At 67.6% G+C, this 56,831-nt stretch carries 49 protein-coding genes (1 of these 49 running past the window's edge); 24 read left to right on the forward strand and 25 right to left on the reverse strand.

Annotated features, from left to right (window positions below; all coding sequences use genetic code 11):
- On the forward strand, positions 1-364 hold a 364-nt coding region (locus tag KHO18_RS16005), incomplete at its 5' end, for a winged helix-turn-helix domain-containing protein (protein WP_211943539.1).
- Positions 365-409: 45 nt separating this feature from the next.
- Here the strand turns inward: KHO18_RS16005 and KHO18_RS16010 are convergent.
- Together KHO18_RS16010 and KHO18_RS16015 are read right to left on the reverse strand one after the other, a co-directional pair.
- The gene (locus KHO18_RS16010) at positions 410-1,411 is read right to left on the reverse strand and encodes a Bug family tripartite tricarboxylate transporter substrate binding protein (RefSeq protein WP_144202765.1); all 1,002 of its coding nucleotides are present in this window, start codon (positions 1,409-1,411) and stop codon (positions 410-412) included.
- Positions 1,412-1,537: 126 nt separating this feature from the next.
- Positions 1,538-1,801 carry a hypothetical protein gene (locus KHO18_RS16015; protein ID WP_177219853.1) on the reverse strand — a complete coding sequence of 88 codons (264 nt, stop codon included), beginning with the start codon at positions 1,799-1,801 and terminating at the stop codon, positions 1,538-1,540.
- Between the two features lie 242 nt (positions 1,802-2,043).
- Between KHO18_RS16015 and KHO18_RS16020 the strand changes: the two genes are divergently transcribed.
- Complete coding sequence (locus tag KHO18_RS16020) at positions 2,044-3,345, forward strand: M20/M25/M40 family metallo-hydrolase (protein ID WP_211943540.1); 1,302 nt, start codon at positions 2,044-2,046, stop codon at positions 3,343-3,345.
- 91 nt (positions 3,346-3,436) lie between these two features.
- Here the strand turns inward: KHO18_RS16020 and KHO18_RS16025 are convergent, their stop codons facing one another.
- Positions 3,437-4,672, reverse strand: coding sequence for an MFS transporter (locus tag KHO18_RS16025; RefSeq protein WP_144202775.1), 1,236 nt, complete (start codon positions 4,670-4,672; stop codon positions 3,437-3,439).
- 192 nt (positions 4,673-4,864) lie between these two features.
- Here KHO18_RS16025 and KHO18_RS16030 point away from each other — a divergent pair, with 192 nt between their 5' ends.
- The gene (locus tag KHO18_RS16030; RefSeq protein ID WP_144202895.1) at positions 4,865-5,683 is read left to right on the forward strand and encodes an AraC family transcriptional regulator; all 819 of its coding nucleotides are present in this window, start codon (positions 4,865-4,867) and stop codon (positions 5,681-5,683) included.
- A 45-nt stretch (positions 5,684-5,728) separates the two neighbouring features.
- Here KHO18_RS16030 and KHO18_RS16035 read toward each other — a convergent pair whose 3' ends face one another.
- The 8 genes from KHO18_RS16035 to KHO18_RS16070 all read right to left on the reverse strand — a co-directional run bounded on the left by KHO18_RS16035 (position 5,729) and on the right by KHO18_RS16070 (position 14,647).
- The gene (locus KHO18_RS16035) at positions 5,729-6,988 is read right to left on the reverse strand and encodes a M20 aminoacylase family protein (protein ID WP_144202778.1); all 1,260 of its coding nucleotides are present in this window, start codon (positions 6,986-6,988) and stop codon (positions 5,729-5,731) included.
- 227 nt (positions 6,989-7,215) lie between these two features.
- Positions 7,216-8,064: a fumarylacetoacetate hydrolase family protein gene (locus KHO18_RS16040; protein ID WP_092291174.1), complete on the reverse strand. Its 849-nt coding sequence runs from the start codon at positions 8,062-8,064 to the stop codon at positions 7,216-7,218.
- 142 nt (positions 8,065-8,206) lie between these two features.
- The gene (locus KHO18_RS16045; protein WP_144202783.1) at positions 8,207-8,992 is read right to left on the reverse strand and encodes an oxygen-binding di-iron domain-containing protein; all 786 of its coding nucleotides are present in this window, start codon (positions 8,990-8,992) and stop codon (positions 8,207-8,209) included.
- A 94-nt stretch (positions 8,993-9,086) separates the two neighbouring features.
- Positions 9,087-9,752 (reverse strand): glutathione peroxidase, encoded by a 666-nt coding sequence (locus KHO18_RS16050; RefSeq protein ID WP_377732642.1) that lies wholly within the window; start codon positions 9,750-9,752, stop codon positions 9,087-9,089.
- Positions 9,753-9,849: 97 nt separating this feature from the next.
- The gene (locus KHO18_RS16055) at positions 9,850-11,340 is read right to left on the reverse strand and encodes an MDR family MFS transporter (RefSeq protein ID WP_244844850.1); all 1,491 of its coding nucleotides are present in this window, start codon (positions 11,338-11,340) and stop codon (positions 9,850-9,852) included.
- A gap of 251 nt (positions 11,341-11,591) precedes the next feature.
- Positions 11,592-12,032, reverse strand: coding sequence for a CBS domain-containing protein (locus tag KHO18_RS16060; protein ID WP_144202789.1), 441 nt, complete (start codon positions 12,030-12,032; stop codon positions 11,592-11,594).
- A gap of 210 nt (positions 12,033-12,242) precedes the next feature.
- Positions 12,243-13,685, reverse strand: coding sequence for an ATP-dependent RNA helicase DbpA (gene dbpA / locus KHO18_RS16065; RefSeq protein ID WP_211943542.1), 1,443 nt, complete (start codon positions 13,683-13,685; stop codon positions 12,243-12,245).
- 86 nt (positions 13,686-13,771) lie between these two features.
- Positions 13,772-14,647 (reverse strand): DUF72 domain-containing protein, encoded by an 876-nt coding sequence (locus KHO18_RS16070; protein ID WP_144202794.1) that lies wholly within the window; start codon positions 14,645-14,647, stop codon positions 13,772-13,774.
- A gap of 192 nt (positions 14,648-14,839) precedes the next feature.
- Here KHO18_RS16070 and KHO18_RS16075 point away from each other — a divergent pair, with 192 nt between their 5' ends.
- From KHO18_RS16075 to KHO18_RS16085, 3 genes are read left to right on the forward strand one after another with little or no spacing between them, the layout of a single operon-like run.
- Positions 14,840-15,292: a DUF3375 family protein gene (locus tag KHO18_RS16075; protein WP_211943543.1), complete on the forward strand. Its 453-nt coding sequence runs from the start codon at positions 14,840-14,842 to the stop codon at positions 15,290-15,292.
- Positions 15,289-15,903, forward strand: a complete 615-nt coding sequence (locus KHO18_RS16080) for a DUF4194 domain-containing protein (RefSeq protein ID WP_144202800.1) — start codon at positions 15,289-15,291, stop codon at positions 15,901-15,903. Before KHO18_RS16075 ends, KHO18_RS16080 begins: the two co-directional genes overlap by 4 nt.
- Before the next feature lie 10 nt (positions 15,904-15,913).
- Entirely contained in the window at positions 15,914-17,545 is a 1,632-nt protein-coding gene (locus KHO18_RS16085) for an ATP-binding protein (RefSeq protein ID WP_186296980.1), read from the forward strand.
- Positions 17,546-17,565: 20 nt separating this feature from the next.
- Here KHO18_RS16085 and KHO18_RS16090 read toward each other — a convergent pair whose 3' ends face one another.
- From KHO18_RS16090 to dnaA, 4 genes are all read right to left on the reverse strand, one after another.
- Positions 17,566-17,898, reverse strand: coding sequence for a nucleotide pyrophosphohydrolase (locus tag KHO18_RS16090; protein WP_144202805.1), 333 nt, complete (start codon positions 17,896-17,898; stop codon positions 17,566-17,568).
- A gap of 100 nt (positions 17,899-17,998) precedes the next feature.
- Positions 17,999-20,524 (reverse strand): DNA topoisomerase (ATP-hydrolyzing) subunit B, encoded by a 2,526-nt coding sequence (gene gyrB, locus KHO18_RS16095; protein ID WP_144202807.1) that lies wholly within the window; start codon positions 20,522-20,524, stop codon positions 17,999-18,001.
- A gap of 212 nt (positions 20,525-20,736) precedes the next feature.
- On the reverse strand, positions 20,737-21,852 hold the full coding sequence (gene dnaN / locus KHO18_RS16100) for a DNA polymerase III subunit beta (RefSeq protein ID WP_092291124.1): 1,116 nt from the start codon (positions 21,850-21,852) through the stop codon (positions 20,737-20,739).
- A 366-nt stretch (positions 21,853-22,218) separates the two neighbouring features.
- Positions 22,219-23,979 carry a chromosomal replication initiator protein DnaA gene (gene dnaA / locus KHO18_RS16105; RefSeq protein ID WP_144202813.1) on the reverse strand — a complete coding sequence of 587 codons (1,761 nt, stop codon included), beginning with the start codon at positions 23,977-23,979 and terminating at the stop codon, positions 22,219-22,221.
- A gap of 816 nt (positions 23,980-24,795) precedes the next feature.
- Here dnaA and rpmH point away from each other — a divergent pair.
- The 10 genes from rpmH to KHO18_RS16155 all read left to right on the forward strand — a co-directional run bounded on the left by rpmH (position 24,796) and on the right by KHO18_RS16155 (position 32,868).
- Entirely contained in the window at positions 24,796-24,930 is a 135-nt protein-coding gene (rpmH, locus tag KHO18_RS16110) for a 50S ribosomal protein L34 (RefSeq protein ID WP_008650850.1), read from the forward strand.
- A gap of 143 nt (positions 24,931-25,073) precedes the next feature.
- Positions 25,074-25,511, forward strand: coding sequence for a ribonuclease P protein component (gene rnpA / locus KHO18_RS16115; RefSeq protein WP_144202816.1), 438 nt, complete (start codon positions 25,074-25,076; stop codon positions 25,509-25,511).
- A gap of 8 nt (positions 25,512-25,519) precedes the next feature.
- Positions 25,520-25,819 carry a membrane protein insertion efficiency factor YidD gene (gene yidD / locus KHO18_RS16120; RefSeq protein WP_092291108.1) on the forward strand — a complete coding sequence of 100 codons (300 nt, stop codon included), beginning with the start codon at positions 25,520-25,522 and terminating at the stop codon, positions 25,817-25,819.
- Between the two features lie 22 nt (positions 25,820-25,841).
- The gene (yidC, locus tag KHO18_RS16125) at positions 25,842-27,521 is read left to right on the forward strand and encodes a membrane protein insertase YidC (protein WP_144202820.1); all 1,680 of its coding nucleotides are present in this window, start codon (positions 25,842-25,844) and stop codon (positions 27,519-27,521) included.
- Between the two features lie 122 nt (positions 27,522-27,643).
- Entirely contained in the window at positions 27,644-28,414 is a 771-nt protein-coding gene (tam, locus tag KHO18_RS16130; protein WP_211943544.1) for a trans-aconitate 2-methyltransferase, read from the forward strand.
- Between the two features lie 115 nt (positions 28,415-28,529).
- Entirely contained in the window at positions 28,530-29,327 is a 798-nt protein-coding gene (locus KHO18_RS16135) for a CHAD domain-containing protein (RefSeq protein ID WP_211943545.1), read from the forward strand.
- Positions 29,328-29,373: 46 nt separating this feature from the next.
- Positions 29,374-30,801, forward strand: coding sequence for a tRNA uridine-5-carboxymethylaminomethyl(34) synthesis GTPase MnmE (gene mnmE / locus KHO18_RS16140; protein WP_144202829.1), 1,428 nt, complete (start codon positions 29,374-29,376; stop codon positions 30,799-30,801).
- A 39-nt stretch (positions 30,802-30,840) separates the two neighbouring features.
- The gene (locus KHO18_RS16145) at positions 30,841-31,464 is read left to right on the forward strand and encodes a TetR/AcrR family transcriptional regulator (RefSeq protein ID WP_144202832.1); all 624 of its coding nucleotides are present in this window, start codon (positions 30,841-30,843) and stop codon (positions 31,462-31,464) included.
- 33 nt (positions 31,465-31,497) lie between these two features.
- Positions 31,498-32,064, forward strand: a complete 567-nt coding sequence (locus tag KHO18_RS16150) for an OB-fold putative lipoprotein (protein ID WP_144202835.1) — start codon at positions 31,498-31,500, stop codon at positions 32,062-32,064.
- A gap of 198 nt (positions 32,065-32,262) precedes the next feature.
- Positions 32,263-32,868: an Sbal_3080 family lipoprotein gene (locus tag KHO18_RS16155; RefSeq protein WP_144202839.1), complete on the forward strand. Its 606-nt coding sequence runs from the start codon at positions 32,263-32,265 to the stop codon at positions 32,866-32,868.
- A gap of 58 nt (positions 32,869-32,926) precedes the next feature.
- On the opposite strand, the gene KHO18_RS16160 is transcribed toward KHO18_RS16155, so the two are convergent.
- From KHO18_RS16160 to KHO18_RS16175, 4 genes are all read right to left on the reverse strand, one after another.
- Entirely contained in the window at positions 32,927-34,939 is a 2,013-nt protein-coding gene (locus tag KHO18_RS16160; RefSeq protein ID WP_244844846.1) for a methyl-accepting chemotaxis protein, read from the reverse strand.
- Between the two features lie 184 nt (positions 34,940-35,123).
- Positions 35,124-36,098, reverse strand: a complete 975-nt coding sequence (locus KHO18_RS16165; RefSeq protein ID WP_211943546.1) for a M14 family metallopeptidase — start codon at positions 36,096-36,098, stop codon at positions 35,124-35,126.
- Between the two features lie 24 nt (positions 36,099-36,122).
- Positions 36,123-37,103, reverse strand: coding sequence for a Bug family tripartite tricarboxylate transporter substrate binding protein (locus tag KHO18_RS16170; protein ID WP_144202844.1), 981 nt, complete (start codon positions 37,101-37,103; stop codon positions 36,123-36,125).
- 198 nt (positions 37,104-37,301) lie between these two features.
- Positions 37,302-38,246 (reverse strand): LysR family transcriptional regulator, encoded by a 945-nt coding sequence (locus KHO18_RS16175; protein ID WP_144202847.1) that lies wholly within the window; start codon positions 38,244-38,246, stop codon positions 37,302-37,304.
- 76 nt (positions 38,247-38,322) lie between these two features.
- Here KHO18_RS16175 and KHO18_RS16180 point away from each other — a divergent pair, with 76 nt between their 5' ends.
- Positions 38,323-39,123 carry a MerR family transcriptional regulator gene (locus KHO18_RS16180; protein ID WP_211943547.1) on the forward strand — a complete coding sequence of 267 codons (801 nt, stop codon included), beginning with the start codon at positions 38,323-38,325 and terminating at the stop codon, positions 39,121-39,123.
- Here KHO18_RS16180 and KHO18_RS16185 read toward each other — a convergent pair.
- From KHO18_RS16185 to KHO18_RS16200, 4 genes are read right to left on the reverse strand one after another with little or no spacing between them, the layout of a single operon-like run.
- Positions 39,120-39,992 (reverse strand): metal-dependent hydrolase, encoded by an 873-nt coding sequence (locus KHO18_RS16185; RefSeq protein ID WP_144202852.1) that lies wholly within the window; start codon positions 39,990-39,992, stop codon positions 39,120-39,122. The two genes, KHO18_RS16180 and KHO18_RS16185, sit on opposite strands and share 4 nt — an antisense overlap.
- Positions 39,989-40,984 carry an alpha/beta fold hydrolase gene (locus tag KHO18_RS16190; RefSeq protein WP_144202855.1) on the reverse strand — a complete coding sequence of 332 codons (996 nt, stop codon included), beginning with the start codon at positions 40,982-40,984 and terminating at the stop codon, positions 39,989-39,991. Before KHO18_RS16190 ends, KHO18_RS16185 begins: the two co-directional genes overlap by 4 nt.
- Positions 40,981-41,874 carry an SDR family NAD(P)-dependent oxidoreductase gene (locus tag KHO18_RS16195; RefSeq protein WP_144202858.1) on the reverse strand — a complete coding sequence of 298 codons (894 nt, stop codon included), beginning with the start codon at positions 41,872-41,874 and terminating at the stop codon, positions 40,981-40,983. The genes KHO18_RS16190 and KHO18_RS16195 overlap by 4 nt, the downstream gene beginning before the upstream one ends.
- Before the next feature lie 30 nt (positions 41,875-41,904).
- Positions 41,905-43,458, reverse strand: a complete 1,554-nt coding sequence (locus KHO18_RS16200; protein WP_211943548.1) for a flavin-containing monooxygenase — start codon at positions 43,456-43,458, stop codon at positions 41,905-41,907.
- A 316-nt stretch (positions 43,459-43,774) separates the two neighbouring features.
- Here KHO18_RS16200 and KHO18_RS16205 point away from each other — a divergent pair, with 316 nt between their 5' ends.
- The 7 genes from KHO18_RS16205 (at position 43,775) to KHO18_RS16235 (ending at position 52,225) form a co-directional block, all read left to right on the forward strand.
- Positions 43,775-44,401: a hypothetical protein gene (locus KHO18_RS16205; RefSeq protein ID WP_244844848.1), complete on the forward strand. Its 627-nt coding sequence runs from the start codon at positions 43,775-43,777 to the stop codon at positions 44,399-44,401.
- Positions 44,402-44,412: 11 nt separating this feature from the next.
- A complete protein-coding gene (locus KHO18_RS16210) occupies positions 44,413-46,008 on the forward strand; it encodes a GMC family oxidoreductase (protein WP_144202864.1) in 1,596 nt (531 codons plus the stop codon).
- Between the two features lie 332 nt (positions 46,009-46,340).
- Positions 46,341-47,282 carry a TetR/AcrR family transcriptional regulator gene (locus tag KHO18_RS16215; protein WP_144202867.1) on the forward strand — a complete coding sequence of 314 codons (942 nt, stop codon included), beginning with the start codon at positions 46,341-46,343 and terminating at the stop codon, positions 47,280-47,282.
- Between the two features lie 202 nt (positions 47,283-47,484).
- The gene (locus KHO18_RS16220) at positions 47,485-48,399 is read left to right on the forward strand and encodes a DUF1571 domain-containing protein (protein WP_144202870.1); all 915 of its coding nucleotides are present in this window, start codon (positions 47,485-47,487) and stop codon (positions 48,397-48,399) included.
- 228 nt (positions 48,400-48,627) lie between these two features.
- Positions 48,628-50,007 carry a DUF2957 domain-containing protein gene (locus tag KHO18_RS16225; RefSeq protein ID WP_144202873.1) on the forward strand — a complete coding sequence of 460 codons (1,380 nt, stop codon included), beginning with the start codon at positions 48,628-48,630 and terminating at the stop codon, positions 50,005-50,007.
- Positions 50,008-50,048: 41 nt separating this feature from the next.
- Complete coding sequence (locus KHO18_RS16230; protein WP_144202876.1) at positions 50,049-51,353, forward strand: DUF2957 domain-containing protein; 1,305 nt, start codon at positions 50,049-50,051, stop codon at positions 51,351-51,353.
- Positions 51,354-51,391: 38 nt separating this feature from the next.
- The gene (locus tag KHO18_RS16235; RefSeq protein ID WP_377732640.1) at positions 51,392-52,225 is read left to right on the forward strand and encodes an OmpW/AlkL family protein; all 834 of its coding nucleotides are present in this window, start codon (positions 51,392-51,394) and stop codon (positions 52,223-52,225) included.
- 69 nt (positions 52,226-52,294) lie between these two features.
- Here the strand turns inward: KHO18_RS16235 and KHO18_RS16240 are convergent, their stop codons facing one another.
- Both KHO18_RS16240 and KHO18_RS16245 read right to left on the reverse strand, forming a co-directional pair.
- Positions 52,295-53,773: an efflux transporter outer membrane subunit gene (locus KHO18_RS16240; RefSeq protein WP_144202882.1), complete on the reverse strand. Its 1,479-nt coding sequence runs from the start codon at positions 53,771-53,773 to the stop codon at positions 52,295-52,297.
- A gap of 1 nt (position 53,774) precedes the next feature.
- On the reverse strand, positions 53,775-56,831 hold the 3' portion of the coding sequence (locus KHO18_RS16245) for an efflux RND transporter permease subunit (RefSeq protein ID WP_144202885.1). Its footprint extends 99 nt past the window's final position; only the last 3,057 of its 3,156 coding nucleotides appear in the window; its start codon lies beyond the right edge, outside the window; its stop codon occupies positions 53,775-53,777.

The following is a 56,831-nucleotide window of genomic DNA, read 5'->3' on the forward strand; positions in this document are numbered from 1 at the left end:
GGCGGTGCCGGGGATGCTGGCTGGCACCGTGGCGCCGGCGGGCTTCGGCGACATGCCCGAGCAACTCGTCACCGGCGTGTACCGCTTCGTCACGGCCGAGCGCCAGGCCTGGGTGGGCGGCGTGCCGGTGGCGCTGGCGCCCAAGGAATTCGCGCTGGCCCTGCTGCTGTTCCGCAACCTGGGCACGCTGGTATTGCGCGAGGCAATGATCCGGCATGTCTGGCCGGATGCAGGGGTCCACACGCACGCGCGCACCGTGGACAGCCACCTCTCGCGCGTGCGGACCAAGCTGGCGCTATGGCCCCGCAACGGCGTGATGCTGCGGGCAATCCACCGGCTGGGCAGCCGGCTGGACCTGGTGTAGCCGATGATGGACCGCAGGGACTCCGGCGGCCAATCAGTCGGCCAATCAGTCGGCCTTGATCCCGGCTTCCTTGACGATACGCGCGTTGTCTTCCGATTCCGCGCGGATGGCGGTGGCGAACTGCGCGGCGGTGCCGCCGGTGGGCACCTCGCCGCCCTTGAGCAGGCGCTCGCGCACCTCCGGCTCGCCCAGCGCCTTGTTCAGCTCGGCATTGAGCCGGTTGATGATGGCCGGCGGCGTCTTGCCCGGGGCGAAGATGCCGAACGTCGAGGTCAGGTTGGCCTTGGGATAGCCGAGTTCGGCGAAGGTCGGCACGGCGGGCAGGCTCTCCAGGCGCTTGGGCGCGCCCACGGCCAGCGCGCGCAGGCGGCCCGCCTGCATGTGCTGGGTCAGCATGGGGCTGGCGTTGGTGCTCATCACCTCGAACTGCGCGCCGAGCGCGTCGTTCATCTGCTGGCCGGCGCCCTTGTAGGGGATCAGCGTGATGTCGGCCTTGGACTTCGCCTTGACCTGCTCGAGCATCACGTGGCCGACCGTGCCCAGGCCCGAGGTAGCCCAGCGGACCGAACCCGGCTTGGCCTTGGCCTGCGCGAGGAGGTCCGGGAAGGCCTTGCCGGCGAAGCCCGAGGTGGCCACCACGAGCACCGGCGAGTACATGACGCTCATGACCGGCGCCACATCGTGCTCCGGGTCGTAGTTGACGCGGCCCACGTGCGGGTTCAGCGTCAGCGGGCTGGTGGAAGCGAAGCCGATGGTGTAGCCATCCGGCGCGGCCTTGGCCACGGCGTCGATGCCGATGCTGCCGCCGGCGCCGGCCTTGTTCTCCACCACCACGGACGTGCCCATCTGCACGGACAGCTTCTCGCCCAGCGCACGGGCCACGGCATCGCTGATGCCGCCGGTCGGGTAGGCCACGATCACGCGGATCGGGCGGCTCGGGTAGGCGTCCGCGGCATGGGCGGAGGAAACGAAGGACGGGGCCGCAAGCGTGGCGACGGTGAAGACGGACAGGGCCGCCAGCAGCGGCTTGGAAATGGCAGGAACCATGGTGGGGATGGGGCGGGAGGGTTGCTGATGGATAGGCGCTATCTTAGCCGAACGGCCCCGGCGGCCGAACCTCCGGCTTGCCGTTCCATCCCTTCCGGGCCGTCCAACCAACGCGGCGAAGCTGTTTCAGCGCACGAGCGGGTGTTCCGGCACCCACGAAACGAACAGTTCGTTGGCGCGGTCGTACAGCCGCCACGCCGTACCGCACTCGCGGCAGGTGAAGGACAGCATGCTGAACGGCACGCCGGCCGCGCTGGCGCTGACGTGGGGCGCCGTGTTGCGCAGGGCCAGGCAGGCGTGCGGCTCGCGGCGGCGCGGGTCCTCGGCCAGGGCCAGACAATGGGCGCAGGCGGGGCGGGTGGGTACCGGCAGGGGCGGGGCGGCTGGCATGGCGGGATGACCGGAAAACGGGGGCACGGCGGACTTCATGCCCGCCATGATGCCGCAAAACGCCGGCGTTGGCCCCATCTGGCCGTGTTAGGGCGGCGGCTGGGCTATGTCGCGCCATGTCTGCTGCGTGCGCGCGACAGGCTGGCGTTTTCACGCGGCATCGCGTTTGGCGCACTTTACGCGGCGGCGCCATGCGCTCAAGATTTCCGATCCCACATTGCCATCACAAGGAACCTGACTGCATGCCATCCGTTCGTCGCCCCCGCTTCCCTGCCCTGCGCGCCCTCCCGTTCGCGCTGGCACTCGCCGCCGCCGGCGCCGCCACCGCCCACGCCGCCCCGGTGGAGCCGGCCTACCAGCTGGCCCAGCAGGAGAAGCCCGCGCTGATCGCCACGCTCAAGGACCTGGTGTCGATCGAATCCGGCAGCAAGGACATCGAGGGCCTCGACCGCATCGCCGCGCTGATCCGGGACCGGCTGGCCGCACTCGGCGGCGACGCCAAACTGGTCGAGCCGACCGAGATCTACCGGATGGAAGACACGCCGGAGAAGGTCGGCAAGATGGTCATGGCCCAGTTCAAGGGCACCGGACGCCGCAATATCATGCTGATCGCCCACATGGACACCGTGTACCTGCGCGGCATGCTCGCCCAGCAGCCGTTCCGCGTGGACGGCGACCGCGCCTACGGGCTGGGCATTGCCGACGACAAGAATGGCGTGGCCGTGATCCTCCACACGGTGGCCATCCTGCAAAAGATGAAGTTCAAGGACTACGGCACGTTGACGGTGCTGATCAACGGCGACGAGGAAATCAGCTCGCCGGGCGCCCGCGCCATGCTGACCAAGCTCGGGGCGCAGCAGGACGCCGTGTTCTCTTGCGAGGCCACGCGCGTCACGGGTGACCGCCTGTCGCTGGCGACGAGCGGCATCGGTGCGATTTCGCTGAAAGTCGAGGGCAAGGCGTCGCACGCGGGCAGCGCGCCGGAGCTGGGCCGCAACGCGTTGTACGAGCTGTCGCACCAGATCCTGCAGATGCGCGATCTGTCCAACCCGGACACCGGGCTCAAGGTCAACTGGACGATCTCCAGCGCGGGCACCAACCGCAACGTGATTCCGGCCGTGGCCACGGCGCAGGCCGATGTGCGCGTGCTCCGCACCGCCGACTACGACGGCCTGGAGCGCACGCTGCAGGAGCGGATCAAGCAGAAGCTGATTCCGGACACCAGGGTCGAGGTCAAGTTCGAGCGCCGCCGGCCGCCGCTGGAGGTCACCCAGGCAGCGCGCACGCTGGCAGCCCATGCGCAGGGTATTTATTCGGAAATCGGCGAGAAGCTGATGGTGTACGACACCGCCGAAGGCGGCGGCACCGACGCGGCGTTCGCGGCGGCGGGCACCAAGGCGCCGGTGATCGAGCGATTCGGGCTGCGCGGCTTTGGCGCGCATTCGAACGATGCCGAGTATGTGGACCTGAACTCGGTCACGCCACGTCTGTACCTGCTGACGCGGATGATCATGGATGTGTCGCAGGACAAGGCAGGGAAGTAGCCGTTCTACGAGGGGGCGGCAACTTTACGCGCCGACCCTCTCCCCCGGCCCCTCTCCCGCAGGCGGGCGAGGGGAGCAAATCCACGGCAGGCTAGGCCGCGGCAGTCACCGTCTTCTTCCCTCCGCCGAGGTCCGGCAGGAACACCGCCAGCAGGCCGAGCAGCGGCAGGAAGGCGCAGACGTCGTACACGGTCTTGATGCCGTGCGTATCGGCCAGGGTGCCGAGCACGGCGGCGCCGATGCCGCCCATGCCGAAGGCGAAGCCGAAGAACAGGCCGGACACCATGCCGACCTTGCCCGGAATCAGCTCCTGGGCGAACACGAGGATGGCCGAGAACGCCGAGGCCAGGATGAAGCCGATCACGAACGACAGCACGCCAGTCCAGAACAGGTTGGCGTGCGGCAGCATCAGCGTGAACGGCGCCACGCCGAGGATGGACGCCCAGATCACGCGCTTGCGGCCGATGCGGTCGCCAATCGGGCCGCCGAGGATGGTGCCGGCTGCCACGGCGAACAGGAACACGAACAGGTAGATCTGCGAGGTCTGGCGGGTCAGCCCGAACTTATCCATGAGATAGAACGTGTAGTACGTGTTCAGGCTCGCCATGTAGAAGTACTTCGAGAAGATCAGCAGCAGCAGCACCGCGATGGCGCGGACCACGGTGCGGGTCGGCAGCGGCTTGGCCGCCGTGCCGGCGCCCTTCTTCTTGGCCGCGCGCTCGGCCAGGTGGCGGCCGTACCAGCCGCCAATCTGCCAGAGCACGGCAATCGCCAGCAGCGCGGCCAGCGAGAACCACGCCACGCTGCCCTGCTGGTGGACGATCCACGCCGCCAGCAGCGGCCCCATGGCGCTACCGCCGTTGCCACCCACCTGGAAGATCGACTGGGCCAGCCCGTGCTGGCCGCCCGAGGCCATGCGCGCCACGCGCGACGACTCCGGATGGAAGATCGACGAGCCGGTACCCACCAGCGCCGCCGCCACCAGCAGCACGCCATAGGTTGGCGCCACGGACAGCAGCAGCAACCCACACAGCGTAAAGCCCATGCCGATGGCCAGCGAATGTGGCTTCGGATGCTTGTCTGTATACAGGCCGACGATTGGTTGCAGCAGCGACGCGGTGATCTGGTACGTCAGCGTCAGCAGGCCGATCTGGGTGAAGCTCAGGTTGAAGCCGCCCTTGAGCATCGGATAGATGGCCAGGATCAGCGACTGGATCATGTCGTTGAGGAAGTGCGCGAAGCTGATCGCGTACAGCACGCGGAAGCGCGTGCCTTCCTCGCGGTGCGCCACTTCGGCGGCGGGGGCGGAATTGACGGTTGTGCTCATCGTGCGGGGCGCATTGGCCGGTCGTCTGGTTAAAAGTATGACGATCGCATCGTAAATGGCAAATTTGCGCCTGTCCTGCGAGAATGGGGCCGGAACCTTGGAGAAAAGGACATGCCGCCCACCCCTCGCAGCCGGAAAGCGGCGCCGCCGCCGGTTGAGTGGATCGACCGCACCACGCCGGGCGCCCGGCGCCTGCCGGCCGATGCCCCGCACGACCCCGATGCCGACGCCCGCGCCGACACCTACGCGGCAGCGCCAGCCTACCTCCGCTTCGACCGCGGCCCGATGCCGGTGACCGCCATGGCCGCCGACTACGCCCCGGGCCACGTCACCAAGCCGCACCAGCATCCGCACGCGCAGTTGATCCACGCGATGCACGGCGTGATGGTGGTCTCCACGGCGGACGGCCAGTGGATCGTGCCGCCCACGCGCGGCATGTGGATGCCGGGCGGCACGGTGCACTGGATCCGCATGGTGGGCCGGGTTCAGATGCGCACCGCCTATATCCGCCCGGACGCCGCGCCGGACCTGCCCACCCGCTGCACGGTGCTCGGCGTCACGGCGCTGCTGCGCGAGCTGATCCTGGCCGCCATCGACATCCCCCTGCCCTATGCGCCGGATTCGCGCGACGGCCGGCTGATGCGGCTGCTGCTGGATGAGGTGCTGCTGGTGCCGACCCTGCCGCTGCACCTGCCGCGCCCCAGCGATGCCGGCCTGCGGCGGATCTGCGATGCGATTGTCGAAAGCCCGGATACCGACCTGACACTGGCCGACTGGGGACATTCTCTTGCGGTGGATCCGAAGACGATCCAGCGGCGGTTCGCGCGCGAGACCGGCATGACCTTCGGCCAATGGCGCCAGCAGGCACGGCTGCTGGCCGCGCTGGAGCGTCTGGCGGCGGGGGCGAAGGTGGTGGATGTGGCGCTGGACATGGGCTATGGCAGCCCGAGCGCCTTTGCGACGATGTTCCGGCGCCAGTTCGGCGTGCCGCCCAGCGCCTTCTTCCGATAACTGCCCGACGTCCGATTGGGGGCTCAGGCAGTGCTCAGGCCCCGCTCAGGCTCCGTCCAGGTAACGCTCGGCCAGTCGGGTCCAGTACGCCGCGCCCACGGTCAGATTCTGGTCGTTGAAGTCGTAGCCGGCGTTGTGCAGCAGCGGCTGGTTGGCGCCGTTGCCCATCCGCACGAAGCAGCCCGGGCGCTGTTGCAGGAAGTAGGCGAAGTCCTCGCTGCCCGCAATCCGGTGGAAATTCGGCACCGCGCGCTCCGGCCCCACCAGTTCCTCGGCCACCTGGCGCGCGAATTCGGTTTCGGCCTCGCTGTTCACCAGCACCGGGTAGCCGCGCACGTAGTCGATATCGACCGTGGCGCCGTAGCCCTCGGCATGCGACGCGGCCAGCTGGCGGATGCGCGCCTCCATCGACGCCCGCACCTCGGGGTTGAACGACCGCACGCTGATTTCCATGCGCGCGCTGTCCGGAATCACGTTCGGGGCGTGGCCGGCGTGCAGCGTGCCGATGGTGACCACGGCGGTCTCGTTCGGATCCACATTGCGCGCGACCACCGATTGCAGCGCCATCACCAGGCTGCCGGCCACCAGGATCGGGTCGATCGACTGGTGCGGGCGCGCCGCGTGGCCGCCCTTGCCCCGGATCGTGATGGCAACCGTGTCGCAGGCCGCCATGAACGGGCCAGACCGGAACATGAACGTGCCGGCTTCCACGCCCGGATGGTTGTGCAGGCCGAAGATGGCATCGCAGGGAAACCGCTCGAACAGGCCGTCGGCCAGCATCCGCTCCGCCCCGCCGCCCGCGCCGATTTCCTCGGCCGGCTGGAAGATCAGGTGGATGGTGCCGTTGAAGCGGCGGGTCCGCGCCAGCTGGCGGGCGGCGCCCAGCAGCATGGTGGTGTGGCCGTCGTGGCCGCACGCGTGCATCTTGCCCTCATGGACGCTGGCGTAGGGCAAACCCGAGCGCTCGTGGATGGGCAGCGCGTCCATATCGGCGCGAATGCCCACGCTCCGCTTGCCCGTGCCGGCGCGCAGCGTGCCCACCACCCCGGTGCCGCCCACCCCGCGCGTGACCTGATAGCCCCACCCCTCCAGGCGGGACGCCACCAGTTCGGCGGTGCGGATCTCGTTGAAGGCCAGTTCGGGGTGCTGGTGGATGCTGCGCCGGATGTCCTGCAGCTCGTCGTGACAGTCGAGCGTGTCGTGCAGCGTGCAGTAGGAGCGCGTGGGGGATTCGGTGGAGCCGTTCGCGAGCTTGACCGCGACGGTCTTCAATATCGATTCTATTTCGGGGGCATGTTCAGACATGGCGTTGCTCTTGTGGCTTGCATGTATGAACAGTATTTCACGCAGGGTCGAAGGGTAAAACCCAGATTGCGGATTTCGTGCGTATGCGCCCTAAACCGTGCCAAAACTGTTGCCCTTAGGGGACGCTTTGTGTGGAACTGCGACCCTTTGTATGAAGACGTTTCAGCGGGGAACCCGAAAGTCCCCCTTTTTCTGGCAACGATGTCGGACATGGGCCGACGCCCGACTCAGCGCTCGCCGTATGGCACGACCTGCTGGGTCTGCTCGCCGAGGCCGGCGATACCGAGGCGCATGGTGTCGCCCGCGCGCAGGTAGCGCGGCGGCTTGAACCCCATGCCCACACCCGGCGGCGTGCCGGTGGCGATCAGGTCGCCGGGCAGCAGGGTCATGAAGCGGCTGACATAGCTGACCACGGTGGCGACGTCGAAAACCATGGTCGCGGTGCTGCCTTTCTGCATGCGCTGGCCGTTCACGTCCAACCACATCGCCAGGTTCTGGGGTTCGGGCACCTCGTCGCGCGTGACCAGCCAGGGGCCGACCGGGCAGAAGGTGTCGCAGCCCTTGCCCTTGTCCCAGGTGCCGCCCCGCTCGATCTGGAACTCGCGCTCGGACACATCGTTGACCACGCAGTAGCCGGCCACGTGCTCGAGCGCCTGGGCCTTCGACACATTGCGCGCGGTGGTGCCGATGACCACGCCCAGTTCCACTTCCCAGTCGGATTTTTCCGAACCGAACGGCAGCATCACGGCGTCGTTGGGGCCGTTCAGCGAGGAATTGGCCTTCAGGAAGACGATCGGCTCCGCCGGCAGCGGCATGCCGGCTTCGGCGGCATGGTCGGCGTAGTTCAGGCCGATGGCGATGATCTTGCCGATGCCGGTCCAGGGCACACCGTGGCGGGCGCCCTCCACCAGCGGCAGCGTGGCGGGGTCGATCGCGGCCAGCCGGGCCAGCGCGGCGGGCGCCAGTTCATCCGGGCCGATGTTGCCGATCACGGCAGACAGGTCGCGCACGCGGCCATCACGATCCACGACGCCCGGGCGCTCTGCACCGGGCTGTCCTACGCGTACTAGTTTCATGGTGATTTCCTTGGTTTCTGGCCAGCCGTGGGAAGGGGGACGGCAAGGAAACCGAGGATAGCCGGAATTTGACCGGCGTGTCCTGTGCAGCAACGCAGACATCCACGGGCGGCGATGTACCGCCCGGGTCACCGGGCCTGCCCTACGCCAGCGCGCCGGCCGGCACGCGATAGTGCGAGCTGTCGAGCAGGTCGAGCCCGCATTCGAGCTGCCCCACCCAGTCGATGAAGCGCTTCACCATCGCCCGGCCCCGGAAGGACGGCCCGTGCTGCGGCACGATCCATTCGATATCCATGGTCCGCGCCATCTCGGCCCAGAGCCGGCACGCCCGGTTACCGCTCATATAGCGGCGATGGAACGGCAGCATGCGCGGGAGATGAGCGTCGAAATCCTCCACCACTGCGCCGGCCTCGGCCGACGTGGTCATGGCCGCGCCCAGATCGCCCGAGAACAGGATCTTGCTGATGGGATCGTAGAAGTGGAAATTGCCCTCCGAATGGAGGAAATGGGCCGGGACGGCAACCAGCTGGCTCGCCCCAAGCGGCACGACCATGCCGGCATCCGGAATGCCGACCACGCGGCCGGCCATCTTCCCGGCCTGGCAGATATGGGGCAGGAAGCGCGCCCAGACCTGCGAGATCAGCACCTTGCTGTCCGACGCCGTCAGCCAGCGGCCCACCGACGCCACGATGTCCGGGTCGGCATGCGAGGCCAGCACGTAGTCGAGCCGCTTGGGCGGAAAGTGGCGGCTGATCGCCATATACAGCTCGCCGTAGGTCAGCGGGCCGCCGGGGTCGATCAACGCCCCGTGGCCGTGGTTGACCACCAGGAACTGGTTGGACTGCACGACTTCCCCGTCGCCATCGTCCACCAGGTCGGTGAACACCATGCAGACATGCTCGCTCGATTCATATAGCGCGATAGCCATCGCGACCCCCTTTCGCTCGTTTTTGTTTTGAATCGGCGAAAGTACCAGCGGGGCCGGTTCGACCTTTGACGGGGATCAAAGGTCGGTCATGCGGTCAGCGCGTGCTGAGCAGCTTCTCGATCGTGGCGACGAACTGCTTGTCGTCCGGCTTGACCATGCTGTTGTAGCTGCCAACGACCTGACCCTTGCGGTCGATCAGGTATTTATAGAAGTTCCACTTCGGCGCCGTGCCGGTTTCCTTGGCCAGCAGTTCGTACATCGGGTTGGCATCGCTGCCGCGCACGTGGGACTTGCCCAGCATCGGGAATTTGACGCCGTAGGTGTTGTAGCAGAAGTCGGAAATTTCCTTGGAGGAACCGGGCTCCTGCGAGAAATCGTTCGACGGGAAGCCCAGCACGACCAGGCCGCGCTCCCGGTACTTGGCGTAGAGCGCCTCAAGGCCCTCGTACTGCGGCGTGAACCCGCAGTAGCTGGCCGTGTTGACCACCAGCACGACCTTGCCGGCGTACTGGCACAGGTTCTGGGGCGATTCGTCCTGCAGGCGCGGGAACTTGAAGTTGAGCGCCGCCGGGCAACTGCCGGCCTGACCGGTTGAAGCGGCGGCAGTGGGGGTCGACTTCTCGGCGGCGTGGGCTGCGCGCGGCAGCAGGCTGGCCGTGGCGGCGGCCATCGCGGACACCGCAAGGGCGGCGAGCAGCGCGCGGCGCTGGAGCGTCAGGGTGGCCGTGCGCGGGTGGCGCATCCGGGTCGGGGGGACCATGCGGGTCATGACGGGCGACTCCATATTGGGGCGTAAAGGGTGGCCTCTGCAGTCTACGCCTTCGTCGGGTTCACTGCACTCCGCGCTGCACGATGGGTCAGTCCATCACCGCCGTCGCGGCGTGCTCGGTCACGCTGGCGCGCAGCTCCAGGTCCGGCATGCGCCGCACGATCAGTAGCGCCACCACCGCCGCCACCGCGCCCGCCGCGAAAATCAGCTGGAAGCCCGACTCCACGCCGGCGGACAGTACCTGCCGCACCGCCGGCGACAGATGCGCCATCGCCTCGCTGCCGTGGCGCAGCGCGCCAAGGTCCAGCGCCTGGGTCACCCCGGCGCGGCCCATCGCCTCGCGGAACTCCAGGGCCAGCAGCGTGCCGGCCAGCGCGCCGCCAATCGCGCTGCCGAGCGAGCGCACCACCAGCAGCGCGCCGGTGCCTGCCCCCATGTCGCGGCGCTCGAGCGCGTTCTGTACCGAAATCAGCGTGCCGACCATCGCCATGCCCAGCCCCACGCCGCCCACCGTCATGGCGAGCAGGACGGCGGCCGTGGGCACGTCCGGCGTGGCAGCGGCCAGCGCGCTCAGGCCGATGGCGGCGGCCACGAAGCCGGCGCTGAGAATGCCGCGCATGCGTCCCATGCGCGGCGCCAGCCAGGCCACCACGAGGTTGCCGGCCACGGTAGACAGCAGGAACGGCACCACCAGCAGGCCGGACATCGACGCATCGGCGTTGCGCGCCAGCTGGAAATGCAGCGGCAGCGCGAAGATGCACAGGAAGATATTGAGCGCGGCCAGCGCCGAGGCGCCCACGCCCATCACATAGGCACGGTTGCGGAACAGGCGCGGGGGCAGCATCGGGTCCGCCGCGCGGCGCTCCTGCCAGGCCAGCAGCGCCAGCGCGCCGGCCGTGAGGGCCAGCAGCGCGCCGGTTTCCGGGGAAATCCAGTCGAAGGCATCGCCGGCCCAGCTCATGGCGAGCAGGAAGGCGATGATGGCCACCGCCAGCAGCAGCGCGCCCAGCCAGTCCACGCGTGGCCGGCCGCCGCGCGGGCGCAGCGTGGCCAGGCCCCGGTAGCACATCGCCATGGCCAGCGCGCCAAGCGGCACGTTGATCCAGAACAGCCAGCGCCAGGACAGGTGATCGGACACCCAGCCGCCCACCAGCGGCCCGGCGATGGAGGCCATCGCCCAGACCATCGCCAGATAGCCCTGGTAGCGCCCGCGCTGGCGGGGGGCCACCACGTCCGCAATGGCCGCCTGGGCCAGCGACATCAGCCCGCCGCCGCCCACGCCCTGCAATGCCCGGAACAGGATCAGCTGCGTCAGGGACTGCGCCATCGCGCACGCCACGGAGGCGAGGATGAACAGCGTAATGGCCACCATCAGCAGGCGCCGCCGCCCGAAGCTATCGGACAGCTTGCCGTACAGCGGCGTGGTGACGGTGGAGACGATCAGGTAGGCGGTGACGATCCACGACAGGTGGCCGAATCCGTTGAGATCATTCGCAATGGCGGGCACGGCGGGGATGACCACGGTCTGGTCCAGCGCCGCGAGCAGGATACATAACACGATGCCGCCGATCACCCGCATGATGGCGCGGTGATCGTGGACGATGGGCGGATGTTCGGGAACGGAGGCGGTAGCCTCCACGGCGGATTGCGGCGAGGTGGGCGACGACATGTGGCTACGGCGGGATGGAGGCTGTGGGGACCATCCCTGCGTCGGAAATGGCCTAATTCAGTATCCGCATAATTATATGCGTAAGCCTTCGTTGACGTAGCAATGAATTTTGGCAGGAAGTGGCCACGGCGCCACATCGAGCGTCCGTGGCCTGTTGGTCGCTAGCGCGACCCGCCGGTGATGTAGTGTTCGAGTTGCTCGATCACGAAACGCTGTTCGCTGATGATGTTGTTCACGAGGTCGCCGATCGACAGCATGCCGAGCAGCTCGTCTCCTTCCATCACGGGCAGGTGGCGCAGGCGATGCCGCGTCATCAGGCTCATGCAATCGTCCGTGGTCTGGTCCGCCCGCACATAAATCACCGCCGTGGTCATGATCTCCCGCACCAGGGTTTCGCGCGACGTACGTTGCATCAGGATCACTTTTCGGGCGTAGTCGCGTTCGCTGAGGATGCCCTGGATCTTGCCGTGCTCCATCACCAGCAACGCGCCGACGCTTTTCTCCGCCATCAGTTGCAGCGCGGCGTAGACCGTCGCTGAAGGAGGAATGCTGAAGATCGCCTGATTTGGCTTCGCTTCCAGAACCTGCCGTGCGGTTTTCATAGACCGACTCCTTGTTGCTGCTGTCTGGGGAAATCGTTGCGCCCGCGCGGCTGCGCGTCTTTCACCCCCGAATGCGCCGCCGGCCTGCTCTTTCAGATTAGCAAAGGATAGTCGGCGCTTACAGGGTGACTTTCACGAATCTTTGTAAGCAATCCGACATCGCTGATTGTTACTTCCTGCGCACAATTCCCCCGATAACGAAGTCGCGCGTTACTCCGTCAGCATCCGCACCCGCACCTTGCGGTTCTTGACCTTGCCATCGTTGAGCCGTTTGACCGCCTCCTTGCCGATGGCGCGATCCACGGCGATGTACGTCGACATCTCCATCACGTTGATCTTGCCCACCTGATCCTTGGTGAAGCCGGCCTCGCCGGTCAGCGCGCCAAGGATGTCGCCGGCGCGGATCTTTTCCTTGCGGCCACCAAGCATCTGGAGCGTCACCATCGGCGGCAGCAGGCGCTCCTTGCTCGTGGGCACCAGCTCGGTCAGCGGGTGCCATTCGAACTCGCCGCCCTGATGCTGCTCCAGGTTCCCCACGCGCCCCATCTCATCCATGCTGACCAGGCTGAAGGCCCAGCCTTCGGCATCCGCGCGGCCCGTGCGGCCGATGCGGTGCACATGCACCTCGGGGTCGGGCGTAACGTCGACATTGATCACGGCTTCCAGCTGGGCGATGTCGAGCCCGCGCGCCGCCACGTCCGTGGCCACCAGGACCGAGCAGCTGCGGTTCGCAAACTGCACCAGCACCTGATCGCGGTCACGCTGTTCCAGATCGCCATGCAGCGCCAGTGCCTCGAAGCCCTGCGCGCGTAGTAATTCGACGAGATCGCGGCATCGTGCCTTGGTGTTGCAGAAGGCGAGCGTGCTGGCAGGCCGGAAGTGGTCCAGCAGGCGGCCCACGGCTTGCAGGCGGTCGCCCTCCTCCACCTCGTAAAAACGTTGGCGAATCTTGCTGGCGCCGTGCGTCTCGGCCAGCTTGATCTCGCGCGGCTTGTTCAGGAACTGCTGGCTCAGCTTGACGATGCCGGGCGGGTACGTGGCCGAGAACAGCAGCGTCTGGCGGTCTTTCGGGCAGTGATTGGCGACGAAGGCGATGTCGTCGAAGAAACCCATGTCGAGCATGCGGTCCGCTTCGTCCAGCACCAGCGTGTTGATGCCACGCAGGTCCAGGCTGCCGCGCTCGATGTGATCGAGAATGCGCCCCGGGGTGCCCACAACGATATGCGCGCCATGGATAAGGCTGTCGACTTGTGGCCGCATGGGCGAACCGCCGCACAGCGTCAGCACCTTGATGTTCTCTTCCGCGCGCGCCAGGCGGCGGATTTCCTGCGTCACCTGGTCGGCCAGTTCGCGCGTGGGGCAGAGCACCAGCGCCTGCACGTCGAAGCGGCGTGCGTCGAGCCGATGCAGCAGTGCCAGGCCGAAGGCAGCGGTCTTGCCGCTGCCGGTCTTGGCCTGCGCGATCAGGTCCTGGCCAGCCAGCGCCAGCGGCAGGCTGGCGGCCTGGATCGGCGTCATGGTGTCGTAGCCGAGCTGCGCCAGCGTGGCGAGCATTGCAGGCGACAGCGCCAGATCGGAGAACGGCGCGCCGGCCGGCGTCTTGGCGGGGGTGGCGGGGGCGGCGGCGGAGTTGGGGGTTGGGCTCGAAGTCATGCCGGATTATAGCGGTGGGGGTGCGGTGGGGGTGCGGTGGGGGTGCGGTGGGGGTGCGGCGGGGGTGGCGCGGAAACCGGGGTCGGTCAGGCGGCCTTGCGCGCGGCGGGCTTCTTCACCGGCACGTCCTCGGTGGGCGCCCATCCCAGCCGCTCGAGCAGGGCCTGCGCCGCCGCCGGCGCGTGCTCCTTGGCCCCGTTGATGAAGAACAGAAACAGTTCCTTGGGCTTCGGGCGGGCACCCGCCTGTTCATCCACGCGCGGCAGGTCGTCTGGCACGCTGCCGCCAGCCCAGGCGGTGGCGCGCGCGGCCCACACGTCGAGATCCTTCGGCGCATAGCCGGTCTTGAGCTTCGCCTGCGCGTTCATCAGCCGCGCATAGGCAAAGTCCGCGGTCGGGTCCGCGAACGACGGAAACTTTGGCGAATCTGTGAACACGGTCGCCGCCTTGAACTTGCGCGCGAGCTTCAGGTAGTCGTCGCACATAAAGCTCTCGTGCCGCACCTCAAGCACGTGCCGCAGTTTCACGCCTTCGACGGCATCGGGCAGCAGACTCAGGAATGCCTCGAAGTCATCGGCAACGAACTGCTTGGTTGGGGCGAATTGCCAGACGATGGGGCCGAGTTTCTCGCCCAATTCGGCAATGCCGCTATCAATGAAACGGGCGATGGAATCGCCCGACTCGGCCAGGATGCGCCGGTTGGTGGCGAAGCGCGACGCCTTGACCGAGAACACGAAGCCATCCGGCGTGGCATTGCGCCAGTTGGCAAATGACGTACGCTTTTGTGTCCCGTGATAGGTGCTGTTGATCTCGATGGCAGTCAGGTGACGGCTTGCATACTCAAGCTCGCGCACCTGCGCGAGACCGGGCGGGTAGAAATTGTCGCGCCACGGTGCAAAACTCCATCCGCCGATGCCGATGTGGATATTCCCCACCGCCTTGCCCTGCTTGCGCACCGCCATGACCACCTCCGCTCATCACGCAAAATGCGATGCATACCAGTCTAGCGCGCGGCTGCGTGTCCGGCCAACGCCACGTTTTCGTCGCATGACGATTCATGGCGGGAATGTTGCTTCCTGAATGTTGCGACCGAAGGCACACTAGAACCGATTCCAGCCCCGATTCCTGCCGCCTCACTACCCGGAGGGCCCGCCTTGCGCTTCGACCCCGACACGCTCCCGGCCATTCTGCAAAGCATCGAGGCGCGCGCGCGCGCACTGCGCGACACCCCGCCGGCCGGCCTGTTTTCGTCGATCGACGAGACGGCGGCCCGCATTGATCTGCCCATGGAACGGGTGCTGTATCAGCCGCCACCGGCCGCCGCCCTAAGTAAGAGCCTTCTCAAACGACGGGTGGAAGCCGCACTCCGCGGTCAGCCGCAAGTCTCGCTGCACGCCCTCTGCGGCGACCACCCGCTCGAGCACGGCCTCGCGGAGTTGCTGACCTATCTGCAATTGACTGGCGATACTTTCCATTGCGTCGTCGATAACGCGGCAATGGAGACCGTCACCTGGCATGCGCGCGGCATGGGCGGCGAGCCATTGACGCGCGGCGCGCAAATGCCGCGTGTCCTCTTTGTGAGAAATGGATCAGGAGCGGGATCATGAGCGCGCCCGATCCCCATGCGCTGTCGCCCCTTGTGGTGCCGTTGCTCAAAGGGGTGGTGTGCCGCGAGGACGCGCCCACCGTATGGCAGGCACTCTTGGCACAGCAGGCAGCCGTGCGGGCCTACGTGGCCGTGCTAGGCCTTGCCCTGTTCATCGACGAGGACGATGGATTCGCATTTCTACGAGTGCCATCGGCGCCAGCACCCGATGCCACGGTGCCCCCTTTGATCGCCAGACGCCCACTGTCCTATGCCGTCAGCCTCACGCTGGCGTTGTTGCGCAAGGTGCTCGCCGAGTTCGACGTGGCGGGCCTTCGCGGCCCACTGATTCTGACGCGCGAAGATATCGCTGAATTGCTACGCACGTTCCTGCCTTCGGGCAGCAATGAGGCCAAGCTCATCGACATGGTCGACTCGCATGTCAGCAAGATCGTCGAACTCGGCTTCCTCCGGCGCGTGGGGCAATCGGAAACCCCTTCGTACGAAGTCCGCCGCGTGCTGAAAGCCTTTGTCGATGCCCAATGGCTGGCCGATTTCGATGCGCGGCTGGCCACCTATCAGACACAACTGCGCGGCACCTCCACCGAGCGCACGCGAGGCGTCGATGGATAGGGCACCCACCATGGCACCGGAGACGGTGGCCCCGGACCTCGAGGCCACCACGACGGATGCGGGATTCCGCCTGATGCGGCTCGAAGTCCTGAACTGGGGGCCGTTTCGGCAGGGTGTGTCGTCGATGCGCCCCGACGGCCAACATGCCGTGTTGACGGGCGACCTCGGACCCGGCACGACCGCCCTGGTCGAAGCTTTGAGAATGCTCCTACTCCCGGAGCCGGACCCCGCCATCCCGCCGCGTACGGCAGATCGACCGGCGATGCTGCTCGGCGTATTCCACAATGCCGCGTTCGACAGAACGGTCACCCTTGCCCAGATATTCCCAAGCGCGGCGGATCACTCGCTGCCTGCGCGGCTGTTCGTCGCCGCGCCGCATGAATTGAGCATTGGCGGCGATCTTTCTCACTTCGACGGCGACCTCATCGCCCTCCGCAAAACGCTGCGCACAGTCGGCGCCGAATCATTCGACACCTTCGCCCGCTATCACGCATGGTTCCGGCGTTGCTTCGCCATCGGCGATCCGCTACCCGTGGACGCCCTGCGCGCCTGCCGTGACGCGCTGGACGGTTACTTTGCCGGCCTCAAGCTCGCGCTGCTGGAGGGGCGGCTCGGGCAACTGGCCGACGACTGGGCGCGACACGACCGCCGCGTGCTGGATGAGGTGGAACGCCACGCCGCGCTGCGCGCCCAGGCGCTGCACCTGCGGCATAGCATTTCCGCGAGCGGCGGCGAGCGGATCGCGCAGCTCGACTTCGATATCGAGCAACTCGAACGCGTACGCGACACTCGCCGGCAACGCGCCACGCTGTACGCAACGCTGATTGCGTCGATCAACGAGACACCCGCCGCCACCGACGCCGACTTCCTCGCCCAACGCGACCGGCTGGCCGCGCGCCGAGCCCATGCGCCGTCGGCGGCGCTCTCGCAACTCTCCGCTTTTTCGGACTTCCACGAGATCGACTGGCGCACGCCGGCGCGCGACGCCGCGCGGCTTGGGGAGGAGAAGCAACGACTCCAGAACGCGTCGGACATCCTCCAGCAACTGGCCGATGGATTGGAGGAATTACGAGGAACGATCCGGTCATGCGAGCAATCGCTCGATGCCTGCCGCGACGCCCGCACGGCGGCGCAGACGGCAATGGCCATCGCCGAAGCGGAGCGCCAGCAGGCCGAAGACTTGCTCGCCGCGTCCAAACTCGCCATGCAGTCGGCCAGCCTCGATATGCTCGACGCGCTGCGCGCCGAAGCGTTCGGGCAGCACGCCCCCACCGTGGAATCATGCGACCCCTGCCGCGAGAGCATGCGACGCTGGCTCCAGGCCCGTATCGACGCGGACGCAAGCGACTGGGCGCTTCTGGACGAACAGCTACGCGACGGTCCATCCGCGCTCATATCCACACAGGCCGCGCGGCCCCACCGCTTCCACCTCGCCGTGCTGGATGAATCATTTTGGCGAGGCGAAGACGCCACGGCCAAAGTCTGGCTTCAACGGCTAGGCGCCGCCAACATGCAGTGCCTGATCGTCACGCCGATGGAGAAGATTCCTATCGTCGAGCCGTTCGTGGCCAGCGTGACGTTTGTGCGGGATGAGGGAGACGCCACCGCGCGAGTCTGGCGCGTGGGAATTGAGAACCTGTAGGTCGCGGGCTCGATCAGCCGCTACGCCTCCCCCGCAGGCGGGGGATATTTCATCGCGTTCATTTCCATCTTCGCCCGCACGGCGGCATCCAGATCCACGCCCAGCGCTGTCACAAGCTGTGTGAGGTAAATCGTAATATCCGCCAGTTCCTGCTCCACGTGCGCCCGCTCCGCTGTCGCCATGACATTCCGGGATTCCTCTTCCGTGTGCCACTGGAAGATTTCCACGAGTTCGGACACCTCGACGCTCAGCGCCATGGCAAGGTTCTTGGGGCTGTGATACTTGCCCCAGCCACGCTGCTCGCCAAAGGCGGCGGCGGCCAGCTGGAGATTCTTGATGTCGATGAGAGGCATGGACAGTCTCACTTCAATGAAAAAGGGTTACGGCCTGGCAAGCCGTAACCCCATTTGATGACTAGCGTTTTTGCGATCTCGCTAGGAGCGGCGCACACCCTCAAACATCAATATTCCGCGCCACCAACGCATTCGATTCAATGAAATGACGACGCGGTTCCACTTCGTCGCCCATGAGCGTGGTGAAGATCTGGTCGGCCGCGATGGCGTCTTCGATCTGCACGCGCAGGAGGCGGCGCTGGGTCACGTCGAGCGTGGTTTCGAACAGCTGCTCGGGGTTCATCTCGCCCAGGCCCTTGTAGCGCTGGCGGGACACGCCGCGTTCCGCTTCGGAGAGCAGCCATTGCATGGCCTGGTGGAAGTCAGACACGGTCTGGTCGCGCAGGCGTTCGCCTTCGCCGCGCTTGACCTTGGTGCCTTCCGGGATCAGGCCCTGGAAGGTCGTGGCGGCGCGGGCGAGTGCGGCGTAGTCGGCGCCATGGACGAAGTCCGCGTCCAGGTGCGACAGCCGCACGTTGCCATGGTGCCGGCGCGCGATCATCAGGCGGTGCTTGTCGGTTTTTTCGTCGAATTGCGCATACACGTCCGCGGTGCCGTCGTCGTTCACGGCGGCGCCCAGCAGCGTCTTGGCGTGCATCTCGGCCAGCTTGGCCTTCAGCGCCACGGCCGAGGCTTCCGCCGCTGCCGCGTTGTCGAGGTCCAGCACCACGCCGTCGGCGATGGCGCGCAGCGCGTCCGGATCGACGATCCGGGACAGGCGGCCGATCACGCCTTCGGCCAGCTGGTACTGGCGTGCCAGCTCGGTCAGGGCGTCGCCCGTGATCTCGCTGCCGTCCGGGCGCGTCAGGGACGCCTTCTCCATCGCCAGCTTCAGCAGGTAGGCGTTGAGTTCGTTGTCGTCCTTGATGTACCGCTCTTCCTTGCCGTGCTTGATCTTGTACAGCGGCGGCTGGGCGATGTACACATAGCCGCGCTCGATGATGTCCGGCATCTGGCGATAGAAGAACGTCAGCAGCAGCGTGCGGATGTGCGAGCCGTCCACGTCCGCATCGGTCATGATGATGATGCGGTGGTAGCGCAGCTTTTCGAGGTTGTAGTCGTCCTTGCCGATGCCGGTGCCGAGCGCGGTGATCAGCGTCAGCACTTCCTGGCTGGACAGCATCTTGTCGAAGCGCGCGCGCTCCACGTTCAGGATCTTGCCCTTCAGCGGCAGGATTGCCTGGAACTTGCGGTCGCGGCCCTGCTTGGCCGAGCCGCCTGCGGAGTCACCCTCCACCAGGAACAGTTCGGACAGCGCCGGATCGCGCTCCTGGCAGTCAGCCAGCTTGCCCGGCAGGCCCATGCCGTCGAAGGCGCCCTTGCGGCGCGTCATCTCGCGGGCCTTGCGGGCCGCCTCGCGCGCGCGCGCGGCGTCCACGATCTTGCCGCAGATGATCTTGGCGTCGCTCGGCGTTTCCAGCAGGAAGTCGGTCAGCGCCTTGCTCACCAGCTCCTCCACGGGCAGGCGCACTTCGGACGACACCAGCTTGTCCTTGGTCTGCGAGCTGAACTTCGGCTCGGGCACCTTCACGGACAGCACGCAGGACAGGCCCTCGCGCATGTCGTCGCCGGACGTCTCGATCTTGGCCTTCTTGGCGATCTCGTTTTCTTCGATGTACTTGTTGATGACCCGCGTCATCGCCGCGCGCAGGCCGGTCAGGTGGGTACCCCCATCGCGCTGCGGAATGTTATTCGTGAAGCACAATACCTGCTCGTTGTAGCCATCGTTCCATTGCATGGCCACTTCCACCGTGATGCCTTCCTTCTCGGCATTCGCGTAGAAGATGGTCGGATGCAGGACGGTCTTGGCGCGATTGATGTATTCGACGAAGCCCTTCACGCCGCCCGAGTAGGCAAAATCCTCTTCCTTGCCCGTGCGCTGGTCGGTCAGGCGGATATGTACGCCGTTGTTCAGGAACGAGAGTTCGCGGATGCGCTTGGACAGTACCTCGTAGTGGAACTCCACGTTGGTGAAGATTTCCTCGTCGGCCAGGAAGTGCACCTCGGTGCCGCGCTTGTCTGTCGCGCCGATGACCTTCATCGGCGAGACTTCCACGGGGTTGCCGTCCGGACCGGTCACGGTCTCCACCACGCGGTTCTGTACCGCGCCCTTGGCGAACTCGATCAGGTTGACCTGGCCGTCGCGGCGCACGGTCAGGCGCAGCCACTTGGACAGCGCGTTCACGCAAGACACGCCCACGCCGTGCAGGCCGCCGGATACCTTGTAGCTGTTCTGGTTGAACTTGCCGCCCGCATGCAGCTCGGTCATGGCGATTTCCGCCGCGCTGCGCTTCGGCTCGTGCTTGTCGTCGAACTTCACCGCGGGCGGAATGCCACGGCCGTTGTCGACGATCGAGATCGAGTTGTCGCTGTGGATCGTGACCTGGATTTCGGTGCAATAACCGGCCAGCGCTTCGTCGATGGAGTTGTCGAGCACCTCGAACACGAGGTGGTGCAGGCCAGTACCGTCGGAGGTGTCGCCGATATACATGCCCGGGCGCTTGCGTACCGCCTCCAGGCCTTCCAGGATCTGGATCGAAGAGGCTCCGTAAGAGTTTTCCTGCTGCGGATTTTGCTGGTCGGTCATGTTTTCCTACTCACGATACTCACGGCAAATGCGGAATCCGGTCCCGGCGCCGGGCTGGCGCGGGGTCTGGGGTCCGCAATGGCGGGTTACTTAAAAACGGCAAAAGGGGCGGATCGTTGGGATCCTGCCCCTGCTGCGGTGTGTGCCCGGTTTGTCTTCTGGACAGTCCACGGCCATCCCCGCGCGGGCGGGCATGGCCGGAGTCCCGGTCATCAGATCCGCATCGGCATGACGACGTACTTGAAGTTGTCGTCTTCCGGCACGGTAATCAGGGCGCTCGAATTGGAGTCGCCCAGGCTGACCTGCACCTGCTCGCTCTTCAGGTTGGCCAGCACGTCGAGCAGATAGGTCACGTTGAAGCCGATATCGAGCGCGTCGCCCGAGTAATCGAGTTCGAGTTCTTCCTGCGCCTCTTCCTGATCGGCGTTGGTCGAGCTGATCTTCAGCATGTGCGTATCGAGGATACAGCGCACGCCCTTGAACTTGTCCGTGGTCAGGATGGCGGTACGTTGCAGCGCCTGCTGCAGCTTCACGCGGTCGATCGCGAACGCGTTCTTGTAGCCCTTGGGGATCACGCGCTGGAAGTCCGGGAACTTGCCCTCCACCAGCTTGCTGATCAGTTCGATGTTCGCGAACGTGAACTTGACCTGGTTGGCGGCCAGTTGCACCTGCACGGGATCGTCGTTGTCTTCGAGCAGCCGCTGCAGTTCCAGGATGGTCTTGCGCGGGATGATCACTTCCTGCCGCGCGCCGCCGCCGGTGGCCTCGGTCTCGAGTTCCACGCCGCAGTACGCCAGGCGGTGCCCGTCGGTGGCCACGGCCATCACCTTCTTGCCATCCACCACGAGCAGCATGCCGTTCAGGTAATAGCGGATGTCCTGCTGCGCCATGGCGAAGTGGACCATCGCCAGCAGGTGCTTGAACGTCTTCTGCGGCAGGCTCACGCTCGCGTTGAACTCCGCGGCTTCGGCCACGGTCGGGAATTCCTCGGCGGCCAGCGTCTGGAGCGCGAAGCGGCTCTTGCCCGATTGCACCGTCATGCGCTTGTCGTTCAGCGACAGCGCCACGTCGCCGTCAGGCATCGCGCGCAGGATGTCCAGCAGCTTGCGCGCCGCCACGGTAGTGGCCACGCTGTCGCTGCCAACGCCGCATTCGGCGTGGGTGGTGATCTGGATCTCGATGTCCGTCGAGAGGAAGGAAACGTTCGAGCCGGACTTGCGAATCAGCAGGTTGGCCAGGATCGGGAGGGTGTGGCGGCGCTCCACGATGCCGCTCACGATTTGCAGCGGACGCAGCAGATTGTCTCGCGAGGTTTTGACCAATTGCATTGAATTTATCCTTCGTCGTTTGTCGTCAGCGACCGCAGGTTGCGCGCAACCCCAAATTCACTTAGGAATCAAGGAGTTAATTGTGCATTGTACCAAGGATAAGCCGCTGCGGTGAAGCGGGCCGGCTCCGGCGCGGAGGACGGTTGTGCCCAAAAAGCCACGCTCCGTCATTTCTTCCCGCCAAGCCGCCCCGACTCACCGCAAAGCCTTATCTGAGGCCGATTTCCCGCGATCCAAGCGTTTCGTTCAGTCGCCCGTTTGCCGCCGGGCGCGCACCCTGTAGTATGCCAGCCCGGCAAGGCTAACCTTCAAAATCATAAAACGGGGCCAGGCGGCGCAGGATTCACCTGCGTCACCTGCCAGGCATCATCCCTTGAGCGTCTGTTCCAGCACGTGCAGCTCGTGGTTCAGCTGCGCGTCCTTGCTCCGCTCGTCGGCGATCTTGCGCACGGCGTGCAGCACCGTGGTGTGGTCGCGTCCGCCGAACAGCTCGCCGATCTCCGGCAGGCTCTTCTGCGTCAGCTCCTTGGCCAGGTACATGGCGATCTGGCGCGGCCGGGCGATATTGGCGGGCCGCTTCTTCGAATACATGTCCGCGACCTTGATGTTGTAGAAGTCGGCACAGGTCTTCTGGATGTTCTCCACCGAGATCTGGCGGTTCTGCACGGTCAGCAGGTCCTTCAGCGCCTCACGCGTGACATCGATCGTGATGTCCTTGCCGTGGAAGTTGCTGAACGCCAGGATCTTGCGCAGCGCGCCTTCCAGCTCGCGCACGTTGGAGCGCAGGTGCTTGGCGACGAAGAACGCCACTTCCTCGGGCACGCTCACGTTCTCGGCGGCGGCCTTCTTCATCAGGATGGCCACGCGCATTTCGAGCTCGGGCGGCTCGATGGCCACGGTCAGCCCCGAGTCGAAGCGCGAGATCAGCCGGTCGTCAATGCCGGTGATTTCCTTCGGATACGTGTCGCTGGTGATGATCACCTGTGCGCGGTTGGCGATCAGGGCCTCGAACGCGTAGAAGAACTCTTCCTGCGTGCGGTTCTTGCCCGAGAAGAACTGAATATCGTCGATCAGCAGCAGGTCCAGCGAGTGGTAATACCGCTTGAACTCGTCGAACGCCTTGCGCTGGTACGCCTTCACCACATCGGACACGTACTGTTCCGCGTGGATGTAGCGGATCCGCGCGCGCGGGTTCTCCATCAGCATGAAATTGCCGATCGCATGGATCAAGTGGGTCTTGCCCAGGCCCACGCCGCCATAGAGATAGAGCGGGTTGTACGACTTGCCCGGGTTGTTGGCCACCTGGATCGCGGCGGCGCGCGCCAGCTGGTTGGCCTTGCCGGTGACGAAGTTGTCGAACGTCAGGATCGGGTTCAGGCGCGAGCGCTCGTGCACCGTGTCGCTGGGCTGGGCGCCGCCCATCGGCTGCGGCTGGCCCGGGTGGGACTGGTGCTGCGGGTGCTGTTGATGTTGTTGATGCTGCGGGTGCTGCTGGCCATGCTGCGGATGCTGGGGCTGCACGCGGTACGAACGCGCGCTGGCTTCGGACGGGTCCATCTGGGCCACGTCGATGTCAGCCATGTCCGCGCCGTGGCCGCCGGCATTGCCCTGCAGCGGATGGCCGGTGTGCGGCGCCTGCGGCCGCGCCGGGTAACCGCCTTGCGGGTTCAGGGCGGCCATGCCGGGATAGCCGCTCGGTGCGCCGGGGTTCTGATAGTCGGGATAGCCTGCCGCCTGCGGCGCATGGGAAGCGCCGTGTTGCGCACCCGGATAGCCGTTGCCGGGCGCGCCCATCGGCGTACCCATTGCAGCGTGCGCGCCGGCGTTGTCGCCCATCTGGGCCGTGGCCTGCTGGGTATAGGCGGCCGCGCGCCCCGAGGCAGCGGGGTCAAGGACGAAGTGAACGCTAACCTGCGCTTCCCAGTACTCGCAGGCGAGGGCCGTGATGCGGCCCGAGAATTGGCTCTTGACCCAGTCGAGCTTGAAGCGGTTGGGCGCGGCAATCCGCAGCGCATGCGCCTCCTCGTCGAAGGCGACGGGCGCCAACGGCTTGATCCAGGTCTTGAACTGTTGCGGCGTCAGTTCGCGCTCGAGTTGCGCGGCTGCCGCCTGCCAGAAATCTTGCATGTGTTCTTGTTAAGTGATCGCGCCAGCCCGCAGCGCGTCACGAGTATCGGGGTGCCCGCCAATCCGTCCGGCTTCCCGCCACGCGGCCCCTCGGGGGCCAGCACGACGCGGCAATGCCACCCCATCGGCGTGCGGCAAGCATCGCCCGATCAAGCGGTATACCAAGGCAGGAAGTCCGGGTTGTGCGTGCGCCACGCGGCCCGTGTAGTGTTTGGACCGGGATTGTACCCCCCGCCTCAAGTTATCCACAAAGGATAACCCTGTGGACAAGTTGTGAAAATTCAGTGGATTGCTGTGCACAACCTATAAAGGACTGCGGCCCGGGAAGGGGCCTGGGCGGCTGATAATCCATCGGAAACAAAGAGTTGGACATCTTTGCTACTGCATATAGGTGACCCCGGATACCCACAGGCTTACCCACCGGGCTTTGTGGACAATGGGGCACCGCCGCATGCGCCTGCCATTGTGGCGGCGTCGGCGGCACTGGCCATCGGTTGCCTTGACAGTTCGCGCGAATATCGGTTAAATGGCGGGTTCTGCGATGCGGCAGGGGATCACGTATGCGCATCGCCGGGTCTGGCCCGTACCGCCACGTGTAAACATGTGCGGCATCAGGCAAGCGGCCTGATCCCCCGCCAGCGCCTCGGCCTCCGGCCAGGCCAGCGGCGGCCGGCAGCAAGACAGAACCAGAATCGTCGGCAGACCGCAGCAAACCCGATCGGAATTGCGGCGGCCCCATGCGAACCATACGCGGCGGCCAAGGCGCCCCGGCATCGGCCGGCGCCCGGAAAGCCCGGATCAACCAGAGAGTGCAACATGAAACGTACCTACCAACCTTCCGTTACCCGCCGCAAGCGTACCCATGGTTTCCGCGTGCGCATGAAGACCCGTGGCGGCCGCGCCGTCATCAACGCTCGCCGCGCCAAGGGCCGCAAGCGCCTGGCCATCTGAGCGCCGGGCGACCGGCCCGGACGGCAGAGCGCCGCGATGGCCCGCCATCGCACCGCGCACTGACCGTCCCCGCCACCGCCTCGCACTCAGGTCAGCCAGGGGCAGCCGCCGCAAGCCCAGCGATCCCGCTAGCTTTGCACAGCGTGTCTACCCATGCCTTTCCCAAAGCCGCGAGGCTCACAAAGACGGATGAATTTTCATCCGTTTTTGCTTTGCGGCCACGGCGTCGCAGCGCACACTTCGTGCTGTACGTGCGAGCCAACGGCCAGGCGCAGGCCCGGCTGGGCATCGTCGTCGGCAAGAAGTTCGCGCCGCGCGCCGCCGAGCGCAACCTCGTGAAGCGTATGGCGCGGGAACTGTTCCGGGGCCAGCAAGCCCAACTCGCGGGCCGCGACATCCTGTTGCGGCTGCAGGCCAAGTTTCCGCGCGCGGACTTCGCCAGCCGGACGGCCGTCCGGCGGGCGTGCCTTGCGGAGATTGCCGGCCTGCTCGAGGTGGCGGCCAGGCCCTTGCCCACCGCCCCGCCCGCCGTCGATACGGCCGGCCCGGCGGCGCCTGCCACGCCCAACGCGCCTGCCTGATATCCACCATGAAGCGAATCCTGCTTGCCCTGCTGCGCATCTACAAGATCGCATTGAGTCCATACCTGGGCTCGCGGTGCCGCTTCCTGCCCACCTGCTCCGAGTACGCCCGTGACGCCATCGTGCTGCACGGGCCGGCCCGGGGCAGCTGGATGGCCGCGTGCAGGCTCTGCCGCTGCCATCCTTTCACGCAGGGCGGGTATGATCCCGTGCCCGACCCCACGAAACACGGGAATGCCGCCGCGGCGACTCCTGCCTCCGCCGCGCCAGGCCGCCCGCCTGTCACGGTCCGGCTCCCGAGACCCTGATTTCCTCCGACCATAGCGAGACATGGATATCAAACGCACCATCCTGTGGGTCATCTTCTCGATGTCCCTCGTGCTGCTCTACGACAACTGGCAGCGCGCCAACGGCCACGCGTCGATGTTCTTCCCGAGCGCCAACACGCAGCAGGCCGCCCCGGCCGGCGGCGCGAGCGGCGCCGCGGCGCAGGGCGACGTGCCCAAGGCGAACGCATCGGCCACCCCGGGTGCCTCGGCGCCGGGCACGGTGCCGGCTGCCCCGCAGGCCGCCGCCCAGCCCACGGGCGAGAAGGTGGTGGTCACCACCGACGACCTGCGTGCCGAGATCGACACGGCCGGCGGCATCCTGTCCCGCCTGGAGATGCTCAAGCACCACGAGAAGGACGGCAAGCCGGTCGTGCTGTTCGAACGTGATGCCAACCGCACCTACATGGCGCGTTCGGGCCTGATCGGCGGCGACCTGCCCAACCACACCACGGTGTTCACGGTTGCGCCGGGTCCGCGTACGCTGGACGGCAAGGACAAGCTCGAAGTGGTGCTGACCGCCGAGAAGAACGGCGTGAAGTTCGTGAAGACTTACATCTTCCACAAGGGCAGCTATGTGGTGGATGCGCGCTTCGACGTGACCAACGCCGGCACGGCGCCTGTCTCGCCGACGCTGTACCTGGAACTGGCGCGCGACGGCAGCAAGGTCGAGCAGTCGCAGTTCTACAGCACCTTCACTGGCCCGGCCATCTACACCGATGCCGACAAGTATCACAAGCTGAGCTTCGAGGACATCGCCAAGGGCAAGGCCACCGTGCCGGCTGCCACCACCAACGGCTGGGTGGCGATGGTGCAGCATTACTTTGCCTCCGCCTGGATTCCGCAGGCCGGCAAGCAGCACAGCTTCTACGCCGAGCAGATCGATCCGAACCTGTACCGCGTGGGCATCCAGCAGCCGCTGGGCCAGATCGCGCCGGGCGCTTCGGTGACCACCGATGCCCGCCTGTTCGCCGGTCCGCAGGAAGAGCGCATGCTCGAGCAGATCACGCCGGGCCTGGAGCTGGTGAAGGACTACGGCTGGCTGACCATCCTCGCCAAGCCGCTGTTCTGGCTGCTCGAGAAGCTGCATGGCGTGCTGGCCAACTGGGGCTGGTCGATCATCGCGCTGACGGTGCTGATCAAGCTGGTGTTCTTCCCGCTGTCCGCGGCGAGCTACAAGTCCATGGGCAAGATGAAGGACCTGCAGCCGCGCATGACCGCCATCCGCGAGCGCCACAAGGGCGATCCGCAGAAGATGAACCAGGAAATGATGGCGCTGTACAAGACCGAGAAGGTCAATCCGCTGGGCGGCTGCCTGCCCATCGTGATCCAGATCCCGGTGTTCATCGCGCTGTACTGGGTGCTGCTCTCGTCCGTGGAAATGCGCGGCGCGCCGTGGCTGGGCTGGATCCACGACCTGTCGGTGCCGGATCCGTTCTACATCCTGCCGGTGGTGATGGCCGTGTCGATGTTCGTGCAGACCAAGCTGAACCCGACCCCGCCGGACCCCGTGCAGGCCAAGGTCATGATGATCATGCCGCTGGTGTTCTCGTTCATGTTCTTCTTCTTCCCGGCCGGCCTGGTGCTGTACTGGGTAGTGAACAACATCCTGTCGATCGCCCAGCAATGGCAGATCAACCGGATGCTCGGCAAGGGCAAGGCGGCGGCGGTGGCCAAGGGCTGATCGCGCTGACATTCGCCTGAGACGAATCTGAAAGTAAGCCCGGCCTCGCGCCGGGCTTCTTTTTTGGTGCGCCGGCGGCGTATGCTTGTGCCCTGATCCAGCCACGACGAAGAGGACGCGAGATGACATGGTCGGCCAGCCAGTACGTACAGTTCGAGGATGAACGCACGCGCCCGGTGCGTGACCTCGTGCAGGCGATTCCCACCCGTGAGGCGCGGCGCGTGGTCGACATCGGCTGCGGGCCGGGCAATTCGACCGAGGTGCTCGCGGCGCGCTATGCCGATGCCCAGGTCACCGGCCTGGACAGCGATGCCGACATGGTGACGGCCGCGCGCAAGCGCCTGCCGGACATCGACTTCGCCCTCGCCGACGCCACCACCTGGACCGACGCCGGCCCCTATGACGTGATCCTCGCCAACGCGGTGTTCCAGTGGGTGCCCGACCACGCCACGCTATTCCCGTCGCTGGTGAGCAAGCTCGCGCCCGGCGGCAGCCTGGCCGTGCAGATGCCGGACAACCTCGACGAACCGCCGCACCTGCTGATGCGCGAGACGGCCATGAACGGGCCGTGGTCGCCCAAGCTCACGGCGGCGGCCCAGGCGCGCACGCCGCTGGCGTCCGAGCGCTGGTATTACGAACTGCTCAAGCCGCATTGCTCGCGTGTGGATATCTGGCGCACCATCTACCAGCATCCGCTCAAGGGCGGCCCCGCCGCCGTGGTGGAGTGGTTCAAGGGCAGCGGCCTGCGGCCGTTCCTGGCGCCGCTGGACGCCGCCGAGCAGGCCGAATACCTGCGCCAGTACGAAGCCGCGCTGGCCAGGGTCTTCCCGGCGATGGCCGACGGCACGGTGCTGCTGCCGTTCCCGCGCGTGTTCATCGTCGCCACGCGCTAGCATTGCTCCCCCGAGCGCCCTTGTGCGGCGCAGCGGTCACAACGCCTGCAGCAACGCGTGCGCTGTCGCCTACACTGCAATGACCTGTCATTGTCGTGGAGGTCAGAGGTTGCCAATGCCTGCCGCTCCCGCCCTGCACCGGAACATGCGTCCGGCCCAGGCCTTCGTGGATCTGGCCACCCAGGGCCTCAGCGCCGTGGAGGATGGGCTGGAACTGGTCTTGCACCGCGATCAGGCGGAGGACGTCCACGCGCTGCGCGTGGCCTTGCGACACCTGCGCGCCGTCGCCTGGGCTTTCGGGCCGATCCAGCCCGCGCGCGTCAAGGCACGCTGGAAGCAGGCGCTGCGCGATGTGGCGGACGCCGCCAGCGACGTACGCGACTGGGACGTGTTCGTCACCGAGACGCTGGCCCCGGCACTGGCCGACCAGCCCGGCGATCCCGTGCTGGTGGCGCTGATCGAGACCGTGCAGGCACGCCGGGCGACCGCGCGGGAAGCCATGGTTACACGATTGTCACGGTATCGGCAGGCGCCGTTGCCTACACTCCACCGAGACCTGCTGCACCTTGCCGGGCGCAAGTCGCGCGGCAAGCTGGGCGCGTTCGCCCGCAAGCGCATCCGCAAGGCGCGCAACCGGGTGCGCGCCCTCACCCGCACGGCGCGCGACGGCCGAACCGACCACGTACACAAGCTCCGCATCGGCAACAAGCGGTTGCGCTATGCCATCGAGGCGCTGTCCGATGTCCTGCCGAAGCGCTATCGCAAGCGGCTGCGCAAGCAACTCGAGGCGCGGCAGGGGGAGTTGGGCGCCGTGATCGACGCCTCGGTGGCGCGCCGGCTGATGGCGGAATGCCTCGGGGTATCGACGGCCGACTCGATAACCGAAGCGACTGCCAACCCCACCCCGCCCTGACCGCAGGCATGCGCCGCGCCCATCCCGTTCTGCGACAATAGTGCCCATGACTGCTCCCCAGCTTCCTATCGCCGCCATCGCTACCGCACCGGGCCGGGGCGGCATTGGCGTCGTGCGCGTCTCCGGCCCCGATGTGGGCACCGTGATGCGCGCGGTCTGCGGCCAGACGCTCAAGCCGCGCCATGCCACTTACCTGCCCTTCCTCGATGCGCGCGGCGGCGTGATCGACCACGGCCTCGCGCTGTACTTCCCTGCGCCGAACTCGTACACCGGCGAAGAGGTGCTCGAGCTGCAGGGCCACGGCGGTCCGGTGGTCATGCAGATGCTGCTGTCGCGCTGCCTGGAATCCGGGCGCGAGATCGGCCTGCGCGTGGCCGAGCCCGGCGAGTTCACCCGGCGCGCCTTCCTGAACGACAAGCTCGACCTTGCCCAGGCCGAAGCGGTGGCCGACCTCATCGAGGCCAGCACCGAAGCCGCGGCGCGCTCCGCCGCACGCTCCATGGAAGGCGAATTCTCGAAGGCCATCCACGCGCTGGTCGAAAAGGTCATCCACCTGCGCATGCTGGTGGAGGCCACGCTGGACTTCCCCGAGGAGGAGATCGATTTCCTGGAAGCCTCCGACGCGCGCGGCCAGCTGGCCCGCATCCGCAGCGACCTCGCGGGCGTGCTGAAGCAGGCGCGCCAGGGCGCGCTGCTGCGCGAGGGGCTGTCGGTGGTGCTCGCCGGGCAGCCGAACGTCGGCAAGTCGTCGCTGCTCAACGCACTGGCCGGCGCCGAGCTGGCCATCGTCACGCCGATTGCCGGCACCACGCGCGACCGCGTGCGCGAGACGATCCAGATCGACGGCATTCCGCTCCACATCATCGACACCGCCGGCCTGCGCGAGGATGCCGCCGACGAGGTTGAGCGCATCGGCATCGAGCGCACCTGGGAGGCCATCGGGCGCGCCGACATCGTGCTGCATCTGGTGGATGCGCCCGACTACATCGAGCATGGCCTGTCCGAGGTTGACGATCACATCGACGACCAGCTCAGCGGCCGCCTGCCGCCGGGCGCGCCCATCGTGCGCGTGGTGAACAAGATCGACATGGCGCCCGCCGCCGGCGAGATGATGTTCGGCGGCAACCGCCCGCACGTGGTGGCCGCCAACGGGCCGAATCCGACCGAGATCTGGATTTCGGCGCGCACGGGCGCGGGCATCGACCTCATGCGCCGCGAGCTGCTGCGGCTGATCGGCTGGCAGTCCGGCAGCGAAGGCACCTTCCTCGCGCGCGAGCGGCACCTCACCGCGCTGCGCAGCGCCCAGTCCCACCTCGACGTGGCCACGGAGCGCGCGCAGCAGCAGGCCCAGGCGCTCGACCTGTTCGCCGAGGAACTGCGGCTGGCGCAGGACCACCTCAACAGCATCACCGGCGAGTTCACGAGCGACGACCTGCTGGGGACCATCTTCACGCGGTTTTGTATCGGGAAGTAGGCCCTGCCCGGCCCGCACATCCCTGAACCGGAGTTACACATGCCCCGCGTCTCCAAGGCGGAAGCCGAACGGCACCGCGCCACTATCGAGCAGGTCTCCTCGCGGCTGTTTCGCGAGCAGGGGTTTCATGGCATCAGCGTGGCGGACCTCATGGGTGCGGCCGGGCTGACGCATGGCGGGTTCTATGGCCATTTCGCGTCAAAGGACGCGCTGGCGGCCATCGCCTGCACGCGGGCGTTCGAGGAATCGGGCGCGCGCTGGCGCAAGCGGGTGGAGGAATCCCCCGACAAGGCCACGGCCCTCGCCGCGCTGATCGACAACTACCTGTCGGCGCGCAACCGCAACGCCGCCGGCACCGGCTGCGCGGCGGCGGCGCTGGCCAATGACGTCGCCCGCGAAGGCGAGGAGAAGCCCGTGCGCGCGGCCTTTGTCGACGGTATCCGGGACCTGCTCGAGATCCTCGAGGGCGTGCAGCCGGGCGATGACCCGGCGGCGCGGCGCGCGGCGGCCATCGCGCAGATGTCGACGATGGTCGGCGCGCTCGTGCTGTCGCGTGCCACGCTGGGTACCGGGCTGTCCAACGAGGTGCTGGCGGCGGCCAAGGCGCAGCTGCTGGCGCAGGTTGGAGACGCCGATGGGGTGTCGCGCGGGCCGACGGGGTAAACTGCCGCTTTTCCTCCTCAGCCCCCCTCCAAGATGTCCCGTCTCCGGCAAACCCTTCTCATCATCGTCTTCGTGGCGATCATTGGCATCCTGTGGTTTGTCGGCAATGACACCGGCGAGATCGTGCCGACCGGGCCCGCTCCCACCGACACAGCCGAAGTGGCGCCGGCCAGCGTGCCGCGCGGCATTCCGCACGATGGCACGCTCGATCCGATCAGCATCGACGAGAACCGTCCCGCCGACCGGCTGCCCGAGTACGCGGCGGCCGCCCTGCTCGACGACTACCGCGACAACGCCGGGGCGGCCGACGACCGCTATCGGGGCAAATACTTCATCGTGGAAGGCGTGGCCAGCGGCATTCGCCGCGAAGGGGCGGAAGTGTTCCTGGAGATCCGCACCGATGCGCCGGGCCAGGTGGTTCGCGCCGTGCTGCTGCCGGAACAGATCTGCGGCCCGGCCGGGCGCCGGTGCGAGGTGGAAGCGCGCGCCACCATGGTCCGGCGCGGCCAGAAGGTGGCCGTGGAATGCACCGGCGCCGGGCTGGCCGAGGGCGGCACCCCGCTGCTGAACGAGTGCCTGGTACGTGGCGGCGCCAACTAAGTCCCCAACGAAGAAGCGGCTCCCGGGCCGCCTGGCCGCCCGACAGCACGGCTGGGCCGATTTTCCCCCTCTGTTCCCCGCATTGACCGCCGCGCCGCACGCCTACAGTACGCAGGCATGCTGCCGGCACTGCGCCCCTCGCTTGTTGTTGTGAGCCCGGGCGGCCGGCGCCCTCGCCGACGCGATCCAGGACACACCATGAAGAGAGCAACCCTTGCCGCCGCGCTGGCCCTGCTGGCCACCGGCTGTTCCACCTACCAGGCCGTCACCCCGGTCGACCGGCCGGTCATGAACGACCCCATCGCCGGCTACCAGTCCGGTGCCTTTGGCGGCCCGGCGGAATTCCGCGTCGATGGCAACCAGGTGATCGGCGCCGATGGCGCGCTGTTCTGCATCATCACCAACCAGGTGAACGGCAATGCCTATGTGGAAGACTTCGCGGCCTCGCTGCGCGCGCGCAACTTCGAGGTGAAGATGCTGCCGCCGTACGCGTCGATCGCCTCGTGCCCGATGACGGCCACCTACACGGCCCAGCGCCAGACCTACCTGACGCCGTTCCTGACCTCGGCGGACATCACCATCTACCGCAACGGCGAGCGCGTGGGCAAGGCGCTGTTCAACGCCAACCGCAGCGCGGGCGGCGTGAACCTGAGCCACCTGATCCCCCCGGCGTCCAAGATCGAGGAACTGGTCGACCAGCTCTTCCCCGGCCTGAAGCCCCAGCCGCAGCCGGCCCAGGCGGCTCCCGCCCCGGCACCGGCGCCGGCGCCCGAGGCAGCCCCGGCACCGGCACCCGCCGCCTGACCGTCCCCGGTCAGGCCAGCGTCCAGCCCAGCCATCAAGCCAGCGTCCAGCCCAGCCATCAAGCCAGCCGGAACACCTCCACCGCCTGGCGCAGCTCCTGCGCCTGGTGATGCAGGCTCTCGGCGGCGGCGGCGGCCTCTTCCACCAGCGCGGCGTTCTGCTGCGTGGTGGTGTCCATCTCCGCCACGGCGCCGCTGACCTGCGCCAGCCCCTGCGCCTGCTCGCGGGAGGCCACGCTGATGTCGCTCATCAGCGCCGCCATGCCTTCCACGCGCCGCACCATGTCGTCGATGGCGGAGCCGGCCTGCTGCACGGCCTCGTTGCCGGACTTCAGGTCCGTCACGGTCCGCTCGATCAGTCCCTTGATTTCGCCTGCCGCGTTGGCGCTGCGCTGCGCCAGGCTGCGCACCTCGCCGGCCACCACGGCAAAGCCGCGCCCGTGCTCGCCCGCCCGGGCCGCTTCCACGGCGGCGTTCAGCGCCAGGATATTGGTCTGGAAGGCGATGCCGTCGATCATGCCGATGATGTCCACCACCTGCTGCGCGTTGCGGTGGATCTCGGCCATCGTATCCACCACCTTGCCCACCGTCATCCCGCCCGCGCGGGCCGCCTCGGCGGCGCTGGCCACAGCGGCGTTGGCGTCGTGCGCGTTGTCGGCGTTCTGCTTCACGGTGGCGGAGAGCTGTTCGATGCTGGCCACGGTGCGCTCCAGGCTGCCCGCCTGCGAGGCCGTGCGCGACGACAGGTCCGCGTTGCCGCTGGCGATCTGGCTCGTGCTGCCGGCGATGGCCGCCACGCTGCCGCGCACCTTGTCCACGATGCCGGTCAGCCCCTGCCCCACGCCGTCGATGGCGCGCATCAGCTGGCCGATCTCGTCATTGCGCGGGCTGTCCAGGCGGGCGGTCAGGTCACCCTCGGCCAGCCGGGAAGCCGCGCCGGCCGCGTGCGTCAGCGGCTGGCTGACCATGCGGCGCAGCAGCCACCAGAACGCAGCGGACACCGCCAGCGCCACCAGCAGGCCGGCGGCCAGGAAGCGGTTACGGCTCGCCACCAGTTCGCCGCGCAGGGAATCCATCGGCACCGTGCCGGCGATCACCCACTGCCACTCGGGGTAGGTCGCGAACGCGGTCAGGCGCTCGGCGGTGGCACCATTGCCGTCATTGCCCATGGCCACCGTGTGCACCATCGAGCCTTCCTTGGCGGCGATCATGTCGCGCACCCAGGGCTTGCCGTCCGCATCCTTGGCGTCGATCCGCACCGAGCCCTCGCCGCCAGCGCGGTCCACCAGCGCCTTGCCCTGGTCCGCGCCCGGCCGGGCATCGAACACCATGAAGTGGCCGTCGCTGCCGATGGCCTTGCGGCGGATGCGGTTCTTCAGCATCGCCAGTTCGGCCTCGACGTTCACGCCCACGTACAGCGCGCCGACGATTTTGCCGCCAGCGTCGCGCACCGGTTCGTACTTGCTCATATAGGGCTTGCCGAACAGCCAGGTCAGCGCGCGGTAGGACTTGCCCGCCGCCACGGCCGTGTAGGCGGCGCCGGCGCGGTCCAGCAGCGTGCCGATGGCGCGTTGGCCGTCCTGCTTCTTGAGCGAGGTGGTCACGCGGATGTAGTCGTCGCCGGTGCGCGCGAACACCGTCGCCACCACGCCGCCGGTGGTGGCGAGGAAGCGGTCGGGTACGTCGAAGCTGTTATTGAGCACGAGGTCGCCGCTGCGGAACGTCGGCGTGGCCTTGCCGGCCACTTCCACGGTCTGCGCCGGGTCCACGCTGTACGGGCCGGGCAGCACGGCCGCGAAGCTCAGCATGAAGCGGTCGGCTTCCTGGAGGATGGTGTCGTCGAGCTGGCCGACCAGTTCGCTGAGGGTCTGGCTTTCGGCATAGATGGCCTCGCGGGCCTGGTCCTCGAGCTGGCGCATGCTGCTCAGGGACAGCGCCAGCGCATAGGCGCCGAACGCGACGATCTGGACGACCAGCACCACCAGCGCGATGCGGGTGCCGATGCTCCAGCTGCCGGCCAGCGCGCGCGCGCGGCCGGCCGACGCGGGTCGGGAGAGTGAGAGAGAAGTCAAAGGGGGCGCTCCGTGGCTATTCCACGCACCTTTATGGCGCGCGGGCAACGCCCGCTCTGACGGCAGGTCGTCACAGCGTCAATAACGGATCGCGCACCCCCCGGCTTGAATGGACTGAACGCTTACTCTAATAGGTCACACTACGATGCAACGGGTTGCATAGGCTCGATGTGGACCTCTCTGCTCAAACGTCCAGTCGGCCAAGTCGTACAACGGTCACACCCGGCCGAAGCTGGCGCAGCGACGGCATTACCAGCACGCAATGATCGTACGGCGTGGTCACCGGCTCGCCATCGCGCCAGCCGATCACGGTGCCGGCACGGTCGAAGGTTTCCAGCCCGGTGTATGGGCCGGCGAAGCGGAAGTCCATGCTGGCCGCCACCACGGGCTCGGTCACGCGCACCACGCGCTGCGCTGCCGGCAGCGGGCGCAGCCAGCCGGCCGGCAGGTCCGCTTCCTCGACAATGCCCGCGTGCAGCAGGAAGCGCGCCGTGCAGTCGCGCGCCACATCCACGGCGGCGGCTTCCCAGTGCTGGCCGCACTCCACCAGCAGCGCGTCGCGCGCGCTGGCCGGGTCGCCGAAATCGGCGTAGTCGCGCATGCGGCGGCCCTCGGGGTGGCCTTCATCGACGATGATGTCCGCCGGGGCGCCAAGCGCCTTCGCCAGCGCGATGCCCTTGTCGAGCGGACCCGAGACGATCAGCGGCCGGCTTTTCTCGTGCATCGAGTGCAGGTCGAGCAGCAGGTCCACGGTGTCGATCACGGGGCGCATGGCGCGGGCGCGTCGCAATTCGCTGGAATCGCGCGTGGTGTCGTCGAGCACGGCGGCGGTCCAGACGCGGTTGAAGTCCTGGTCGACGAAGCGCGAGGCATCGGGCCGGGCGGCGTCGAAGGTGGCGTAGGCGTCCACATTGGCGAACGCCAGCGTCAGGCGCCCCCGGCGCGGACGCAGGCCGTGGTCGAGCAGGCCGGCCACGGCGATGGCGCCGCAGACCTCGTTGCCGTGCGTCAGCGCGTTGACCATCACATGCGGCCCCGGCAGGCCGGAATCGAAGGTGTGGACGTAGGCGATGCCGGTGTTGCCGGCGGCGTAGGGACGGATATCGGGAAAGCTGACCTCCACCGGATAGGCGGCGAAGGCGGGAGGCGTCTGCGTCATGGCAATAGTCTGATTTTTCGCGCGTTATTCGCGGATATCGGCGGTCTGCACGATGGTGCGGTAGCGGGCCGTCTCGCGCTTGATGAAGGTGCCGAACTGGGCCGGATTGGCCGGCGCCACTTCCACGCCGGCTTCGGCCAGCTTCTTGCGGACGTCCGGCTGGGCCAGCACGGCCTGCATCTCGGTGTTCAGGCGGTCCACCACCGGGCGCGGTGTGGCGGCGGGCGCCATCAGACCGAACCAGACGCCCATGTCCACGCCCTTGAGCGACGGCGTCTCGGCCAGCGCCGGCACATTCGGCGCCACGCTGGCGCGCTTGCCCTCGGTCACCCCATAGGCGCGCACGCGGCCGGCCTGGATATGGGGCAGCGCCGACGACAGCACCATCACGGCGAGGTCGATCTGGCCGCCCAGCAGGTCCGTGGCCATTGCGGAGGCGCCCTTGTACGGCACGTGCGTGATGTTGACCTTGCCCTGCTGCTTGATCAGCTCGCCCGCCAGGTTCAGCGGCGTGCCCACGCCCGAGGAAGCGTAAGACAGCTTGCCCGGCTGCGACCTGGCCAGCGCCATCAGCTCGCCCGCGTCCTTGGCCGGCAGTTGCAGCTTGCCGACCAGCACCATCGGCTGCGTGCCGACGAAGGTGATCGGCGCGAGGTCGCGCTCGCCGTCATAGCGCACGGCCGCGTTGGTCAGGCGGGCGATGGAGACCTCGCTGCCCGAGCCCAGCAGCAGCGTGTAGCCGTCCGCCTCCGCCTTGACCACCTTCGACGCGCCGATCGTGCCGCCGGCGCCGCCGAGGTTCTCGATCACCACGCTCTGGCCGAGCCGCTTGCCCAGCTCCGGCGCCACGGTGCGCGCGACCAGATCGACGCTGCCCCCGGCGGTGTAGCCCACCACCAGCGTGATGGGCTTGGTGGGATAGGCACCCGCCGCATGGGCGACAGTGGTGGCCAGGGCACAACAGCTCAGGGAGGCGGCAGCGGCCGCGCGCAGCAGGGTCTTCATGGTGATTTCTCTTCCGGCAGGTGTGGGTGTTGTCCGGCGATGGTAGTGAGCGCCAGGCGCGCCGGCATGCGGCTTTGGCAATGCGGGTTGCCATTTCGGCAATGGGCCGGAATGGTGCAGGGAAGCGCACAAATGTGGGTCAAAAATCGGCCGGATTCGGTCCCGATTCTGCGCCCGAATCGGCGGCTAGTACGCGTCCTAATCCGCGCGCTGCGAGGCTGCCCGCCAGAACGCCTCCGCCAGCGCGCGCATCGGCGCCCGGGGCCGGTAGAGACGGATGTCGAGGGCCAGGTCGGAGGCGTCGCCGCCGTCCAGATCGGCCCGCACCAGACGGCCCGTGTGGAGATCGTCGGCAATCAGCCGGGCAGGCAGCCAGGCCAGTCCCATCGACTGGCGCACCATCTCATGCACCGATTCGGCGAAATCGCTCACGGCGATCACATCGAGCCGCGCAGCCAGCTTCCGGCGGGCGATTTCCTGGTTGACCATGCGGCCCATGGTCAGCGTCTCGGCGTAGGCGATCATCGGCACGGGCGCGGGGCGCGTGGCGGTCTTGGTCCGATGCAGGCGATAGGCCGGGCCGCCGCGCGCGTCGGCGGCGGCCACGCAGACCAGCCGCTCCACGCCCACCGGGTGGAAGGTGTAGCGCGCGTCGTCCAGCATCACCGGCAGGTCGTGCGGGCTGTAGCAGAGCAGGAAATCGACGTCGCCTTCGGTGAACAGCGCCAGCGCATCGTGCGTAGCATGGGTGGAGATGCGCGTGCGGAAGCCGGCGCCGGCGGGGTCGTCGCGCAGCGCGTGGCGCAAGCCGGCCAGCCACGCCGGCACCATCGAGCGGGCCAGCGTCTTGCCGGTGGCGATGGTCAGCGTGCTGGCATCGGCGCGATGCGCGGCCCGCAGCGACAGGCGCGCTTCGTCGAGCGTGCGCAGCGCGGCTTCGGCGGCTTCGAGGAACTGGCGGCCCTCGGCGGTCAGCCGCACGGGAAACGCGCTGCGGTCGATCAGCGGCGCGCCGGCCCAGACCTCCAGCGCCTGCATGCGCCGGCCAAACGCCGGCGGCGTGACATTGCGCAACTCGGCCGCGCGCGCCAGGCTGCCGGCCTGCGCCAGGCAGACGAAGTCTTCGAGCCAACGGATGTGCATGGGGGGCGGCGGGCGGGGCAGGCGATGGCGCATTGTAGCGTCGCGCGGTTGGCCGACTCGGTTAGAATTTTCCCCCATGGCCACCGAACCGCGCGGCGCCAAGCCGCCCTATCCCGAATACACGATCGATGAACTGGCGCGCGCGGCCGGCACCACGGTGCGCAATATCCGCTCGTACCAGGATCGCGGCCTGATCGATCCGCCCGAGCGGCGCGGCCGGGTCGGCATCTACACGCAAACCCATCTCGGGCGCCTTCGCCTGATCCATCACCTGCTGGCGCGCGGCTACACGCTCGCCAACATCATGGAGCTGCTCAAGGCCATCGTCGAAGGCCACGACCTGCGCTCCATCCTCGGCCTGGAGACGGCCATCAGCAGCCCGTGGAACAGCGAGGCGCCGCACCACTATTCCTACCTCGCGCTGGCCCGGCTGTTCGGCCGCGCGGTGTCGCGCCCGGCGCTGGCCAAGGCCATCGCGCTGGGGCTGCTGGAGCCGGACGGCTTCGGCTACCTCGCGCGCAGCCCGCGCGCGCTGATGGCCGGGGCGGAGATCGCCCGGGCCGGCTTTGGGCTGGAAGACGTGCTGGACATCATCGAGCATTCCCGCAGCCACTTCCAGGCCGTGTCCGACCGCATCGTCGGCATGGTCGTGCGCGAGCTGGACCGCTTTGGCGAGGGCCAGCTCCCGCCGCCGGCCGAGGTGCCCCGGCTGGTGGACATCCTCTGGCGCATCCGCCCGCTGGCGATGGTGGCCGTGGAGACCGAGATGATGCGTGCGCTGGAGATCTCGGCCAACAAGTACCTCGGGGACCGCGTCGCCGCGATCCTCGAACACCTGCACGATCCCGCCGAACCGCCCAACGAGCCCCGCGACTAGGCCGCGCTGCGGATCGACGGCGCGCGCGTGCTGGCCCCGGCCTGCAGCGCGGTCTGCTCGATTTCTTCGATCAGCGGCCCGATCCGGTTCAGCTCGGCCCGGTTGTCCTCGTCCCATGGATGGAAACCCGGCCGGAAGTAGTCGAACCATTCCGGGATCATCTTGCGCAGCACGCCCGGCGCGCCCCACAGGAAGTTGACCACCCCGCCGAAGCCGAGCAGCTTGTGGCGGCAGGTCTTGTCCGCCATCACCAGCCGCACATGGAACACGAACACCAGCGCCCAGAACGTGACCGTGGTGGTCAGCATGGTGAACGCGCGCAGCAGGTAGCGATACGGGCCGGGCTTCATCACGGCGTTCCAGACGTCGTAGGCAACGGCCTTGTGCTCGGTTTCCTCGAGCGCGTGCCAGGTCCACACCTGCCGGTAACCGGGCTCGGAGCGGCCCATGTGGCGCGGGTCGGACAGCATGCCGCCGGCCAGCATCGCCGTGTAGTGCTCCAGCGCGATGGTGTGCGCCAGCTGCCACGAGTGCGGCAGGATCTTGCGCAGCAAATTCAACAGTTTTGCTACAAAGTTGTCGAGCTGGCTTGCCGGCAGGCCCGCATCGTCGAGCAGCCGGTTATAGAGGATGTGCTCGCGCGTGTGCATGGCTTCCTGGCCGATGAAGCCCGCCACGGCGCGTTTCAGCGCCGGGTCGGTGAGCTGGTCGCGGTAGTGGCGCACGCTGTCCATGAAGAAGCGCTCGCCGGCCGGGAAGAAGATCGACAGCGCGTTGATGAAATGGGTGACGTGGGGGCCGCGCTCGTGCCAGTCGCTGATGCGGGCTGGCGGGAGGTGCGGATGCACGTCGCGACGGACTGGCATCATGATGTGAGCTCCTTGGTGGCGGACGGGACGCCGGCGGCGTCCAGGAACGGCAGGAGGTCGGCCGCCACGCGCTGCGGGTCTTCCTCCATCGGGATATGGCCCAGGCCGGCGTAGCGGCGCAGGGTGGCATTGGGCAGCCGCGCCAGGAAGGCGTCGGCGTGCGTGGGCGGAATCCAGCGGTCGCGCTCGCCCCACAGCACCAGCGTCGGCGCGCGCACGCCGGCCAGCAGGTCGGTGGCGAGGTCGGCGAAATCGAGCTTCGGCACCATCCGGCCGATGGCCTCGCGGCTGCCCTCCGCATAGAAGAAATCGACATAGCGCCGGAAGGTGGCCTCGGGCACGCGGGAGGCGTCGCCGTACACATCGCGCGTGGCCGCCCGGATGATCCACTCGGGCAGCAGGCGCGGCGCGGACCAGCGCACCAGCGCGTGGCGGAACAGATCTATATAGATAGGCAGTTGCATCGGGAACCCGGCGGCGTCGATCAGCACCAGCCGGTTGACCAGCGACGGGCGGCGCACGGCGAGGTCCCAGGCGATCAGCCCGCCCAGCGAGTTGCCGATCAGCGTGGCGCGCGAGACCTGCACGGCGGCCAGGAAGGCGTCGATGAAGTCTCGGTAGACGTGGATGTCCATCGTCACCACACGGCCGCGCGCGTCGCGCAGCGGGCCGGTCAGGCCGAACGGGGCGATGTCGAGCCGCAGCACGCGGTAGCGCTGGCGCAGCGCCGGCATCAGCCCTTCCCAGGTGTGCAGGGACGCGCCGAAACCATGGATCAGCACCAGTGGCTCGCCCTCGGGCACGCCCTCCTCGGTGTAGTGAACCAGCGCGCCCATCACCTGCACCCAGCGCGATGCCGGCAGTGCGTAGCGCCGCGCCAGCGTGGCGCGGGAGAGGCTGAAGAAGCCCACCCGCCCCTGCCCGAACCAGCGCGTAAACGCGCCCGGCGGCGCCTGCAGCGCGGCTTCCCGCGGCAACGCGGCGCGGGTCATGCGCGCTCTCCTTCGCTGGCCGCCGCCGGCGTGCCGTCTGGCATCAGCGCCTTGCGCTTGCGGCGCGTCTCGCGCACCACCAGCGACTGGTACGCCGCCGGCAGCAGGCGCGCCATGGCGTCTGCCGCGTAGGCATCGGGCCCCACCAGCACGCGCCGCTTGTTGGCGCGCACGCCATCCAGGATGATGCCGGCGGCCTTCTCGGGCGTGGTGATGAAGAACTTCTCGAACTCCTCGCGCCCCTGCTGGGCGTCGCGCACGAGCAGGCCGTTCACGCTGGGCGAGACGCGGCTGGCGCGCGCGATATTGGTCTTGATGCCGCCCGGGTGCACGGTGGTGGCCGAGACGCCGCAGTCCATCAGGTCGAGTTCCTGCCGCAGCGACTCCGTGAAGCCGCGCACCGCGTACTTGCTGGCGTTGTAGGCGCCCATGCCGGGCTGCGCGAACAGGCCGAACACGCTCGAGGTATTGACGATGTGGCCCTCGCCGCTGGCCTTGAGATGCGGCAGGAAGGCCTTCGTGCCGTGGACCACGCCCCAGAAGTTGATGCCGATGATCCAGTCGAGGTCGTCGTACTGCATGCCGTCCACGGTGCTGGACAGCGCCACGCCGGCGTTGTTGAAGATCAGGTTGACGCGGCCATGCGCGGCGGCCACGTCGTCCGCCCAGGCATGGACGGCAGCGCGGTCCGCCACATCGACGATATGTGTTGTTACCGTCACGCCAGGTGCATGGCGCGCGACCTGGGCGGCGGTTTCCGCCAGCCCCGCCTCGTTGCAATCGGATATGGCCACGTGGCAGCCTTCCTGCGCGAGCTGGATCGCCAGGCATCGGCCCATGCCCGAACCGGCGCCGGTGATGGCGGCCACCTTGTTTCGAAACACCTTCATGCGGGTCTCCTCTTCTTTTTGCGTGGGTGGCTAGACGCGGATCGCGTCGGCGTCTTCGGGCTGCGGCAGCCCGGCTGGCTGCCGCGCCGGCCAGCGCTCGTAGTCGGCCGGCTGGAAAGACTGCGTGGCGCGGCGGAACTGCCAGGTGAAGCCCGGCCACAGCGTGGTGTTCTTGCCGTTGCGCGGGTCGATGTACCAACTGGCGCAGCCGCCGGCGCTCCAGATGGCGTGGCCAAGCTTCTGCTGGATGTTGTGGTTGAACGCGGCCTGCACGGGTGGGCGCACGTCCACGGCCTGGAGGCGGGCCTGGCGCATGTGGCGCAGGGCATCGAGCACGTAGTTCACCTGTGACTCGATCATGAACACCATCGAGCTGTGGCCCAGCCCGGTGTTCGGGCCGACGATCAGGAACAGGTTCGGGAAGCCGGCCACGGCGGTGCCGAGGTAGGCCTGCGCGCCGTCGCGCCAGGCGTCGAGCAGGTCTTCGCCGTCACGGCCGACGATCACGCCGCGCGGCAGCGGGTCCGTGGCGTGGAAGCCGGTGCCGAGGATGATGCAGTCCGCCGGGCGGCGCGTGCCGTCGCGCATGACGATGGCGTCCGCCTCGACGTGGTCGATGCCGGTGGTCACCACCTCCACGTTGGGCCGCGTCAGCGCCGGGTAGTAATCGTTCGAAATCAGCACGCGCTTGCAGCCGATGGTGTAGTCCGGCGTCAGCGTGGCGCGCAGCATCGGGTCCGGCACCTGCCGCCGGAGGTGGCGGCGCGCGATGCGCTCCACCGCCTTCATCAGCTTGGGATGGAGCACGAAGCCGAGCACGCGCGATTCGAGCATCCAGTAGATCCCCGTGCGCGCCAGCGCCTGCGTGAAGGGCAGGTGGCGGAACAGCCAGCGCTCGGCGGCGGAGACCGGCCGGTCCGGCTTCGGCATGATCCACGGCGGGGTGCGCTGGTAGAGGTCGAGCTGATCGACGAGCGGCGCGATCTGCGGCACGAACTGGATTGCGCTGGCGCCGGTGCCGATCACGGCGACGCGCTTGCCGGCCAGCGGATAGTCGTGGCGCCACTGCTGCGAGTGGAACATCGCGCCCGTAAAGGTATCGAGGCCGGGAATATCGGGGATCGATGGCCGGCTCAGGCCGCCCATCCCCGACACCAGCACGCGCGCACGCACGCGCCGCCCATCGGCCATGCGCAGGCGCCAGCAGCCTGCCGGGGCATCCCAGGTGGCCTGCTGGAGCGCGTGGCCGAGGCGCAGGTGGGGGCGCAGGCCGAAGCGGTCCGTGCAGTGTTCCAGGTAGGCGCGGATTTCCGGCTGGGTCGAGAACATGCGCGACCAGTCCGGGTTCGGGGCGAACGAGAACGAATAGAGGTGCGATTGCACGTCGCAGGCGCAGCCGGGGTAGTGGTTGTCGCGCCAGGTGCCGCCCACCGCCCCCGCCTGCTCGAAGATCAGGAAATCTTCCTCGCCGGACTGCTTGAGGCGAATGGCCATGCCCAGGCCGGCAAAGCCGCTGCCGATGATGGCGATGTCGCAGGTGACTTCGGTGCCTAGACCGGCCGGCAGATCCACGGGTGCGTTCATAAGGGGCGTTCCGGTGGGTGCGCTGGCGGCGCCGGCTGGCGGCGGCTCGTTAGCGACACCGTTGATTGTGACATTGGTCGATGTCATCATAGGTAGCGCTTGCGGGCCGGGTCAATCCGATGGCTTGAAGAATTGCTCTATTTTTGGGGGATTTCCAGCGTCTTAGCCGTCACATGAAACGGCGACGCAGCGATGGGCGCAGCAGTGGGTACGGCTGTCATCCGCGCGTTTGAAACCGAAGGGGAAGTCAAAATTATTTTCGGCCGCTTCGGCAGAATCGCAACGCAGCGACAACAAGAACAACCGGAGACACCGCATGCCCCGACCGGCGACCACCGCCCCACCCCGCGCCCAACGTCCCTCAAGATCCTCAAGGCCATCAAGGCCCTCAAGGCCATCACGCCGCGCGTTCCTGCAGGTTGGTGCCGGCTTCTCGGCGGCCATCGCCTGCTCGGCGCTGTTCCCCACGCTGACCGGCTGCACGCCCGCCGATGCGCCGCCGCAGGCCGGCATGGCGTTCCTGCGTCCGGCCGATGTGACCCTGTTCCGCGCCCTGCTGCCCGCCATCGCCAGCGACCTGGCCGCGGCGGACGCCGCCACGCGCGAGACGCGGCTGGCCGCCGCCGTGAAGAACATCGACAGGACCATCGCCGCGATGGACCAGAACGGGCGCGGGGAACTGCGCAAGCTGCTCGACCTGTTGGCCAGCACGCCGCTGCGCTGGGCCGTGGCGGGCGTTCGGTCGCCGTGGGAGCAGGCCACGCCCGATGCGGTGCGCGCCTTCCTCGCACGCTGGCGCGCCAGCCGTTTCGAGACGCTCAACGCGGGCGGCGTGGTGCTGGTCAAGCTGGCCAGCGTCGCCTACTTCGTGCTGCCGGGCACCTGGGCCGCGAGCGGCTATCCCGGCCCGAATCCCGCGGTCTATCGCGCCCTCCACAGCTAAGGCTCCCGCTCATGGCCATCGACGATATTTACAGTGCCGGCATCGCGTCCGGCTGGAAGGTGCTGGACGCCGCCACGTTCACCGCGCCGCGCACGCTCGACGCCGACGTGGCGATCATCGGCACCGGCGCGGGCGGCGGCATCGCCGCCGAAATCCTCAGCGAGGCGGGCCTGCGGGTGCTGCTGCTCGAGGAAGGCGGGCTGCATACCTCGAACAGCTTCCGGGACATGGACGAGGCGCGCGCCTATCGCGATCTCTACCAGGAGGCGGCCGCCCGGGCGACGGCGGACGGCGCCATCGCCGTGCTGCAGGGCCGCTCGGTGGGCGGCAGCACCACGGTCAACTGGTCGTCCAGCTTCCGCACGCCGCCCCGCACGCTGGCGCACTGGGCCAGCGAGCACGCGGTGACAGGCCACAGCGAGGCGGACATGGCGCCGTGGTTCGCGCGCATCGAGGCCCGCCTCGGCATGGCGCCGTGGGCGATGGCGCCGAATCCGAACAACGCGGTGCTCAAGCGCGGCTGCGACCAGCTCGGCTGGGAATCGCACGTGATTCCGCGCAATGTGAAGGGCTGCTGGAACTCGGGCTATTGCGGCTTCGGCTGCCCGGTCAACGCCAAGCAGTCGATGCTGGTGTCGACGATTCCCAACGCGCTCGCCCATGGCGCCACGCTGGTGCACCGGGTGCGGGTGCGCAAGCTCGACCATGACGGCAAGGCCGTGCACGGGCTGACCGGCGAGGCCCTCGGCTTCGACGGCTATACGCCGACCGGCGTCACGCTGAGCGTGCGGGCGCGTCACGTAGTGGTGGCGGGCGGGGCCATCAACTCGCCAGCGCTGCTGCTGCGCTCGGGGGTGCCGGACCCGCACGATCTTGTCGGCCGTCGCACGTTTATTCATCCGGTGAATCTGAGCATCGCAGAAATGCCTGAGCTTATTGAACCGTACTATGGCGCGCCCCAATCCATCGCCTCGGACGAATTTCAATGGCGCAATGGCACCACTGGTCCGATGGGCTACAAGCTGGAGGTACCGCCGATGTTCCCGGGCATCAGCGCCGGCGTGCTCAACAACTTTGGCGATGCGCTGCGCCGCGAGATGGCCGCGTTGCCCCATACCAACGCCATGCTGGCGCTGTTGCGCGACGGCTTCGTGCCGGACAGCCCGGGCGGGCGGGTGCGCGTGGCCGACGATGGCAGCCCGGTGCTGGAGTACGCCCTGAGCGACTACGTCTGGGACGGCGTGCGCCGCGCCTGGCTGAGCATGGCCGAGGCCCAGTTCGCGGCCGGCGCCAAACGGGTGCGCCCGGCCCACCTGGACGCCGCCTGGTACACCAGTTGGCCGCAGGCGCGCGATGCCATCCAGACCCTGCCCCTGAAGCCGTTCCGCGCCCTGCTGTTTACCGCCCACCTGATGGGCGGCTGCGCGATGAGCGACGATCCGGCGCGCGGCGTGGTGGACAGCCAGGGCCGGCATCATCATTTGTCCAATTTGTCTGTGTTGGACGGGTCAGTGTTTCCGACCAGCATCGGGGCGAATCCCCAGTTGTCAGTTTTCGCATTGACGGCGCAAAATGTTATGTCGCTGTCAGCTCGCATCACGGCGTGATGAGACTGGCGGCGGCCCGCTCGGGGGGGCGGTAGTCGTTGGGTTGGGGATCGCGCAGCGCAGGCAAACCGCCGCCAGGCTTGGCATGACAAGGCATGGCGGGGGCGCGGCGACTGTGGCGACCCTACGGATTCGCGTAGGTTTTCTGCCTGGCGGATCGGTACTCGCGGTCTAGAGGAACTCTTCGAAAATTGCACTTGTGAAACAGTCGAGGCGGTGAAGTAGGCTTCGTACAACCGTTTCAAGCATCCGTACGCCAGCAGAGCAACGGAGCGACAGTGGTAGTGGATATTTGCAGGGGTCCACAGCAGTAATTTTGCGAGAGACACCCCATGAAGACCGGCAAAAGCACGGCAGGCGATACCAAGGCGCGGATCCTGGATGCGACCGAGAAGCTGTTCATCGAAGTGGGCTACGAAGCGACCTCCCTGCGGCAAGTCACGTCGCGGGCGATCGTCAATCTCGCAGCCGTCAACTACCACTTCCGCAGCAAGGAAATGATGATGCAGGCGGTGCTCGGCCGCCGGCTGGATCCTCTCAACACGCGGCGGCTGGCGCTCCTCGATGCCTGCGAGGCCCGCTGGCCCGGCCACGCCATCCGCTGCGAACACGTGATGGGCGCGCTGTTTGTGCCCGCGCTGCAGATGGCACGCCAGCCAGAGATCGGCGGTCCTTCCTTCCTGCGCCTGCTCGGGCGGGTGTATTCGGACACCTCGCCGTTCATCCAGTCCTACCTGATGGGGCACTACGCGCCGGTGTTCGGGCGCTTCTTCGAAGCCTTCGCCCGGGCGCTGCCGGACGTGCCACGCCAGGAACTCGGCTGGCGCCTGCATTTCGCCCTCAAGGCACTGGCCGGCGTGCTGGCCGGCGATGAACTCGGCAACCTGATGCCGGCGTTCACGCAGGGCAAGAGCATGAGCGATGCGCACGTGCTGGCCCAGTTGACGTCGATGGTGGTGGCGGCCCTCAAGGCGCCCGCGCCCGAGACGCAGGAACTGGGCGCGCTACAGGACGTGTTCGACATCGGCGATGCCCAGCAGGCCGACGAACAGGCCCATATGGAGGCCCTGGCCGCCACCGTGGAGAGCGAGGCCCACCAGGCCGCCGTTGCCACGGCCGCCGCCGTGAGCCGTGCCCGACGCGGCACGCGCACGGTACGCAACGAAGGGACCGCGCGCGCGGCCACCGCCAGCCTGGCGGTACGCCGCGAGATGTGTCCCGCCTTCCCCAGCAATCCGCTCGACGACTGGATGCGCACCCGCTCCAGGAACTAGCCGCGCGCGGCGGTCTCCACCGGGACCGCCGCCCTGGCACCGGGCGCGCGACGACCCACGTCGCGCCGGGATTGCCCTGATTCGAGATCGATTCTTTTCGCCACGCAAACCGCGAGGCGTGACGCCCTGCGCGCCACGCACGGGCGCCCTGCTGCCCGGAATTTGCCCACGCCTTGCGCAACAACAGACAAGGAGACACGCGATGAAGCCATTGCATCTGGTCGCCGCCATCGGCGCCGTCATCGGCCTGCTGGCCACGCAACACGTTGGCCTGCCGCTGGCTCGCGCCCAGACGGCGCCCCCGGCCGCCGCCCAATCCGCAGCACCGGGTACGCGCGCCGCCACGCCCTATGACGGCTTGCCCGCCGCCCAGCAGTCGGCGCTGTTCTCGAAGCAGACCGCCAGCGGCGAGCTGGCCGCGCTGCCCGATGCCCAACTGCTGGCCACCTTCGACGCCCTGCAGCCCGAGACCCTGCTGATGTGGGCGCGCGCCGAGATGAGCCGCTATCCCGAATATGAATACTGGATGACCCGCCAGGAGCGCCTCAACGGCCAGTGGCAGGACACCCCGGCGCGCATGATGATCCGCTACCGCCACCAGCCGCGCCAGCTCTACGCCAGGTGGCTGCCCAACGGCGTGCAGTCGGGGCAGGAAATCATCTACGACGAGACGCGCCGCAAGGACGAGATGTACGGCCACCTGGGCGGCATCATGGGCTTCACGTCGATGTGGATCTCGCTCGATGGCACGCTCGCCAGGTCTCAGTCGAACCATACGGTGCGCGACCTGGGCTTCCAGTTCGTGTTGTCGATGCTGGAGCGCGACGCGCGCTCGCTGCGTGCCGCCGGCCTCTCCGAGAAGTACAACCGCGCCGAGATCGTGCGCGAACAGGGGGTGCGCATGGTGGCGCTGACCTGGGACCTGCCCGAGGGCGCGCCCAAGTACTACGCCAAGAAGGTGCAGCTGATGCTGGACCTCAAGCACCCGTGGCCGCGCGTGGAAACCGCGTGGGACGCGGACGGCAACATGGTCGAGAAGATCGTGTTCGAGCGCGCGGTGAAGAAGACCTTCGACGCCTCCGCGTTCGACCCCGCCAACAGCGAATACAAGTTCTGACCGCCGCGCAGGTGCGCGCGCCGGGCGTTTGAATGTGGACGCGGGGGCCTCCGCGCACGGTTTGAACGCTGGCCTCCGCGCGCTTGCACGGCAACGCCGACAGGCCGGCCGCCGTTGTTTGGAACGACCGCTCTATTGACGCTCAAACGCGCCAGACGCGAGAGTCCGACCCACCGCGACAGATCCGCAGCAAGCGGACCGCCGGTCATAACAACATGGAGACAAGTCATGTCCGAGCTGCATCTTCGGCGCACGCCCGACCGCGCGCTTTGCTTCGCCGCCATCCTGGCTGGGGTAAGCCTGACGCTCACGCTGGCCGCTTGCGGCGGCGGTGGCGATGACCCGGGCACCGCTGCGCCCGCCGCCGCGCAGCAGTGCGGCGCCACCCACAGCTGCCCCGCCACCGGCCCCACGCAGAACCAGCCCGTGGCCGCGCTGTGCCCGGACACGCTCGACTACAACACCACCTACACGGGCGGCTCCGGCGCCGGTGAACTCGTGAAGATGCAGTTCGACTCCACGCAGGGCACGTACCGCATCCAGATCCTCGAATCCGCCGTGCCGAAGGCCACCAACGACATCTACCCGACGCGCGCCGGCGTGACACTGACCGGCACGATGGCGCATCCCACGCGCCCGCTGCCCACCCCGGCGCAGAACCAGTGCGCGTACGAGCTGAAGACGGCTACGGCCTCAGACGGCGTGTCGCAGGCGCTGATCGACCCGGCCAACCCGCCGATCATCTTCATCGGCAACGGCGTGGCCGGCGGCGGCATTCCCGGGGCGACGATCGAGTACGCCGGTATCGTCGGCATCGGTGCGATTCCCCGGACCACCTTCCCGATGTACCCGGTGCTGGCCTTCGCCCAGACCGAGACCGACTTCGCCAAGGTGGCCGGCACCTACAACGTGCTCGGCTATCACCTCGTGCCGTCCGGCGGGGAGCTGTTCCCGGCCGGCTACTTCCTGCCCGCCACGGCGCAGACCGTGGAGACGCTCAATGCCGATGGCACCTGTCACGCATCGAGCGGCAACTGCGTGACCACGGGCCAGCCGTGGAAGCTACGCGCGGGCACCGACGGCGCGTTCGACAGCGACAACGCCAACAGCAGCCAGCCCTACCCGCACTTCTTCGACAAGGCCTTCCTGCAGGACAACAACAGCCTCGCCAAGGGCGTGCTGGTGGTCGGCAAGCTCGCCGGCGCGCAGGTGCCGCTGCTGATCCGCGTCGGCTATGCCCGCATCGACCTGGCGGCGAACATCCTCAGCGTGGATGACGAATCGGGCCTGGCGCTGCTCTCGCCCACTACCGCCACCGCGCAGGCGGCGATGCAGGGCAGCTACATCGGCTCCGGCAGCGACTTTAAGTACCTGTCGTCGATCGTCCACGACAACCTCGTCGCGCTGATCGATCCGCAGGATTCGTCGCTCAAGCCGGTGGGCGGCTTCCAGATGGACTTCACGCAGGCCACCCAGCCCGGCGTAGTGGCCACCACCGACAACAGCGGCGTCACCGGCAAGCTGATCACCACCGGCCCGGTCTACGCGCACCTGTTCGGGCCCGCCGCGAGCCCCACGTTCCGCGTGAGCGCGCTGGCCAGCCGCTGATTCCGCACCCCACACCATAAGAAAGACCAAGGAGACGCCTCATGCCCCAACTGCCCTCCCCGCTTCCTGACTCGCTTCCCGTCGGCAACCATCGTCGCCAACCGTGGCTGGGCCGCGTTGCGCTGGTACTCGGCGCCACCGCCCTGCTCGCCGCCTGCGGTGGCGACGGGGACGGCGGCGGCGGCACCGCCACGCCGGCCGCCGCGCCGGTGCGGCTGTGCCCGAGCGCCATCGACTATTCCACGCCCTACATCGGCGGCACGGGCTCGGGCGAACTGGTCAAGGTGCAGATCGACACCACCCAGCGCACCTGGGCCGTCACCTTCCTCGATTCGTCGGTGCCGCGCACCACGGGTACGATCAAGCCCACCCGCTCCGACCCCACCGGCGGCAAGAACGTGATGACCGGCACGCTGGCGAAGGAAACCGGCCTGCCGACCGGGAAGCTCAACCAGTGCGCGTTCCAGCTGCTCGGCGCCAGCCTGGACCCGGCCCGGCCGGCGCGGCTGTTCATCGGCCAGGGCGTGATGGGCGGCACCATTCCGGGGGCGCGCATCCAGTTCAACGGCATCGCCGGCGCGGGTTCGGTGCCGGACACCACCTTCCCGTTCTTCCAGTTCATCGGCTTCGCACAGACCGAGACCGACCTGACCAAGATTGCCGGCACCTACAACGGCTCCGGCTTCCATGAGGTGCCATCGAAGAAGTTCCAGATGGTGGCGCAGGACTACCGCATGGCGCTGGCGGCCGATGGCTCGTTCACGGTGTGCGACAACAAGGCCGGCGGCACCTGCAAGCAGCGCGGCGACAAGTTCGTGCCGCAGGACAACGGCACGCTGCTCTCCACGCACTACGAGGGCGAGTTGCCGCCGACGCTGGGCGCCGTGCTGGGCCGCGCCTACCTGATCGTCGGCAAGCTGGCCGGGCACCTGGTGCCGATCATGATCCGGGTGGGCTTCGCCAATGACGACTTCACCCAGTTGCCGGTGGGCGCCGACGACGAGATCGGCATCGGCATGATGGCGCAGGCGGTCTCCGCGCCGCAGGGCACCTACAACGCCGAGTACGTGGGCGTGGACAGCAATTTCGAGTACCGCGTGACGGCGCTGGTCGATGGCGACGCGGCCATGCTCGACCCGTTCCGCGCCTCGGACGCCACCCTGGCCACGGCGCTGAAGCTCGACTTCTCCCAGACGGTACCGGGCGTGGTCACCACGACCCGCAAGGACGTCGGCGCCAGCGGGCCCAAGGGCAAGTTCATGTTCACCGGCCCGCGCGGCGTGTTCGGCTTTGTCGAGGACCGCAACGGCTCGCCCTACTTCACCGTCGGCGCGTTCGTCGAATAACGGACAGGAGACCTAAGATGACACTGCAACGCCTGTCCATGCACCGCCTGCTTGCCATCATCACCGCGCTTGTCGCGTGGGCTGCCATGCCGACCGCCCACGCCCAGAAAGCGGGGGACAATGTCGTCTCGGCCGGCTGGTTCCATATCCAGACCCATGGCACGAGCCCGCCGCTGACCACCAGCGTGGTAGATGTGCCGATCAACTACCCGCTCGGCCTGCCCTCCACGTTCACGGCGCCGGGCAGCGGCCTGTCGACGTCGAACGCCGATACGCTGGGGCTGACCTTCAGCCACTTCGTCACGGACCATATCGCCGTGACGGCCGTGGGTGGCATTCCGCCCGAGTTCAAGCTGTACGGCCACGGCGAGCTGATCCCGCCCGGGCCGGCCGGCGCGCTGGGGCGGCAGAGCCTGGGCGATCCGTCGCTGAACCCGATCATCACGCGCGCCCGCCAGTGGAGCCCTGCCGCGATGGTCCAGTACCACTTCCTGGAGCCCGGCACGCGCTTCCGGCCGTTCCTGGGCGTGGGCGTGTCGTACAACTTCTTCACCGATATCCGCGTCAATCCGGCCTTCGCGGAATCGGTCAACAACAACCTCGGCGCGGTGCTGGCGGCCGGCGCCGGCATCCCGGGGCCGACTTCGGTGCATGCCGATGCCTCGTCGTCGTGGGCGCCGGTGTTCAACGTCGGCGGCACCTACAACTTCAACGAGCACTGGGGCGTGACGGCGGCGGTGACCTACATCCCGCTGAAGAGCACCTCGACGATGACCATCAAGGCGTCCGACGGCACCACGCTGTCCACCTCGAAGACGAAGCTCGAACCGAATCCGATCATCTTCTTCCTGGCGGCGACGTACAAGTTCTGATCCGGCGATTCCAAGCAAAAAGGGCGAAGCTCGCGCTTCGCCCTTTTTGCATCTGCGTTACCGCAGTCCTTACTGTGCCGAGGTGCCCGTCGGCGGCGTGGTGGCCTGCGCCACTGCACCCGTCTCGGTCAGCCCGCCGCCCAGCGCGCGGTACAGGTCGATCGAGTTGACCAGACGCAACTGCCGCGCCTGGATCAGCGCCTGCTCGGCGGAGAACAGCTGGCGCTGCGCGTCGAGTTCGTCCAGATAGCTCGCCACGCCGCTGCGGAAGCGCAGCCGGGACAGCTCGTAGCGCGCCGATTCCGCGTCGCGCTGCTGCTGCTGGCCGGCCACCTGCTCTTCCAGCGTGCCGCGTGCCACCAGGGCATCGGCCACTTCGCTGAAGGCCACCTGGATGGTCTTCTCGTAGTTCGCCACCTGGATGTTCTTGCGCACGTTGGCCAGGTCGAGGTTCGACAGGTTGCGGCCATAGTCGAAGATCGGCAGCACCAGCTGCGGCGAGAACGACCAGACGTTGGCGCCGGAGTCGAACAGGTTGGTGAACGACGTGCTGATGTTGCCGGCACTGGCGGTCATCGTGATGCGCGGGAAGAACGCCGCCCGCGCCGCGCCGATGTTCGCATTGGCCGACAGCAGCGCCTGTTCGGCCTGGCGGATGTCCGGACGCTGCGTCAGCAGATCAGACGGCAAGCCTTCCGGGATGTCGCTGATGATGCGCTCGTCGGACAGCTGCATCGGCGCCGGCAGGTTGGCGAGCTCGCCGATCGGCTTGCCCACCAGTACTTCCAGCGCGTTCTGCGCCTGCGCGCGCTGGCGTGCCAGCTGCGCGGCGGCCACGCGGGCCTGCGCCACGAGCGATTCGTTGTCGCGCAGATCCAGAGCCGAGGTCGCCCCCGCATCGAAACGCCGCTTCGCCAGCTCGAACGTGCTCTGGCGCGCTTCCAGCGTATTGCGGGCCAGGTCGTACTGCTCGGCCGCCGCGCGCTCCGCCAGATAGGCCTTGGCCACTTCCGACACCAGCGAGATATAGGCGGCGCGATGGGCCTCTTCGGTGCTCAGGTACTGGGCCAGCGCGGCGTTCGACAGGCTGCGCACGCGCCCGAAGAAGTCCAGCTCCCACTGGGTCACCGACAGGCCCACCTGGTAGATGTTGCCCGTGAACGATTGATCGACGCCCGAGGTCGCCCCCGAGAAGCGGCCGCGCTGGAAGCTCGCGTTACCGTTCAGGGTCGGCAGCAGGTCCGCGCGCTGGATGCGGTACTGGGCGCGTGCTTCCTCGATACGCAAGGCAGCCGTGCGCAGGTCGCGGTTGTTCTCCAGCGCGGCGGCGATCAGCCCCTGCAGGCGCGGATCGGTGAAGAAATCGCGCCAGCCGATTTCCGTGGCGCGGCGGCTCTCGCCGCTCTTCACCTCGGCGGACGCATAGCCCTCCGGCGCCGCCGGGAAGCCGGCGGCCACCGGCGCGGCCGGACGGTCATAGTGCGGCGCCAGCGTGCAGCCCGTCAGCACGCCGGCCACCAGCAGCAGTGTGGTCAGTGTCTTGGTCATGTCAGTTTTTCTCCTGGGCTTCTTCCAGGCGCGCGCGTTCCCGCTCGTGCTGGCTGGCGCTGCCCTTGAAGCGGCCGCGCACCACCACGAAGAATACCGGCACCAGGAAAATCGCCAGCACCGTGGCCGTGATCATCCCACCCATCACGCCCGTACCGATGGCGCGCTGGCTGCCCGAGCCCGCGCCGGTGGCAATCGCCAGCGGCAGCACGCCCAGGATAAACGCGAACGACGTCATCAGGATCGGCCGGAAGCGCAGGTGCACCGCCTCAAGCGTCGCCTCGACCAGCCCCTTGCCCTGGGCCTGCAGGTCCTTGGCGAATTCCACGATCAGGATGGCGTTCTTCGCCGAGAGACCGATCGTCGCGATCAGGCCCACCTTGAAGTACACGTCATTGGGCATGCCGCGCAGCGTCACGCCGAGCAGCGCGCCGAGCACGCCCAGCGGTACCACCAGCAGCACCGCCACCGGGATCGACCAGCTCTCATAGAGCGCGGCCAGGCACAGGAACACGATCACCAGCGACAGCGTGTAGAGAATCGGCTCCTGCGAGCCGGCCAGGCGCTCTTCGTACGACTGGCCCGACCACTCGAAGCCGAAGCCCGGCGGCAGCTTGGCGAAGTTCTCCTCCATCACGCGCATGGCCTCGCCCGTGGACTTGCCCGGCGCGGCCTGGCCGGCCAGCTTGACGGCCGGCATGCCGTTGTAGCGCTCCAGGCGCGGCGAACCCATGATCCACTGCGAAGTGGCGAACGAGGCAAAGGCCACCATGTCGCCATTGGCGTTGCGCACGCGCAGCTTGGTCAGGTCGTCCGGCAGTTGCCGGTCGGCGCCCTCTGCCTGCACGATCACCCGGCGCACGCGGCCTTCGTAGATGAAGTCGTTCACATACGAGGAACCGAAGGCAACGGTCAGCGTGTTGTTGATGTCTGCCACCGTCACGCCCAGCGCCCGCGCCTTTTCGCGATCGATGTCGATGCGCAGCTGCGGTGCGTCTTCCTGGCCCTCCGGGCGCACGCCCTGGAGCACCGGATTCTGCGCCGCCATGCCGAGCATCTGGTTACGCGCTTCCATCAGCTTGGCGTGGCCCTGCCCTGTGCGGTCCTGCAGGCGGAAGTCGAAGCCCGACGAATTGCCGAGTTCCGAGATCGCCGGCGGGTTCAGCGGGAAGATGATCGCGTCCTTGATGAACGACAGCGCGCCGAACGCGCGGCCCACCAGCGCCTGCGCGGTCTGGTCCGCGCCAGTACGCTCCTTCCAGTCCTTGAGCCGCACGAAGGCGATACCGCCGTTCTGGCCCCGGCCGAAGAACGAGAAGCCCGCCACCGTGATCATCTGGTCGACGACCTTCGATTCCTTCTGCAGGTAGTAGTCCTCGATCTGCTTGAGCACGCCGATGGTGCGCTCCTGCGTGGCGCCCTGCGGCAGCTGCACGACCGTGATCATGTAACCCTGGTCCTCATCGGGCAGGAACGACGACGGCAGGCGCTGGAACAGCAGCACCACGCCGGCGATGATCAGCGCGTAGATGATCAGGTAGCGGCCCGAGCGCTTCAGGATGCGCGCGACGATGCCCTGGTAACCGGTGGACGCCGTGGCGAACGTGCGGTTGAACCAGCCGAAGAAGCCCTTCTTCTCCTCGTGATGGCCGGCCTCGACCGGCTTGAGCAGCGTGGCGCACAGCGCCGGGGTCAGCGTCAGCGCCAGCACGGCCGAGAACGCCATCGAGGCAATCAGCGACAGCGAGAACTGGCGGTAGATGTTGCCGACCGAGCCCGAGAAGAACGCCATCGGGATGAACACGGCGGTCAGCACCAGCGTGATGCCGACGATGGCGCCGGTGATCTGGCCCATGGCCTTGCGGGTGGCCTGGCGGGGCGAGAGCCCCTCCTCGCTCATGATCCGCTCGACGTTCTCCACGACCACGATGGCATCGTCCACCAGGATACCGATGGCCAGCACCATGCCGAACATCGTCAGCACGTTGATGGAGAAGCCGAAGGCGAGCATCGCCCCGAACGTGCCGAGCAGCGCCACCGGCACCACCAGGGTCGGGATCAGCGTGGCGCGGAAGTTCTGGAGGAACAGGTACATCACCAGGAACACCAGCACCACGGCCTCGAGCAGCGTCTTGACCACTTCCTCGATCGAGATCTTCACGAAGGCGGAGGTGTCGTACGGCACGCTGAACTCGTAGTCCGGCGGGAAGTAGCGTTGCAGCTCTTCCATCTTCGCGCGCACGGCGGTGGCCGTGGCCAGCGCGTTACCCGTGGGCGCGAGCTTGATGGCGATGGCCGACGCCGGCTTGCCGTTGATGCGCGCCAGCGTGGAGTAGTCCGCGCCGCCCAGTTCCACGCGGCCCACGTCCTTGATGCGCACCGACGACCCGTCCGGGTTCGTGCGCAGCAGGATGTTGGCGAACTGCTCCGGCGTGGTCAGCCGGCTTTCCGTGCTGACCGTGGCGTTCAGCTCGGTGCCCCGGGGCGACGGCGTGCCGCCCAGCTCGCCCACGGCGACCTGGATGTTCTGCTCGGAGACCGCGGCGGTCACGTCCAGCGGCGTCAGGTTGTAGCCGGTCAGCTTGGCCGGGTCCAGCCAGATGCGCATGGCGTACTCGGTACCGAACAGGTCGGCCGAGCCCACGCCGGGCACGCGGCGGATGGAGTCCACCACCTGCGCGGAGACGAAGTTACCGAGCGCGATCGCATCCGTGTTGCCGGACTTGGACGAGACCGTGATGAACATCATGTAGTTGTTGCCGGCCTTGTCCACCTTCACGCCCTGCTGGCGCACCTCCGCCGGCAGGCGCGCTTCCACGCGCTTGAGGCGGTTCTGCACCTCCACGGAGTTCAGGTCGACGTTCGAGCCCGGCGCGAACGCGATGTTGATCGACGCCAGCCCGGACGCCTCGCTTTGCGACTCGTAGTACAGCAGGTTCGGCGCGCCGTTGAGTTCCTGCTCGATCACGGACACCACCGAGTCCTCGATGGTCTTGGCGGACGCACCGGGGTAAGTCGTGGTCACCGAAATGATCGGGGGGGCGATGTTGGGGTACTG

The organism is Cupriavidus campinensis (genome assembly GCF_905397395.1).
In the GTDB taxonomy this organism is placed as follows: domain Bacteria; phylum Pseudomonadota; class Gammaproteobacteria; order Burkholderiales; family Burkholderiaceae; genus Cupriavidus; species Cupriavidus campinensis.

Excerpts from the sequence above, each read along its gene's own strand:
- KHO18_RS16010 (WP_144202765.1), bottom strand. The coding sequence starts at position 1,411 with ATGGTTCCTGCCATTTCCAAGCCGCTGCTGGCGGCCCTGTCCGTCTTC.
- KHO18_RS16015 (WP_177219853.1), bottom strand. The coding sequence starts at position 1,801 with ATGCCAGCCGCCCCGCCCCTGCCGGTACCCACCCGCCCCGCCTGCGCC.
- KHO18_RS16020 (WP_211943540.1), top strand. The coding sequence starts at position 2,044 with ATGCCATCCGTTCGTCGCCCCCGCTTCCCTGCCCTGCGCGCCCTCCCG.
- KHO18_RS16025 (WP_144202775.1), bottom strand. The coding sequence starts at position 4,672 with ATGAGCACAACCGTCAATTCCGCCCCCGCCGCCGAAGTGGCGCACCGC.
- KHO18_RS16035 (WP_144202778.1), bottom strand. The coding sequence starts at position 6,988 with ATGTCTGAACATGCCCCCGAAATAGAATCGATATTGAAGACCGTCGCG.
- KHO18_RS16040 (WP_092291174.1), bottom strand. The coding sequence starts at position 8,064 with ATGAAACTAGTACGCGTAGGACAGCCCGGTGCAGAGCGCCCGGGCGTC.
- KHO18_RS16045 (WP_144202783.1), bottom strand. The coding sequence starts at position 8,992 with ATGGCTATCGCGCTATATGAATCGAGCGAGCATGTCTGCATGGTGTTC.
- KHO18_RS16050 (WP_377732642.1), bottom strand. The coding sequence starts at position 9,752 with ATGGTCCCCCCGACCCGGATGCGCCACCCGCGCACGGCCACCCTGACG.
- KHO18_RS16055 (WP_244844850.1), bottom strand. The coding sequence starts at position 11,340 with ATGCGGGTGATCGGCGGCATCGTGTTATGTATCCTGCTCGCGGCGCTG.
- KHO18_RS16060 (WP_144202789.1), bottom strand. The coding sequence starts at position 12,032 with ATGAAAACCGCACGGCAGGTTCTGGAAGCGAAGCCAAATCAGGCGATC.
- dbpA (WP_211943542.1), bottom strand. The coding sequence starts at position 13,685 with ATGACTTCGAGCCCAACCCCCAACTCCGCCGCCGCCCCCGCCACCCCC.
- KHO18_RS16070 (WP_144202794.1), bottom strand. The coding sequence starts at position 14,647 with ATGGCGGTGCGCAAGCAGGGCAAGGCGGTGGGGAATATCCACATCGGC.
- KHO18_RS16080 (WP_144202800.1), top strand. The coding sequence starts at position 15,289 with ATGAGCGCGCCCGATCCCCATGCGCTGTCGCCCCTTGTGGTGCCGTTG.
- KHO18_RS16085 (WP_186296980.1), top strand. The coding sequence starts at position 15,914 with ATGGCACCGGAGACGGTGGCCCCGGACCTCGAGGCCACCACGACGGAT.
- KHO18_RS16090 (WP_144202805.1), bottom strand. The coding sequence starts at position 17,898 with ATGCCTCTCATCGACATCAAGAATCTCCAGCTGGCCGCCGCCGCCTTT.
- gyrB (WP_144202807.1), bottom strand. The coding sequence starts at position 20,524 with ATGACCGACCAGCAAAATCCGCAGCAGGAAAACTCTTACGGAGCCTCT.
- dnaN (WP_092291124.1), bottom strand. The coding sequence starts at position 21,852 with ATGCAATTGGTCAAAACCTCGCGAGACAATCTGCTGCGTCCGCTGCAA.
- dnaA (WP_144202813.1), bottom strand. The coding sequence starts at position 23,979 with ATGCAAGATTTCTGGCAGGCGGCAGCCGCGCAACTCGAGCGCGAACTG.
- rpmH (WP_008650850.1), top strand. The coding sequence starts at position 24,796 with ATGAAACGTACCTACCAACCTTCCGTTACCCGCCGCAAGCGTACCCAT.
- yidD (WP_092291108.1), top strand. The coding sequence starts at position 25,520 with ATGAAGCGAATCCTGCTTGCCCTGCTGCGCATCTACAAGATCGCATTG.
- yidC (WP_144202820.1), top strand. The coding sequence starts at position 25,842 with ATGGATATCAAACGCACCATCCTGTGGGTCATCTTCTCGATGTCCCTC.
- tam (WP_211943544.1), top strand. The coding sequence starts at position 27,644 with ATGACATGGTCGGCCAGCCAGTACGTACAGTTCGAGGATGAACGCACG.
- KHO18_RS16135 (WP_211943545.1), top strand. The coding sequence starts at position 28,530 with ATGCCTGCCGCTCCCGCCCTGCACCGGAACATGCGTCCGGCCCAGGCC.
- mnmE (WP_144202829.1), top strand. The coding sequence starts at position 29,374 with ATGACTGCTCCCCAGCTTCCTATCGCCGCCATCGCTACCGCACCGGGC.
- KHO18_RS16145 (WP_144202832.1), top strand. The coding sequence starts at position 30,841 with ATGCCCCGCGTCTCCAAGGCGGAAGCCGAACGGCACCGCGCCACTATC.
- KHO18_RS16150 (WP_144202835.1), top strand. The coding sequence starts at position 31,498 with ATGTCCCGTCTCCGGCAAACCCTTCTCATCATCGTCTTCGTGGCGATC.
- KHO18_RS16155 (WP_144202839.1), top strand. The coding sequence starts at position 32,263 with ATGAAGAGAGCAACCCTTGCCGCCGCGCTGGCCCTGCTGGCCACCGGC.
- KHO18_RS16165 (WP_211943546.1), bottom strand. The coding sequence starts at position 36,098 with ATGACGCAGACGCCTCCCGCCTTCGCCGCCTATCCGGTGGAGGTCAGC.
- KHO18_RS16170 (WP_144202844.1), bottom strand. The coding sequence starts at position 37,103 with ATGAAGACCCTGCTGCGCGCGGCCGCTGCCGCCTCCCTGAGCTGTTGT.
- KHO18_RS16175 (WP_144202847.1), bottom strand. The coding sequence starts at position 38,246 with ATGCACATCCGTTGGCTCGAAGACTTCGTCTGCCTGGCGCAGGCCGGC.
- KHO18_RS16180 (WP_211943547.1), top strand. The coding sequence starts at position 38,323 with ATGGCCACCGAACCGCGCGGCGCCAAGCCGCCCTATCCCGAATACACG.
- KHO18_RS16185 (WP_144202852.1), bottom strand. The coding sequence starts at position 39,992 with ATGATGCCAGTCCGTCGCGACGTGCATCCGCACCTCCCGCCAGCCCGC.
- KHO18_RS16190 (WP_144202855.1), bottom strand. The coding sequence starts at position 40,984 with ATGACCCGCGCCGCGTTGCCGCGGGAAGCCGCGCTGCAGGCGCCGCCG.
- KHO18_RS16195 (WP_144202858.1), bottom strand. The coding sequence starts at position 41,874 with ATGAAGGTGTTTCGAAACAAGGTGGCCGCCATCACCGGCGCCGGTTCG.
- KHO18_RS16200 (WP_211943548.1), bottom strand. The coding sequence starts at position 43,458 with ATGAACGCACCCGTGGATCTGCCGGCCGGTCTAGGCACCGAAGTCACC.
- KHO18_RS16205 (WP_244844848.1), top strand. The coding sequence starts at position 43,775 with ATGCCCCGACCGGCGACCACCGCCCCACCCCGCGCCCAACGTCCCTCA.
- KHO18_RS16210 (WP_144202864.1), top strand. The coding sequence starts at position 44,413 with ATGGCCATCGACGATATTTACAGTGCCGGCATCGCGTCCGGCTGGAAG.
- KHO18_RS16215 (WP_144202867.1), top strand. The coding sequence starts at position 46,341 with ATGAAGACCGGCAAAAGCACGGCAGGCGATACCAAGGCGCGGATCCTG.
- KHO18_RS16220 (WP_144202870.1), top strand. The coding sequence starts at position 47,485 with ATGAAGCCATTGCATCTGGTCGCCGCCATCGGCGCCGTCATCGGCCTG.
- KHO18_RS16225 (WP_144202873.1), top strand. The coding sequence starts at position 48,628 with ATGTCCGAGCTGCATCTTCGGCGCACGCCCGACCGCGCGCTTTGCTTC.
- KHO18_RS16230 (WP_144202876.1), top strand. The coding sequence starts at position 50,049 with ATGCCCCAACTGCCCTCCCCGCTTCCTGACTCGCTTCCCGTCGGCAAC.
- KHO18_RS16235 (WP_377732640.1), top strand. The coding sequence starts at position 51,392 with ATGCACCGCCTGCTTGCCATCATCACCGCGCTTGTCGCGTGGGCTGCC.
- KHO18_RS16240 (WP_144202882.1), bottom strand. The coding sequence starts at position 53,773 with ATGACCAAGACACTGACCACACTGCTGCTGGTGGCCGGCGTGCTGACG.